49 protein-coding genes and 1 pseudogene (1 of these 50 cut by a window edge) are annotated in these 57,671 nt (G+C 40.1%); 25 read left to right on the top strand and 25 right to left on the bottom strand.

The annotated features are described in order from the left end of the window. Positions 1-156 precede the first annotated feature (156 nt). The 11 genes from M5F03_RS02875 to M5F03_RS02825 all read left to right on the top strand — a co-directional run bounded on the left by M5F03_RS02875 (position 157) and on the right by M5F03_RS02825 (position 10,847). A complete protein-coding gene (locus M5F03_RS02875) occupies positions 157-1,134 on the top strand; it encodes a KpsF/GutQ family sugar-phosphate isomerase (protein WP_078193567.1) in 978 nt (325 codons plus the stop codon). Between the two features lie 4 nt (positions 1,135-1,138). Continuing rightward, positions 1,139-1,678 (top strand): KdsC family phosphatase, encoded by a 540-nt coding sequence (locus M5F03_RS02870; protein WP_078188762.1) that lies wholly within the window; start codon positions 1,139-1,141, stop codon positions 1,676-1,678. A 35-nt stretch (positions 1,679-1,713) separates the two neighbouring features. Further along, positions 1,714-2,256, top strand: a complete 543-nt coding sequence (gene lptC, locus M5F03_RS02865) for an LPS export ABC transporter periplasmic protein LptC (RefSeq protein WP_249706478.1) — start codon at positions 1,714-1,716, stop codon at positions 2,254-2,256. Next, on the top strand, positions 2,246-2,812 hold the full coding sequence (lptA, locus tag M5F03_RS02860) for a lipopolysaccharide transport periplasmic protein LptA (RefSeq protein ID WP_111883783.1): 567 nt from the start codon (positions 2,246-2,248) through the stop codon (positions 2,810-2,812). Before lptC ends, lptA begins: the two co-directional genes overlap by 11 nt. Next, positions 2,812-3,555 (top strand): LPS export ABC transporter ATP-binding protein, encoded by a 744-nt coding sequence (gene lptB, locus M5F03_RS02855; RefSeq protein ID WP_078188759.1) that lies wholly within the window; start codon positions 2,812-2,814, stop codon positions 3,553-3,555. The genes lptA and lptB overlap by 1 nt, the downstream gene beginning before the upstream one ends. Before the next feature lie 166 nt (positions 3,556-3,721). Continuing rightward, a complete protein-coding gene (locus M5F03_RS02850) occupies positions 3,722-5,245 on the top strand; it encodes a TolC family protein (protein ID WP_249706806.1) in 1,524 nt (507 codons plus the stop codon). After that, positions 5,242-7,368, top strand: coding sequence for a type I secretion system permease/ATPase (locus M5F03_RS02845; RefSeq protein WP_249706476.1), 2,127 nt, complete (start codon positions 5,242-5,244; stop codon positions 7,366-7,368). Before M5F03_RS02850 ends, M5F03_RS02845 begins: the two co-directional genes overlap by 4 nt. 3 nt (positions 7,369-7,371) lie before the next feature. Then, a complete protein-coding gene (locus M5F03_RS02840) occupies positions 7,372-8,562 on the top strand; it encodes an HlyD family type I secretion periplasmic adaptor subunit (RefSeq protein ID WP_078193562.1) in 1,191 nt (396 codons plus the stop codon). A 102-nt stretch (positions 8,563-8,664) separates the two neighbouring features. Next, positions 8,665-9,264, top strand: a complete 600-nt coding sequence (locus M5F03_RS02835) for an IMPACT family protein (RefSeq protein ID WP_078193561.1) — start codon at positions 8,665-8,667, stop codon at positions 9,262-9,264. After that, the gene (locus M5F03_RS02830) at positions 9,257-9,874 is read left to right on the top strand and encodes an acyltransferase (RefSeq protein ID WP_078193560.1); all 618 of its coding nucleotides are present in this window, start codon (positions 9,257-9,259) and stop codon (positions 9,872-9,874) included. The genes M5F03_RS02835 and M5F03_RS02830 overlap by 8 nt, the downstream gene beginning before the upstream one ends. A gap of 130 nt (positions 9,875-10,004) precedes the next feature. Beyond that, entirely contained in the window at positions 10,005-10,847 is an 843-nt protein-coding gene (locus tag M5F03_RS02825) for a universal stress protein (RefSeq protein WP_078193559.1), read from the top strand. Positions 10,848-11,058: 211 nt separating this feature from the next. Here M5F03_RS02825 and M5F03_RS02820 read toward each other — a convergent pair whose 3' ends face one another. The 13 genes from M5F03_RS02820 to M5F03_RS02760 form a co-directional block, all read right to left on the bottom strand. Then, positions 11,059-11,724 (bottom strand): O-methyltransferase, encoded by a 666-nt coding sequence (locus tag M5F03_RS02820; RefSeq protein WP_180059073.1) that lies wholly within the window; start codon positions 11,722-11,724, stop codon positions 11,059-11,061. 131 nt (positions 11,725-11,855) lie between these two features. Continuing rightward, positions 11,856-12,578: a D-Ala-D-Ala carboxypeptidase family metallohydrolase gene (locus M5F03_RS02815; RefSeq protein WP_078188751.1), complete on the bottom strand. Its 723-nt coding sequence runs from the start codon at positions 12,576-12,578 to the stop codon at positions 11,856-11,858. A 138-nt stretch (positions 12,579-12,716) separates the two neighbouring features. Continuing rightward, positions 12,717-13,040, bottom strand: coding sequence for a ferredoxin FdxA (fdxA, locus tag M5F03_RS02810; protein WP_004651686.1), 324 nt, complete (start codon positions 13,038-13,040; stop codon positions 12,717-12,719). A 386-nt stretch (positions 13,041-13,426) separates the two neighbouring features. Continuing rightward, positions 13,427-16,057 carry a DNA mismatch repair protein MutS gene (mutS, locus tag M5F03_RS02805; RefSeq protein ID WP_249706474.1) on the bottom strand — a complete coding sequence of 877 codons (2,631 nt, stop codon included), beginning with the start codon at positions 16,055-16,057 and terminating at the stop codon, positions 13,427-13,429. Positions 16,058-17,048: 991 nt separating this feature from the next. Continuing rightward, complete coding sequence (locus M5F03_RS02800; RefSeq protein WP_078193556.1) at positions 17,049-19,055, bottom strand: esterase/lipase family protein; 2,007 nt, start codon at positions 19,053-19,055, stop codon at positions 17,049-17,051. Between the two features lie 128 nt (positions 19,056-19,183). Next, on the bottom strand, positions 19,184-20,098 hold the full coding sequence (locus M5F03_RS02795) for an ABUW_2363 family tetratricopeptide repeat lipoprotein (protein ID WP_078193555.1): 915 nt from the start codon (positions 20,096-20,098) through the stop codon (positions 19,184-19,186). Positions 20,099-20,204: 106 nt separating this feature from the next. Next, on the bottom strand, positions 20,205-21,014 hold the full coding sequence (gene cysE, locus M5F03_RS02790) for a serine O-acetyltransferase (protein ID WP_111883774.1): 810 nt from the start codon (positions 21,012-21,014) through the stop codon (positions 20,205-20,207). Next, positions 21,007-21,849 (bottom strand): RNA methyltransferase, encoded by an 843-nt coding sequence (locus M5F03_RS02785; protein ID WP_078193553.1) that lies wholly within the window; start codon positions 21,847-21,849, stop codon positions 21,007-21,009. Before M5F03_RS02785 ends, cysE begins: the two co-directional genes overlap by 8 nt. Positions 21,850-21,900: 51 nt before the next feature. Then, the gene (gene dnaE / locus M5F03_RS02780; RefSeq protein ID WP_249706455.1) at positions 21,901-25,473 is read right to left on the bottom strand and encodes a DNA polymerase III subunit alpha; all 3,573 of its coding nucleotides are present in this window, start codon (positions 25,471-25,473) and stop codon (positions 21,901-21,903) included. A 366-nt stretch (positions 25,474-25,839) separates the two neighbouring features. Continuing rightward, entirely contained in the window at positions 25,840-26,109 is a 270-nt protein-coding gene (locus tag M5F03_RS02775) for a hypothetical protein (RefSeq protein ID WP_249706452.1), read from the bottom strand. Between the two features lie 370 nt (positions 26,110-26,479). After that, positions 26,480-27,175 (bottom strand): methionine ABC transporter permease, encoded by a 696-nt coding sequence (locus M5F03_RS02770; protein WP_078188742.1) that lies wholly within the window; start codon positions 27,173-27,175, stop codon positions 26,480-26,482. After that, complete coding sequence (locus tag M5F03_RS02765) at positions 27,172-28,197, bottom strand: methionine ABC transporter ATP-binding protein (protein WP_180129424.1); 1,026 nt, start codon at positions 28,195-28,197, stop codon at positions 27,172-27,174. Before M5F03_RS02765 ends, M5F03_RS02770 begins: the two co-directional genes overlap by 4 nt. A 74-nt stretch (positions 28,198-28,271) precedes the next feature. Continuing rightward, positions 28,272-29,144 (bottom strand): MetQ/NlpA family ABC transporter substrate-binding protein, encoded by an 873-nt coding sequence (locus M5F03_RS02760; RefSeq protein WP_249706449.1) that lies wholly within the window; start codon positions 29,142-29,144, stop codon positions 28,272-28,274. A gap of 656 nt (positions 29,145-29,800) precedes the next feature. On the opposite strand from M5F03_RS02760, the pseudogene M5F03_RS02755 reads away from it, so the two are divergent. Continuing rightward, positions 29,801-30,122: pseudogene (locus M5F03_RS02755) on the top strand (pyrimidine/purine nucleoside phosphorylase). Between the two features lie 239 nt (positions 30,123-30,361). On the opposite strand, the gene M5F03_RS02750 reads toward M5F03_RS02755, so the two are convergent. From M5F03_RS02750 to M5F03_RS02705, 10 genes are all read right to left on the bottom strand, one after another. Then, entirely contained in the window at positions 30,362-30,919 is a 558-nt protein-coding gene (locus tag M5F03_RS02750; RefSeq protein WP_249706413.1) for a GNAT family N-acetyltransferase, read from the bottom strand. Positions 30,920-30,936: 17 nt separating this feature from the next. Further along, positions 30,937-31,440 (bottom strand): hypothetical protein, encoded by a 504-nt coding sequence (locus M5F03_RS02745; protein WP_249706411.1) that lies wholly within the window; start codon positions 31,438-31,440, stop codon positions 30,937-30,939. An 82-nt stretch (positions 31,441-31,522) separates the two neighbouring features. Continuing rightward, the gene (gene purD / locus M5F03_RS02740; RefSeq protein ID WP_249706410.1) at positions 31,523-32,806 is read right to left on the bottom strand and encodes a phosphoribosylamine--glycine ligase; all 1,284 of its coding nucleotides are present in this window, start codon (positions 32,804-32,806) and stop codon (positions 31,523-31,525) included. Between the two features lie 130 nt (positions 32,807-32,936). Beyond that, a complete protein-coding gene (gene purH / locus M5F03_RS02735) occupies positions 32,937-34,511 on the bottom strand; it encodes a bifunctional phosphoribosylaminoimidazolecarboxamide formyltransferase/IMP cyclohydrolase (protein WP_168377619.1) in 1,575 nt (524 codons plus the stop codon). Between the two features lie 95 nt (positions 34,512-34,606). Further along, positions 34,607-34,876, bottom strand: coding sequence for a DNA-binding transcriptional regulator Fis (gene fis, locus M5F03_RS02730; RefSeq protein ID WP_001086304.1), 270 nt, complete (start codon positions 34,874-34,876; stop codon positions 34,607-34,609). A gap of 392 nt (positions 34,877-35,268) precedes the next feature. Further along, a complete protein-coding gene (locus M5F03_RS02725; protein WP_249706408.1) occupies positions 35,269-36,153 on the bottom strand; it encodes an MJ0042-type zinc finger domain-containing protein in 885 nt (294 codons plus the stop codon). Positions 36,154-36,171: 18 nt separating this feature from the next. Then, positions 36,172-37,074, bottom strand: a complete 903-nt coding sequence (gene prmA, locus M5F03_RS02720) for a 50S ribosomal protein L11 methyltransferase (protein WP_078188734.1) — start codon at positions 37,072-37,074, stop codon at positions 36,172-36,174. A 126-nt stretch (positions 37,075-37,200) separates the two neighbouring features. Then, on the bottom strand, positions 37,201-38,088 hold the full coding sequence (locus M5F03_RS02715; protein ID WP_111883764.1) for a bile acid:sodium symporter family protein: 888 nt from the start codon (positions 38,086-38,088) through the stop codon (positions 37,201-37,203). Between the two features lie 75 nt (positions 38,089-38,163). Next, complete coding sequence (locus M5F03_RS02710; RefSeq protein ID WP_078188732.1) at positions 38,164-39,042, bottom strand: bile acid:sodium symporter family protein; 879 nt, start codon at positions 39,040-39,042, stop codon at positions 38,164-38,166. Between the two features lie 147 nt (positions 39,043-39,189). Then, positions 39,190-39,540, bottom strand: coding sequence for a hypothetical protein (locus M5F03_RS02705; RefSeq protein WP_078188731.1), 351 nt, complete (start codon positions 39,538-39,540; stop codon positions 39,190-39,192). A gap of 253 nt (positions 39,541-39,793) precedes the next feature. Here M5F03_RS02705 and mnmG point away from each other — a divergent pair, with 253 nt between their 5' ends. The 3 genes from mnmG to M5F03_RS02690 all read left to right on the top strand — a co-directional run bounded on the left by mnmG (position 39,794) and on the right by M5F03_RS02690 (position 43,664). Continuing rightward, entirely contained in the window at positions 39,794-41,674 is a 1,881-nt protein-coding gene (gene mnmG / locus M5F03_RS02700; protein ID WP_180003879.1) for a tRNA uridine-5-carboxymethylaminomethyl(34) synthesis enzyme MnmG, read from the top strand. Between the two features lie 343 nt (positions 41,675-42,017). Next, a complete protein-coding gene (mhpT, locus tag M5F03_RS02695; protein WP_249706406.1) occupies positions 42,018-43,223 on the top strand; it encodes a 3-(3-hydroxy-phenyl)propionate transporter MhpT in 1,206 nt (401 codons plus the stop codon). Between the two features lie 114 nt (positions 43,224-43,337). Then, positions 43,338-43,664 carry a hypothetical protein gene (locus tag M5F03_RS02690; RefSeq protein WP_249706804.1) on the top strand — a complete coding sequence of 109 codons (327 nt, stop codon included), beginning with the start codon at positions 43,338-43,340 and terminating at the stop codon, positions 43,662-43,664. A gap of 72 nt (positions 43,665-43,736) precedes the next feature. Here M5F03_RS02690 and glnG read toward each other — a convergent pair whose 3' ends face one another. Continuing rightward, a complete protein-coding gene (gene glnG, locus M5F03_RS02685) occupies positions 43,737-45,212 on the bottom strand; it encodes a nitrogen regulation protein NR(I) (protein WP_180023811.1) in 1,476 nt (491 codons plus the stop codon). Then, positions 45,202-46,308: a nitrogen regulation protein NR(II) gene (gene glnL, locus M5F03_RS02680; RefSeq protein ID WP_249706404.1), complete on the bottom strand. Its 1,107-nt coding sequence runs from the start codon at positions 46,306-46,308 to the stop codon at positions 45,202-45,204. The genes glnG and glnL overlap by 11 nt, the downstream gene beginning before the upstream one ends. Positions 46,309-46,660: 352 nt before the next feature. Here glnL and rimO point away from each other — a divergent pair, with 352 nt between their 5' ends. The 10 genes from rimO to lpxD form a co-directional block, all read left to right on the top strand. Then, a complete protein-coding gene (rimO, locus tag M5F03_RS02675) occupies positions 46,661-48,004 on the top strand; it encodes a 30S ribosomal protein S12 methylthiotransferase RimO (RefSeq protein WP_111883759.1) in 1,344 nt (447 codons plus the stop codon). A 45-nt stretch (positions 48,005-48,049) separates the two neighbouring features. Then, positions 48,050-48,778: a UMP kinase gene (gene pyrH, locus M5F03_RS02670; protein ID WP_078193535.1), complete on the top strand. Its 729-nt coding sequence runs from the start codon at positions 48,050-48,052 to the stop codon at positions 48,776-48,778. A gap of 79 nt (positions 48,779-48,857) precedes the next feature. Then, positions 48,858-49,412 (top strand): ribosome recycling factor, encoded by a 555-nt coding sequence (gene frr, locus M5F03_RS02665; RefSeq protein ID WP_078188724.1) that lies wholly within the window; start codon positions 48,858-48,860, stop codon positions 49,410-49,412. Positions 49,413-49,418: 6 nt separating this feature from the next. Then, on the top strand, positions 49,419-50,174 hold the full coding sequence (gene uppS / locus M5F03_RS02660; protein ID WP_111883757.1) for a polyprenyl diphosphate synthase: 756 nt from the start codon (positions 49,419-49,421) through the stop codon (positions 50,172-50,174). Continuing rightward, positions 50,175-50,999: a phosphatidate cytidylyltransferase gene (locus M5F03_RS02655; RefSeq protein ID WP_249706402.1), complete on the top strand. Its 825-nt coding sequence runs from the start codon at positions 50,175-50,177 to the stop codon at positions 50,997-50,999. It abuts the gene before it with no gap. Next, on the top strand, positions 51,000-52,196 hold the full coding sequence (gene ispC, locus M5F03_RS02650; RefSeq protein WP_249706401.1) for a 1-deoxy-D-xylulose-5-phosphate reductoisomerase: 1,197 nt from the start codon (positions 51,000-51,002) through the stop codon (positions 52,194-52,196). A 3-nt stretch (positions 52,197-52,199) separates the two neighbouring features. Then, the gene (rseP, locus tag M5F03_RS02645) at positions 52,200-53,555 is read left to right on the top strand and encodes an RIP metalloprotease RseP (RefSeq protein WP_180102160.1); all 1,356 of its coding nucleotides are present in this window, start codon (positions 52,200-52,202) and stop codon (positions 53,553-53,555) included. After that, a complete protein-coding gene (gene bamA, locus M5F03_RS02640) occupies positions 53,536-56,139 on the top strand; it encodes an outer membrane protein assembly factor BamA (protein WP_372491108.1) in 2,604 nt (867 codons plus the stop codon). Before rseP ends, bamA begins: the two co-directional genes overlap by 20 nt. 41 nt (positions 56,140-56,180) lie before the next feature. Then, on the top strand, positions 56,181-56,681 hold the full coding sequence (locus M5F03_RS02635) for an OmpH/Skp family outer membrane protein (protein ID WP_180127944.1): 501 nt from the start codon (positions 56,181-56,183) through the stop codon (positions 56,679-56,681). A 3-nt stretch (positions 56,682-56,684) separates the two neighbouring features. Beyond that, a protein-coding gene (gene lpxD, locus M5F03_RS02630; RefSeq protein WP_180170099.1) for a UDP-3-O-(3-hydroxymyristoyl)glucosamine N-acyltransferase crosses the window boundary here: on the top strand, positions 56,685-57,671 show its 5' portion. Its footprint extends 84 nt past the window's final position; the window shows 987 of its 1,071 coding nt (coding positions 1-987); its start codon is at positions 56,685-56,687; the stop codon falls past the right edge of the window.

Below are 57,671 nucleotides of genomic sequence, written 5' to 3'. Positions count from 1 at the left end.
TGAAGAAATGCATCTTTTCTGCATAATTCATGAATTCTTATACATTTGGAAACGTGCTATTTGCATAGATATGATAAAATTGTGAAAATTTTTTATTTTGAAAGTGAGAGCGCACCTCTCACGGCTTAAGGTATAACAACTTTGAATCCACCAAATATGCCGAATCAAGTCGATTTTCAGAAAGTCGCATTAGAAACTTTGCGTATTGAAGAGCATGCTTTACAAGTATTAGCTACGCAAATAGATGATCGTTTTAGCCAAGCCTGCGAAATCATTTTACAGTGCAAAGGGCGTTTAGTGATTACTGGTATGGGCAAATCGGGTCATATCGGTCGTAAAATGGCCGCTACGTTTGCCTCGACAGGTACGCCATCTTTCTTCATGCATCCGGGTGAAGCTGGACATGGTGATTTGGGCATGTTAGTTAAAGGTGATGTGCTCATTGCAATTTCAAACTCAGGTAAGAGTGATGAAATTATGATGCTGATGCCATTGATCAAACATTTGGGCATTCCTCTAATTACCATGAGTGGCGACAATAAAGGCCCAATGCCACAAAATGCCGATGTCGCATTGACCTTGGGTAATATTCAAGAAGCATGCCCTTTGGGTCTAGCTCCGACCTCAAGTACCACTGCAACATTAGCCTTAGGTGATGCCCTTGCAGTTGCATTATTGGATGCACGTGGCTTTACCTCAGATGATTTTGCACGCTCTCATCCTGCTGGAGCGTTGGGTAAGCGTTTGTTATTGCATGTAAAACATCTAATGCATACAGGTGAAGACTTACCCAAAGTTTCGCCAGAGACACCAATGAATAAAGTTCTCTACGAAATTTCAAATAAACGTTTGGGACTCACCACGATTGTCGATGAAAACGATACCTTATTGGGTATCTTTACCGACGGTGACTTACGTCGTTTGATTGATAAACAGCAAGGCTTTGATGTGAATATGAAAGTCTCAGAAGTGATGATTAAAAATCCTTTGACCATTTCACAAGAAGAACGCGCGGTACATGCTTTAGAACGTATGAACGAAAAGAAAATTACACAATTTGTAGTTGTTGATGATGTCAATAAAGTGATTGGGATTATCAGCATGCATGATTTGATTCAGGCTGGGGTAAATTAAGAAAATGGCATCGTATGTATTGCTAGAACAAGCGCGTCACATAGAAGCACTGGTACTGGATGTGGATGGAATTTTAAGTGATGGATTTGTAACGTTGACCAATAGCGGCGATGAAATCAAATCCTTTGATATTCGAGATGGCTTAGGCATGAAGTTGGTGCAAAAAGCGGGTATAAAAGTCATCATTATTACTGGCCGTAAAAGTAATATTGTTGAAAAACGCATGTCTGACTTAGGTGTGGACTTGGTTTTTCAAGGTCGTGAAGACAAAGGTGTTGCACTGACTGAAGCCTGCGCACAGTTTGGTATTGATCCTTCAGATTGCCTATATATGGGCGATGATTGGCCCGATCTTTCAGCCTTTGCTATTGCAGGGATGAAAGTGACCGTACCAAATGGACATTTAGAAGTACGTCGCCGTGCAGATCTTGTTACTCAGGCGATGGGTGGACGTGGTGCTGTTCGTGAAATCTGCGATATGCTTTTAGTTTCTAAAGGTGTATACCAGGAACTACTTGAAAAATATGCAAGTGCACCTTATTAATAAATTGATGCAGTCATTGGATTGAATCTCCGCTTATGGATACTAAAGTTTTATACGTGACAGCTGTGGTCATTGCTGCAGTAAGCGGTGGTTTTTACTATTTCGGTGGAAAGGGTAATAAGCTTCAGGCGGACTCTTCGAAAAGTATGACTTACTCAGCTGAAAACATTAACCTGACGCAGACTGATGAGCAGGGAAAATTGCATGTTCGTGCGCAAGTCGATCGACTTGAGCAGGATTTGCAAAAGCAAACTTCTCATTTGGTCAATCTGAAAGCATCGACCTATCAAGATGGTGCTGTCGATGCCACGTTCTTTGCCAAACAAGCCAATGGTATGGACGATAACCAAAAAGTCGTACTGAGTGACAATGTGGTTGCGACAAAATTGATGCGTGAAGGGCAAATGGAGTTTCGTACTGAGGAACTAACTGCTTTTCCAAAACAGCGTGAAATAGAAACGGACAAGACTGTAACGGTGATTTCACCACAAGCCGAATTTGTCAGCCAAGGTTTAAAAGCAAATTTAAACGACGGTCAATACGAATTTTTTAATATTCGAGGAAAGTATGAACCATAATTTTAATCGAAAAACTGCAAAAACTTTCCTAAAACGTACAGCGCTACTCGGTTCACTGGCGTTATGTTCAGTTGCAGCTTTTGCTTTGCCTTCAGATCGGAATCAACCGATTTCATTGGTTGCCGATCGTGCAACATTTAACGAAAAAACCGGGATTACGACGTATACTGGTAATGTCATCATTGAACAGGGTTCGATGAAGCTTCAGGCAAACTCAATCGTTGCGAACTTAAACAGCAAAAAAGAGATCAGTACGATTACAGCAACGGGTGGGCCAGCACATTTCCAACAAAAAACTGACCCTGCCAAAGGCTATGCAAAAGGCCAAGCTCAGAAAATTGTCTACAATGCTGAAACGGGTATTATCACCATGACAGGTGGTGCTTTGTTACAACAAGATGGTGCAAGTATTCGGGGTAATAGCCTGAAATACAGTATGAATAAAGGCGATATCGTAGCTGAAGGTACACCAAATAAATCTGGATCTTCTTCAGGTCGTGTACAAATCGTGATCCCACCATCAAGCACTAAGTCCTTCCCAGGAGCACGTGATTAATGGAGCAAACCTCGCAAGTTCAAACTTTATGTATTAAACATTTAGCCAAAAACTACAGTAAGCGTTGGGTGGTAAAGGATGTATCCTTTAGCATGCAAAGTGGTCAAATTGTGGGTTTACTTGGTCCAAATGGTGCAGGTAAAACCACAAGTTTCTATATGGTTGTTGGCCTGGTGCGTATGGATAAAGGTGAGATTCATTTAGATGATCTTGATTTGTCTGACTTGGCAATGCATGAGCGCGCACGTAAAGGTATTGGTTATCTACCTCAAGAAGCATCTATTTTTAGAAAATTAACGATTTCTGAAAATATCATGTCGATTTTAGAAACCCGTAAAGATCTAAATAAGCAACAACGTCAGCAACGTTTAACGGAATTGCTTGCCGACTTTAAAATCACACACATCAAAGATTCTCTTGGTATGAGTGTGTCGGGTGGTGAGCGACGCCGTGCGGAAATCGCGCGTGCTTTGGCAGCAGATCCTAAATTTATGTTGCTCGATGAACCTTTTGCAGGTGTCGATCCTATTTCGGTGGGTGATATCAAAGACATTATCCGAACATTGAAAGATCGCGGTATTGGTGTATTAATTACCGACCATAATGTGCGAGAAACCCTTGCGATTTGTGAGCATGCTTATATCGTGAGCGAAGGTTCAGTGATTGCAGAAGGTACTCCAGAAGAAGTCCTTGCGGATGAAACTGTACGTAAAGTTTATCTTGGTGATGATTTTACCGTTTAATTGAATAAAATAAGAAATTTCCCGTTGAATGGCGCTAGTTTCATTCAGCGGGTTTATGTTATTGTCTGAAATGACAAAAACTGAGCGATTAATCTAAAAAATTAGCAAGAATTCAGTATACTTTAAACTAAAAATACGACCTGCAAAAATCATGCGATTACGAAAGATGAATGGTCCAGAAGTTGGGCGTCCGCGTAAAAATAAGTGCAATTTCTTTTGTATATTATTATTACCCTTTTCCATTGGTTCAGTGTATGCAGCAGATACCGGCACTGCACAAAGTACCATTCAAAAGACATTAGATAAGATTTTTTTACCTAATAAGCCGAAACCTTCTGCCGAAAAAATTAACATCACAGAACTCAGTAAATATAATTTAGATACCTCACGTGTCCAAGAAATGCCAGCCGTTGCTTATGGTCGAACGCAACAAGGCAGCTATAATCCAAACACAGTAGCGAAGAATCTAAGTTTTATTGATGCGATACATATCGCCGTCCAAAGACGTCCAGAAATCACACAAAGTATTGCTACAGTCGCATCGCAAAACGCCAATATTGACCTTGCGAATGCTGCATATTATCCCCAAATTTCAGGTGGATTAAGTACCGCAGATCTGACAAAAGGCGAGCGTGGACGTCAGTTGGTGTCTTTAAATGCGACGCAGATGTTATATGACTTTGGTAAAACCAAAAGTGCTGTCGGTATCGAAGAAGCAAAAATGTTACAAGAGCAGGCTAATGTACTTGTAAATTTAGATGAAGTTTCTTTTGATGTTGCAAATGCAATTATCAACATTAAACGATATCAAGAAGTGGCTAAAATTGCGCAGCAGCAAATTGCCGGTGTGAGTCGGATTGCTGAGATTGCTAATTTACGTGCAACCGCAGGGATCAGTAGTCAAGCAGACCCTATTCAAGCCAAGTCAAATTTAGAAGCTGCAGAATCAAATTTAATCGTGCAAGAAACTCAACTTCGACAGTATCAACAGCGACTTCGTACCTTGTTAGGTTTTGATGTAAGTCAGATCAATTGGGTGATACCCGATCGGATCTTAACTGCAGCGGCTTTATATGAGGATCCAGACTTCAAGATGATTCCGAGCATGATGCAAGCACAGGCTGGGGTTGAAATTGCCAAATTGCAAAAGCAACAGTCAAAATTAAGTGCTTATCCAACACTTAATGTCAAAGGCAGTCTAAGTCAGGCGGTAAATGGTCGTAATCCAAATAATGACGAAGATGATGGTTTATATAGTTCAATCATGTTGGAAGCGACCAGTAATTTTTACCAAGGTGGAGCAATCGCAGCGCAAACACGTGCCGCAAGCTATGCTGAAGAAGCAGCTAAAGCACAAGTGAATACAGTATATTTGGATGTGATTGATCAAGTCCGAATGATTCGAGAACAAATCGAAAATAAAAAGCGTCAAATGTCGATATTGGTGCAGCGTCGTGAAACAACTGTAAGAACTAAAGAACTGTATCAAGAACAATATAAATTAGGAACTCGAACGGTTGTCGATCTACTGAATGCAGAGCAAGCCATACATAGTGCCGCACAAGAAATTGTGACATCACAATATGATATCTACTCAGCACTTGCACAGTACATCCAAGTGACAGGGCGTTCACGAAATATTTATGAACTTAATAATATATCTATTCAGGGGTTTGAAGTTCAGCCATGAGTAATACAATAAATTATCAACCGTGGCTGCAAGCGGTTCTGAATATTGCAAAGCATTATCGAATTGAACCCTCTGAAGAACGTATACGGTTGCAGTTGGATTGGGATCAACACAAAAATGCCGATGAACTGGTTGCAGTCATGGCACGCCAAATTGGATTAAGTGTTCGAAAAAATAAATATGACATAAATCTGCTCAATCCATGGCGCTTACCGGTATTGGTTGAGTTTGTTAGTGGTGAAGTGGGTGTGGTAGAACGCATCGACGTAGACGGTAATGCCAGTGTTCAACTAAGCGGTGATGAAGGCCTATCTCAAGTCTTCTCTATTGAGCGATTAAGCCATGGCGTTCGCAATATTTATATTCTGCGTCCAGAGTCATCTGTACCCGATGCACGTGTTGATGAATACATCAAGCCGTTTGAAAAAAATTGGTTCTGGTCGATCGTTTTAAAAGACTGGAAACGCTACATCGACATTATGTTTGCTTCATTAATGGCGAATATTTTGGCTCTAGCCACTATTTTGTTCTCAATGAACGTGTACGACCGTGTTATTCCATCTCAATCTGTGCCGACCTTATGGGTACTCGCGGGTGGGGTGTTAATTGCGGCGATATTTGAGTTTGCATTACGCGTTTCACGAATTTATTTGTCGGATATTATTGGTAAACGTGCCGATTTGAAAATTTCCGATCGTGTATTTGGTCATGCATTAAGAATTAAAAATAACGAACGCTCAAAATCTACAGGTACTTTTATTTCACAGATTCGTGAATTAGAAGGTGTACGCGAAATGGTCACTTCGACGACTGTTACCGCCATTGCCGACTTACCGTTTTTCCTCTTGTTTCTGTTCATCTTCTGGTTAATTGGCGGCAATCTATTTTGGGTCATGCTGTTGGTGGTTCCTTTGATGATTATTCCAGGGATTTTGGCGCAAAAACCATTGGCTAAACTTGCACAAATGGGTATGCGCGAGTCTTCGATTCGTAATGCCTTATTGGTTGAATCTGTGCAAGGCATGGAAGATATCAAATTACTTCGTGCGGAATCACGCTTCCAAAACCAATGGAACCACATGAATGAAGTGTCTGCTGATGTCAGCATGCGTCAACGTAAAATCGTGGGCTTAATGTCGGCATGGACACAAAAAATTCAGGGTCTAACGTTTGCAATCGTCGTACTTGTCGGCTGTTTTGCTGTGATGAAAGGTGAAATGACTACAGGTGCTTTGGTTGCTTGTTCGATTTTGTCCTCACGAATGTTAGCACCGATTTCTGCATTGGCAGGGGTATTAGGTCGTTTACAACAGGCAAAAGTGGCGAAAGCCGGTCTTGATGAGCTCATGAAGAAACCTGTCGATCAACCGGATTATTCTCACCTTATTCATCGACCATCAATTAATGGTCATTATGAACTCAATGGTGTGTCATTTAAGTATGGTGAAGATGATCCACGTCCAAGTCTTTTAATTCCAAAACTGGAAATTAAGGCAGGAGAAAAGATCGCAATTTTGGGCCGTAACGGTGCTGGTAAGTCGACGCTACTCCAATTGTTATCGGGTATGCAAACGCCAGTACAAGGCAAAGTTAAATTAGATGGGATTGAACTGTCTTTAATCGACCCCGCAGATGTGCGTCGTGATATGGGGCTATTGAACCAAAATTCACAGTTATTCTACGGTACGATTCGTGAAAACTTGACCTTGGGTGCTCCGTTGGCTACGGATGAACAATTGATTGAAGTACTGAAAATTACGGGTGCAATTCACTTTGTTCAAGAGAAAAAAGAAGGGTTAGACCATATCATTTTAGAAGGTGGTGTAGGCTTCTCTGGCGGTCAACGCCAAGCCTTGCTGCTTGCACGCTTATTGATTCGTCAACCCAATATTCTATTGCTTGATGAACCTACAGCAGCGATTGATGACGTATCTGAGAAACAATTGATCGATCATTTAAAAGATTATTTACAAAACCGAACTATGGTGGTAGCAACACATCGCCGTGCGGTACTTGAGTTGGTTGACCGCATTATTGTGGTGAACGAAGGTAAAATTGTCATGGATGGGCCTCGTGATCAAATTCTGAATCAGAATGCTCAGAAAAAAGTAGCTGGGGCTTAAATCATGAGTGAAAATAAACAAGAAATACAACGCTCGACCAAAGTCAGCTTTAAAGAGCCACCATTACCAAAATCGAGTTTAATCATTTGGATTATTACGATTGGTCTGGCAATCCTTTTAGTTTGGGCTTGGTTATTTAAATTAGAAGAAGTCTCTACAGGGACAGGTAAAGTGATTCCATCTTCGAAAGAACAAATTGTTCAGTCGCTTGAGGGAGGTATTTTAACCAAGTTGAATGTGAAGGAAGGTCAAATTGTTGAACAAGGTCAAGTCCTTGCTCAACTCGATCCAACGCGTTTTGCATCAAATGTCGGTGAAACTGAGTCTTTACTTGTAGCATCACGTGCAACAGCAGCACGTTTACGTGCAGAAGTGAATGGTACGCCATTAACCTTTCCTGAAGATGTTCAAAAGATTCCAGCTTTAGTGAAGGAAGAAACAGCTTTATATCATTCACGTCGTGCAAACTTGGAAGAATCTGTTGCTGGTTTAAAACAGGCATTGGTGTTAGTTCAACAAGAATTGGCCATGACTGAGCCGCTCGTTGCTAAAGGGGCAGCAAGTGAAGTTGAAGTACTTCGTTTAAAGCGTTCAGCGAATGACTTACAAAATCAGTTAAATGATGTCCGTAACCAATATTTGGTAAAATCACGGGAAGAATTGTCGAAAGCCAATACTGATATTGAATCACAGCAACAAGTGGTGAAAGGCAAATCAGATACACTCAGCCGTACCGTTTTTAAATCTCCAGTTCGTGGTGTGGTCAAAGAGATTGATGTGATGACATTGGGCGGTGTGATTCCGCAAAATGGTAAATTGATGACCATTGTACCTTTGGATGAACAGCTTTTGGTAGAAGCACGTATTTCACCGCGAGATATTGCTTTTATTCGTCCGGGTCAAGAAGCCTTAGTGAAAATTACGGCATATGACTATTCGATCTATGGTGGTCTAAAAGGTAAAGTGACCGTCATTTCACCAGATACTTTACGTGATGAAGTGAAACAAGATCAGTTCTATTATCGTGTTTATATCCGTACAGATAGTGATAAATTAAGCAATAAAGAAGGTAAAAGTTTTAGTATCACTCCGGGTATGGTGGCGACAGTTGATATCCGTACCGGCTCGAAAACTGTACTTGAGTACTTAATCAAGCCATTCAATAAAGCAAAAGAAGCACTTCGCGAACGTTAATAGCGCAGTGCCAATCAAGCCTCCAGCATTGGGGGCTTTTTTGTGGATGTAAGTCTTTCAAAAAACGCTATAATATCCTTTGATACAGGATCTAAAGACGTTATGCCATTTACACTCGCCGCACAGTTTGAATATGAAGAAGACATTAAAAAAAGTCGTTTTCAAGCCATCGCAGTTCCTGTGGAAAATGAACAAGCCGTTAAAGAATTTCTCGAAGCCAATAAAGATATCTCAACAACACATCAGTGTTGGGCATGGAAAATTGGACATACCGTACGTTTTAATGATGATGGTGAGCCTTCAGGCACAGCAGGTCGGCCCATTCTAGCAACCATAGAAGGGAATGATCTGACCAACGTGTTGGTCTTGGTTAATCGTTGGTATGGCGGAATTAAGCTCGGGACAGGGGGATTGGTACGTGCCTATGGTGGCTGTGCAGGTCAATGCCTTTTACAAGCTGAAAAAATTGAACTTATTGAGAAGAAAAAAGTGCAATTTAGTTGTCAGTTTAATGAATGGGCAATTTTCCAATATGAACTCAATCAGCAGCAAATTGAATTTCAGGAAGAATATACAGCGCAGGGCGTAAATGTACTTGCATCATTGCAAATTCATCAAATCCAACCGCTACAGTTAAAGATTCAAGATGTAACTCGCGGACGTGAACAATTGCATATCGTTGAGGCTGCTGAAGATGAATGAACAAGATCCATTATTGAAATATCGAGAGCAACATAAGCATCGTCTAAATTATATGCCTTGGTTGTATTGGTCACTCAAACCGAAAAATCGTGGTTGGGCCGAAGCTTGGCAACAGGAATATCAAGACTATCTCAAATCGATGGAAACTGTTGAAATTGGTGAAAACTGTTTTATATCGCCCTTGGCTCATATTTTTGCCGAACCGGGACGTAAGATTGTTATTGGAGATAACAGCTTTATTGCGGCGGATTGCACTTTGCATGGCCCAATAGAAATAGGCAATGAAGTGGCGATCAATCATCACTGTATTTTAGATGGTGGGCGCGTGGGCATCAAAATTCATGATCAAGTTCGTATGGCGGCATATTGCCATTTATACGCTTTTGATCATGGAATGGATGCCAATCAACCGATCTATCAACAAGCTGTACGATCACAAGGGATTGAGATAGAGCGTGATGTTTGGTTAGGTACGCATGTTGGAATTAAGGATGGTATTCACATTGCTGAGCAGGCTGTAGTCGGCATGAACAGTATGGTGACGAAAAATGTTGAAGCGCGTGCAATCATTGCGGGAAATCCTGCAAAATTCATTCGATATCGTGAATAAATAATCGCCAAATACTTCATAAAAATTTTTTATGCTTACACAAATGCATGCACAGTGAAACAGAGTTGTGATAAGTTAAAAATAACAAACAACATTTTATAGCCAAGCAATAATAAAACGAGGGCTAATCATGAAACGAGTTATCGCCTGTATCGACTCTTCTCCATGCATTAATGCACTAGCTGATGCTGCTGCTTGGGTTGCTAAACAAACTCACCGTGAGTTGGTTTTACTGCAAATACTTGATTACTATCCGGCAAGTTATCACTTAGGTGAAATTAGCGGCGTGATTGGGTTTGAAAGTAATGCCATGCTCTTAAAAGAACTGGCGGAGTTAGAACAAAAACAAAGTGATTTAGCGCTAGATTATAGTAATAACTTGCTCAAACACATTTCTGAAATGATCCAAGATAAGCATGGGATTCAAACCACCCATATTCAGGAAAAGGGTGACTTCTTAGAGCAAAGTTTTAATATTTTGCAAGATGACGATATTGTTTTAATTGGTCGCGTTGGTGAACGTTCAGCAGAGCGTAATAAGCCGCTGGGTAGTAATGTTGAAAACTTTATTCGTGGTGCAAGTTGTACAGTTATGACCGTAGGACCAACGTTTAAACCACCGACTCGCTTTATTTTTGCCTATGAATATTCGCCTAAATGCGTTGAGTTAATGAAGCGTGTGGCACAAAGTGATCTACTCAAACTCTTACAATGTCATTTGGTTTATGTTGGAGATCACCCACAAATCTTGGATGATCCAAAAAATTATTTAACCAATGCCGGTCTCGATGTGGTGACAGAATACCGTTATGGCGATGTTTCGGAAAATATTCTGGACTATCAACAAGAGCATGGTATTCAGTTAATCGTACTTGGCGCTTTTAGCCACAGTAAAATCCATCAGTTCTTCTTGGGCAGTATCACTACCAGTATTTTCAGAAATTCCAGTGTTCCATTGTTGGTTGTAAAATAAGTTGAGCAAACGAACAGAGTTGATTTAATAGATGGACAATTACGAGTAAATAAATAATAAGTTGTTGATTTAAAAATAATCAGAGTTATCCTCAAAAATTGTGGATAACTCTGTGTGTAGTATTTGTAAGTAATTGTTTTTAAAATAAAATATTATATTGATTGTTTTTTATACCTTTATTCGAGGTGTTTAAAAAACACCTCGATTGAGATTATTTAACGATTGCAATTGCAAAACCGTCATGACCTTTGCAACCAACAGTTTGAAGTGCTGTGCAAGATAAAATTTTCGGATGATTTTGCATGGCTTTGAACATATCACGGATACCTTCAATGCTTGGTTTGTGGTTTTCAGCATTTAGAATCTCACCTGCACGAATTACATTGTCTAAAACTATCACTGTACCTGAATGAGATAAATTTAAACTTAATTCTAAATATTCAGGGTAGCTCTGTTTGTCTGCATCGACAAAAATAAAGTCAAAAGGTTCGGTATCTTCAGGAAGGGCACGTAAAATATCTGCCGCACGACCACATTTCAGTTCTATCGTTTGTGCAAGCTTTGCATTATCAATATTTTCTTGACCGAGGGCAGCATGTGTATCACGACCTTCAATGGTCAGAATGTAACCATCATTAGGTAAGGCACGTGCTAACCACATGGTGCTATAGGCTGCAAAAGTTCCAAGTTCTAAAACGCGTTTACACTTGTTCATTTGGATTAACATTTGAAGCAGCATGCCTTGATTAGCCGCTACAGCAAGATGATCAGGAAAGCCACGTTCATCCGTATGTTGAAGTGTTTGGGTCAATATTGGATCTTCAGGAATTAAATGTGAATCGATGTAAGCATCAATGTCTGTCCACATTTGTTGCATGTTGTCGCACCTCGTGATTGATGCAAGCATTTTAAACCTTTCCACCAACATCGCAATTTATTGTTCTATATTTGAATATTTTATGTACAAAAAAGCCCTCCGAAGAGTTCTTGATATGACGATGTAATGTTTTAGTAATTACACATTGAAGAGCGACTTGAGTGATCAGGTCCCCAAGTACGGTAGCCTTGAGTATCAATATGAATTTGTCCGCTGGCATATAAACCTAATCCCATATTGAGACTCTGCCCGTGTTGTGACCAAAATTGGCATAAACGGAACTTGGTATTTTCAATATAACTGTAGTCTTCGGGCTGCGGGTACGCAGGTCCAATACGGAAATCAATCGCCGAGTTATATAGGTGACGAGATGAACTTGCACCACCGGCACATTGGTTCAAAGGCAAATCACGATAAACCGAAGTCACTTCAAAGTCCGTTAAGATATTGGCCGCAACTAAATATTTAAAGACACGTAAGGTTGCAATTTGGTTTTGCCATAATTCACGGTTAGGCACCATATATTCTGAGCGACCACATTTTTGCCAATCACGTGCAGTACGCATCAGCTCAAATGAAGGAATGATATTGCCTACACCATTTTTCTCTAAAAAGACTTCATAGTCTCGAACGCGACGTAAATTATCAACAGACGCGACCCATGAGTTGTATGCATAAGGCACCACTTTAGGCGGGGCTTGTCTGATGGTCGTCACTTTTTCTTGAGGTATGTAAATACGTTTACCGTCGGGAGTTGTAATAGTGTGACCTTGTTTTTGTGGTGTAGTTGTACAACCAATGAAAACAAGAGGGAATATTGCAACGGACAATAATCCCTTGAGTAAATGCTTCATTATAGAAATCAATTATTTATAAACTCGTTCTATTTTAATCCAATTTTATTGAGAAAATTTGAATAATTTGCAATGAAATGTGTGCTTTAAGTATAAAAAAAGATCAGCATGTGCTGATCTTTTCATGAAAGCGTAAAATTACTTTTCAAGATATTGTAATTTATCAGCTTTACCGTTCCATTCTTCACGGTCGGCAGGTTGATCACCAATTTGAGTGATGTTCGGCCATTTTTGAGAAAGTTCAGTATTAAGTTCGATAAATACTTCTTGACCTTCAGGTAACTCATCTTCAGAGAAAATCGCGTTAGCTGGACACTCAGGTTCACATAGCGCACAGTCGATACATTCATCTGGATTAATAACAAGGAAGTTTGGACCTTCATAGAAACAGTCAACAGGGCAAACTTCTACGCAGTCTTGATATTTACATTTAATACAGTTTTCAGTGACAACAAAGGTCATGGCGACAGCTACCTAAAAAATATGGTTCTAATAAACTAATGGTGTATTTTAGGCAAAAAATAGGGTAACTAACAATTCCTTTTATTGATAATTATTATATGCAGTGCTGTTAAAATCACTAAAAACTGAACAATTTATGTAAATTTCACAATGAATGAGAATCATACTCAAAAACTGATTAAATTACATCTGTTTATCAAACAATATTTTTAATGTGTATTTTAAGCATGAAACATTTAACAACATTAATTTTTTATCAATTTATTGTTGAATAGCCGCAGTAGTAGATAGCAAATATTTACTAATTTACACATTTACATGGCGTCAATGCAAAGAACACCTTCATAGGTGTTCTTTGCATATCTCATCTATCGCTTCTGCTCAATTTAGATCTTAAGTAAATCCTTTAAGGCGTAAAGCTGTTGTAGTGCTTCGCGTGGACTTAAGTTATCTACATCTAAATCTGCTAAGGCATCAAGTACGGGCGATGTTTTTTCAACTTCCACCACGCGCTCAATGACTTCGGGCTCTGTGAGTGCCGAGAATAGATCGGTTTGTACAGCAGTATTGAGTTGCTGTTTTTGCTGAGTTTCTAATATACGAAGGCGATTTTGCGCTTCTTTGATCACTGCTGCGGGAATACCCGCAAGCTTTGCCACCTGTAGACCATGACTTTGACTCGCCGGGCCTTGTTGGACTTTATGTAATAGGATCAAGTTGCCATTTAGCTCACGAGCAGTTACATGATAGTTATCGATATTAGCGTCTTTGCCTAACTCGGTGAGCTCAAAATAATGCGTTGCAAATAGGCATAAACATTTAATGCGACGCGTGAGATCGAGCACACATGCCCACGCCAAAGATAAGCCATCATAGGTACTCGTACCACGTCCGACTTCATCCATCAGTACCAATGATTGATTGGTCGCATGATGTAGAATCTGTGAGGTTTCAGTCATTTCCACCATGAAGGTTGATTTGCCTGTAGACAAGTCGTCGGCAGATCCTATACGGGTAAATATCCGATCGATCGGCCCTAATACGGCAGATTGGGCAGGGACAAAGCTACCACAGTAGGCTAATAAGCTGATTAAGGCAGTTTGGCGCATAAAGGTCGATTTACCGCCCATATTTGGCCCTGTGATAATCGCCATGCGGTGATTAAAGTCCAAACTGGTATCATTTGGAGTAAATGCTGATTTGCTCAGAGATTCCACAACTGGGTGACGTCCGGCTTTGATTTTGATCCCAACTTCAGGGCTATATTCAGGACGTGACCAATTTCGTAATCGAGCTTGATGGGCAAAATTAGCCAGTAAATCAATTTGCGCTATAGCGGCGCTCATCATTTGTAAGTTGCCAATATCTGCACGTAATTCATCGAGTAATAGTTCAAAAAGCATTTTTTCGCGCGCTAATGCACGTGACTCACTTGAAAGCACCTTATCTTCAAAGGATTTCAGCTCAGGGGTAATGTAGCGTTCAGCATTTTTAAGGGTTTGGCGGCGTATATAATGATCAGGCGCTTGCTCAGCCTGCGCTCGAGTGAGTTCAATATAGTAGCCACTGACACGGTTATAGCCAATTTTTAAGGTTGAAATTCCGGTTTGTTCACGCTCTTTAATTTCAAGATCAATGAGGAATTGTCCTGCATGGTCACGAATTTTGCGTAGTTCATCAAGTTCAGTGTCGAAACCCTCAGCAATCACATTTCCATCACGTAAAAGCACTGGCGGGTTTTCTACGATGGCAGACATAAGACGCTCATGTAAGCCGTGAAAATCACCCATTTCATCATTTAACTGAGCGATCAGCTTAGATTGGTGTGACTGAATGATCGGTTCAAGTGCATGTCGAAGATAGGGAATTTGTGCACAAGTTTGACGTAACTGAACTAGGTCTCGTGGTCGAGCGCTGCCGAGCGCTACACGAGATAGCACACGTTCAATATCACCAATTTCTTTGAGAACTAAACGTATCGGAGACTCATGATAGCCTTGCAGCATCGCTTGTGAGGCATCTAAACGCGCATCCAATAAAGCGGTATCTCGTAAAGGCTGCATCAAGGTACGACTCAATAGGCGGCCGCCCATCGCAGTTTGGCAATCATTGATTAGTTGGAACAGGGAAGTGCCATGTTCAAATAGGGGATCAATCAGTTCTAAGTTACGACGAGTGACGGGGTCGAGCGCCACAAAATCACTACTTTGTTCGAGTTGAATGCTGCGGATATGTGGTAAAGCAGTTTTTTGAGTCACTTTTGCATAGTGAATCAAAGCCGCTGCGGCAGCTTTCGCCAAAGGTAAATGGTCAATACCAAAACCTGAAAGTGTGGCAACTGCAAATTGGTCACACAGCGTTTTTTGTGCGTTATTTAAATTGAAGTCGACGTTTGGACGCTTGGTAACAGGGCAGTCTAATTGACGTTTAATTTGTTCGACAATATTCGGATCAATAAGATCTTCATCAATCAAAATTTCGCTCGGCATTAAACGTGAAAGTTCGATTGCTAATTGTTCCAGCTGATAGTCCATTTGCTGAACTTTGAAAATACCTGCACTGAGGTCTAGTAAAGCAATCCCGATCTGATTTTGTTGTAAGCAGATCGCGACTAAATTTGAACTTTGATGAGAGGCAATTAGTGCATCATCCGTTAATGTCCCCGGGGTAATGATACGAACAATGCCGCGCTCAACTGGACCTTTACCTGATACCTCACCAATTTGCTCGCAGATCACCACCGTTTCCCCTTTTTTTACAAGGCGGGCTAAATAGCCTTCAGCTGCATGGTACGGGACACCAGCCATAGGAATAGGCTCACCATTGGCTTTACCACGATGTGTTAGTGTAATTCCTAAAAGTTTTGCTGCTTTATGCGCATCTTCAAAAAAGAGCTCATAAAAATCACCCATCCGATAAAACATCAGTGAATGCGGATTTTGCATTTTGACTGACATGTACTGTTGCATCATTGGGGTCAGCGTTGAAAGGTCAACTTTGGAATTATCAGCTTGCATGAAACGAAATACCTTAAAATAAAAATTTGTGCGCTGCTAAACGAAAAACACTGTTTTGATGAAAATTGGATTTAGAAAAAGTCCTTATATTTATATTGTCTCTTCGTTCAAAACCACAGGTGTACGTTAACAAATCGTGTTGCTGATTCTAGCAAAAAAAGTGACAGGAAAATGCCAGAAAAGGTTTGTCTGCATGTAAAAAAAGCAGTCAAAATATTATTTATAAACGCTAAAAAAGTCTGTGTGTAAATTCAACAATGGATAAATTAACAATGCGATAAACTGACTCAAACATCAAGCTGCGCTTCAGCCTGAGCTAATCGATATTGGTTGCGACCGCTACCTTTTGCAAGGTAAAGTGCACGATCGGCAGCCTATATAAATTTCTGAATTTGATCAGATTTGGATGGAATGATCGTTTCCGTACCGATGCTAATCTTCACAAATTTAGACATATGGCTGGCTGGATGTGGAAGTTCGAGTGATTAAATTCTGCGTAATAAATCGGCTGCCAAAGGTTCAATTTTCAGCTTCAGTTAACACCCTAAAGAGGAGTAAAAAACCTTCGCTGCCATAGTGTGCAGCTAACTCACCATTTCGATTGGTGATTTGAGACAAAACCTCACGGTAGAGCGGTTGATAAATGGATTATAAACTTGACGTAAAATATACTTAATTTTATATAGTTATGATTTAACCCCCAATTTCATCCAGATGAAGTGACTTTAAGCCTTATAATTTCATAATTCGATATGCTCATAAAATAATTAGGAAAAGCGCACAATATTTTGTCTTTATTTTACAATAATTTATCTCCAATATAAGGTTTATATAAAGTTTAACGAGTGCCTATGAGTTTTAAAATGATTAAAAAAAAAGCTTATATAGTAATTACGTGAATAATGGCATGTTCAAGTAAATGCAGAAATAAAAAAAACCAATCCTGAGATCGGTTTTAAAATATGTAGATCGATTTAAATGCTGTATTGCCTTATGGTTTATAGAGGCCAAGTTCAATCAAATGCAAACGTAATATACGGCGTAGTTCGAGTACAGCTTCAGGGGTTTCTTGAATCGAATGACCCCCTTTAATGATTTTTTCTGAAACAGCACCCTCTAGATGAGCACTAGTGTATGGTACAATATCATCCGTCATAATATTTTTATCTTGACTGTTGGTGTTATTTCCCATAATTGAATGAAACTTCAAACCCTTACGCGGCTGAATATCTTCAGTGAGCGCGATAAATTTTGATTGATGACTTAAGTCACTTGGTCCATTTTGGATCAAGCCATGGTCAATTTCACGAAATAAATCTTTCAGGTCTTCTTCTTGAGTTAACACATCACCCATAGCCGATAAAAAAGCTCCTGGGAGTTTAATAATTTTTCGAGCGGCTTTGGTAAACCAGCGATCTGCATATTCTGTACCACGATGAGGTGCAGCCAAAAAAATTGCACGGCTGAAATTAGGAATATCATCAATCACCATACGTTGCTTCACGACTGGAATATTTCGGTACTGATTTAATTGACGTGAATTCATCATTTTCAAAGCTGCTTGCGTGGTATCGGCTTGGCTGACCAGTAGTCGTGCAATAATGCCGCCCATACTATGACCGACTAGAACAGCATCTTTTTTAGCTGCGGCATTGGCGTCTACTTTGCTAAAGGTCTGAGTCAAAATGGAATAAATTTGGAAGCGGCTTTCAATAATCGGCATATTCGTTGAATAGAAGACTTGCCACACTTGATAATGTTCACGTAGCACTGAATCGCCCATAATATCGTTAGTCAGACGAATCCATGCTTCAGGGCTGCTAGCAAGACCATGTACCAAGACGATAACTTTCTTGTCAGGATTATATGGTTCAAGCATGTAGAGATGCGGCATCGTCAGTTTTTCATCTCGGTCAATCAGTGATAAATAAGCTGCCTTACCCAAGTTATTTTGTGCTAACCAAAGACCATATGGAGCAGAAAAATTGGCAGCAAGCGCATAGTTTTTATTGGCAATATTGACCTGTTCATACTTATACGGGTCGTAAGCTTTAATTTGAAACTCATGTTGATTCAAAATTTGATCAACTGTAGTTGCAGCGCTTAGTGGTTCAGCCGTTAAGGTTGCAGCTAAATAGCGCGCTTGATGGATATTAGGATTTGAACCAGACGGATATTTAAAATCAATCGGATTGATAATATATTTGGCTTTGCCTGTTTCAATCGTATGTTCTTCGGGTAAAACCACAAGAAATTCGGAGCCAAAACCATCTCGACGGGTAATTGAACGTAAACCTGAGAAGTTAAGATTATAGGTTGACATCAATTGTTCAATTTTACGATTTTTGAGTTCTGGGTAGTGGCTGAAGTCTATGTGATAGGTGGTTTGTCCGACTTTAATCTGTTGGGTGACTTCTTGCGGCTTATAACGTAGTGCATAGCTGCTAACCAATTTGGCAATCCCTTGATTATAGAAATCACGGATTTGAACTTGACGGTTATCAAAAATACGATCAGCAGGCGCACGTTTGGTTTTAAACATGTACGCATAGCTATAGCGAATACTTTTATCGAGAAGTATCAATTGTTGATCTAAGCACTTATTATAAGTGTCTTGTTCAATTTTTTGTTTTTCTTCAGATTTGTGACTACTGAGCACACCTAACTTGCAGGCTGAAGAAGATTCATATTCTATAGCTTTAGCTAAATATAATTCACTTGCTGTAGAAAGTAATTGTTCATCTTGAATCTGAGGAATTTGTTGTAACTCATCAACACAGGCTTTCGGGTCTTCTGTGCAGGCTTTGGCTTCCCGACCTGTCATCGACAAGACATTTAAACTGGCTTCGCTAAGTTTGTTTCGAGAAATAATACTTTCACGTTCATTGGCAATCGAAACATTGAGTTTTTGATTTTTGACACTGACGACCTGACATCCACTCAGTACGCTTGTACTTATGATTCCAAGGAGCAGTATTTTTTTAATATTTTGCTGCATAAAGAGGCCGCGCATAAGGTTAAGTATTTTCAAATCATACGATAATTGTCAGGATTTTCAATTCACCTTAAATGAAAAAAGACCGTTAGAACGGTCTTTTTTCAAAAGAATTTTTTAAATCGTCAGATTTAAGACGCAGCTTTAGGTGGATTTAAAACTTGCCAAACATTCCAGCGACCTTGCTTTTCAATTTCTTGAATTAAACGATCAGCAACTTCTGCTTCTTGTGGATATTTAACTTTATAGTTCTTTAAAACCTGAATGGCGTTCTTTTTTTGTTCCATGGCAATATAGTTATTTGCTGCAGAAAGATACGCTTCTTGAACACCGGCTTTCATTGCTTTGTCTAAGTATGGAATCGCTTCACGTTGACCACCACCTTCAGATAAACCAAAACCGAACCAGAAGTTTGCTTCTGCATCATCTTGGTTGATTTTTAAAATACGTTGTGCGTAAGTTAATGATTTAGTTGTGTACACAGAACCCAAATCAAGGTTACGTGCCATCACACTGGCTTTAAATGCACGAACTAAAATATCAAAAGAAGCGTTGTCTTTAGACGCAAGCGTATCTAATTTTTGCGTTACTTCCTTGAGTTTAAGCTCAAACCCTTTGCGTTCTTGGCGTTGAACAAAACGTGGTGGATAGTGACGTGCTTTACCTTCAACAAGCTGTAAGAAATCATCAATTTCAGTAATGTCAATTTCATTGTCACCTGCTAAAGCAGCAAATTTCATCGAACGTTCTTTGCTGTCAACAGTGGGGATAATCAGGCGGTTTTCTTCAAGGGTTAATTGCTTGGATGGGTCGGTTGGGCTAGTTACCACCATCTTAGTCACAGGCTGTGCTGCAGCTTTTTGTAAATTTAATTCAAAAGGAGGTGGTGCATCGTAGTTAAATGGGTTGAGTGCGTAGAAAGGTGGAGTCAGTTCAGGCTCTACAAAAATCATGGCATCTTTAGGAGCATTATTTTTAGTTGGGGCGCTTCCACAAGCGGCAAGGGTTAAAGCAATACAAGCAACTGCCAAGGGCTTAAGCGTCATATTATTCATCCATTAAATTTATTTTATACAAAAAAGCATGTTGGTCAGTCTAAAAAAACTCTGAACAACATGCAAGTTAAAGGCAACTTATTCTGATTGCTTTTGGTTAAGCCTTAGATTGACTACTTTGAGCTTCGCATTCGCGGCGCACATCTTCAATGATTTTAAGTTCTTCCTGACTAAAAGGTTGTTCATTAAGCTGTTGCTTTTTGAACGTTGGGTCAAGGAGAGACAAACGCTGACACAAATTATTCATACGTTTTTCATTGTGCTGAATACGATCTAACAATACACGCATACCTTCTAACATCGGGTCAGTTTGGTCTTGGGTTGCAGCATAAGGCTGGAAACCAATACTTTCTGCATAGTCGCGACGACGTGTTTCCGCTTCATCTTTTGGTTTATCTTTGGTGATAAAGCGTGCTGGATTGCCCACAGCAGTAGTATTTGCAGGAACTTCTTTAGTCACGACGGCATTTGAACCGACTTTGGCATTTTTACCCACCGTAAATGGGCCCAAGATCTTTGCACCAGCGCCAACCACTACGCCATCTTCCAAAGTTGGGTGACGTTTGCCTTTGTTCCAAGTCGTGCCCCCTAAGGTCACACCATGGTAGAGGGTGACATCATCACCAATTTCAGCTGTTTCACCAATCACCACACCCATACCGTGGTCAATGAAGAAACGACGACCGATTTTCGCACCCGGATGAATCTCAATGCCTGTGGCAAAGCGGCTAAAAGAAGACAATAAGCGGGCTGAGCCTTTACACTCTTTTTTCCAAAGTTCATGTGCCATACGATGCATGATTAAGGCATGAATTCCTGGATAAGTCGTTAAGACTTCGAGCGTATTTCGTGCAGCAGGATCGCGCGCGAATACAGCCTGTATATCTTCTTTGAGCTGCTTAAGCATTAGATTGATCCTCATTGTCTGTAGATTTTTTCCATGTTCCGTTATTTAATGCCTGTACTCGGCTAAAGATGCCACGTAATAAGTGGTATTCCATACGATCTAATTGTATACGTCCAAATAGGCGACGCAAGCGTAAAGGTAATAATCTTGGATTTTTTGGATCCATAAATTCAATCTCTGCCAGCATTTTTTCAATATGCGGGTAGAACTGTTCCATCATTTCATGGGTCACCAAAGGTTCGTCCCATTCCATATCGATGTCATCGGTAACATGCATATTAGCATCAGGATTTGCAGTTAACTCGGTATGTGCAAGGGCAGCCATACGCATTTCATAGCAAATGACTTGAATCGCTTGGGCAACGTTTAAGACGCCATATTCAGTATTCACTGGAATAGTGACATGGTAGTTGGCCATTGCCAATTCTTCATTGGTCAAACCACGGTCTTCACGGCCAAACACCACGGCAATTTCTTGCTGTTGTTCACAGACCGCTTTGAGAGACATTTCGGCAGCAGGGCGAGCGTCGAGTAATGGCCATGGGATGGTACGACTACGCGCACTAGTACCAAAGACAATATGACAATCTTTAATGGCATCTTCTAGTGATTCAACGATTTCAATTTGATCAATTAAATCGACAGCACCGGCAGCTAAGGCATTAATGTCCGGATGCGGGTAAGTCTTCGGTGCAACTAAGACTAACTTTGAAAGTCCCATGGTTTTCATGGCACGTAATGCACTACCAATATTTGCGGGTAATGTTGTATTCACCATGACAATACGCACATGGGAGAGATGTGCTGAAACCGCAGCATTGTCAGTTTGATTCATGATATTTCCAATATGTTTATTTAAAAAAGCAGTTCAAACAGCGTTTAAACTTTAAGAAAATTGATTGGTTTCTGCTTGGTATAAATCCATGGCATCATCCATGCTCATCCCATCTGGCGGTGGCGGAACCTGCGCAGGAATAGAGGCTTGTTCATAACTTACCGCTTTGGCAGCTTTGGATTTGACATGATATTCGATATGCAAAGATTCTTTGCCGAAGTAGTCACGCAGCTTAGACAGTAATTCATCTAGTGGGGCAACTTTCCAGTTTAAGCCCAAATGAATGTCGGCCGTCGCATATGGATAGTCTATATATAACTGCACAGGGATATGCGTACACATATCGACATTGCAAAAAGGCAGTAAAATATTTTGGATGTCGCGTGATAGCGTTTTACTAAAATGTTCAGGTGTTAATTTAATTTGAATGGCATTGGCACGTTTTTGACGGATTTCATTCAAACTGAAGGCCTTAGTTAAGCGACCCATTGGCCGATCAAAACCTTCACGTTCGTAAATTTCACCTTCAATGACCACCACTTTTTCGTTTTGAATCACATCTTTGAAGCGGTTAAAACGTTCATGATTCGCAGACACTTCAATACGTGCAGTACCATCATCGAGCGTCACCATCATGCGGTTCGGGAAGTTGGCAATATCGACGACTAGGCCTGCAAATACTGTAGTGACACCACGTCGTGTAGGCGTAAGCTCATTAATGCGCTGTGAAATAAAGGCTTTTAGCTCTGATCGATACACATCGATCGGATGACCTGTTAGATAAAGCCCAAGAGTATCTTTTTCACCTTTAAGACGAACTTCATCTGACCACGGTTTAACAGGTTTAGAAGGTTTACGCTGAACTTCTTCAACTTCACCAAATAAATCCATCATCCCTGTTTCGCGGTTTGTACGGGCTTGGTCAGCCGCTTGTACAGCTTCTGGCAATTGCGCCATCAAGTCAGCGCGTTCTAATCCTAAACAATCCAATGCACCACCACGAATCAACGCTTCAAGCGTGCGCTTATTGATTTTTTTTAGGTCAATACGATGGCAGAAGTCAAACAGATCTTTATATGGGCCATCTTGGATACGTGAGTCAATCACAGACTGCATGGCAGCTTCACCGACACCCTTGATCGCACCTAAACCATAGACGATGGTTTTTGGATCGCTGGCATGGAAATTATATAAAGACATATTGACCGAAGGTGGCAAGACTTCAAGACCATTAATACGACAGTCATCGATCAAGAACACCACGTTATCGGTATTCTGCATTTCCGAGGTCATCACTGCTGACATAAATTCAGCAGGGAAATGTGCTTTTAACCAAGCGGTTTGATATGCAACAAGGGCATAGGCTGCGGCATGGGATTTGTTAAAACCATAGCCTGCGAATTTTTCCATATAATCGAAGATATGGTTGGCCGTATCTGCATCAATACCTTTGGTTGCAGCACCTTCAGTAAAGATTTGACGGTGCTTAATCATTTCTTCGACTTTCTTTTTACCCATGGCACGACGAAGTAAATCCGCGCCACCCAAGCTATAGCCAGCACAGAACTGCGCTGCCTGCATTACCTGTTCCTGATACACCATAATGCCGTATGTCGGTTCAAGGACACTTTCTAGTAATGGATGTAAGTATTCAAACTCGCCACCATGCATACGGTAAATAAAGTCAGGAATCAGATCCATCGGGCCTGGACGATATAAAGACACGAAAGCAATAATTTCTTCGAACTTACTTGGACGTGCCTCTTTCAGCATTTTTTTCATGCCGACGGATTCAAACTGGAAGACTGCTGTGGTGTTTGCTTCTGCGAACACAGCATAGGCAGGTTTGTCATCCAAAGGAATTAAGGAAATATCGACAGGTGTAGTGATATCTGGACGGGCATTAATGTGCTTAATGGCATCTTCGATTACCGTTAAGTTACGTAAGCCCAAGAAGTCGAATTTAACTAGACCTGCAGCTTCCACATCGTCTTTATCGAATTGGGCTACACGGTTAGTTCCATCTGCATCACACAGTACAGCGGAATAGTCGGTTAACTTGGTTGGTGCAATTACCACACCACCGGCGTGTTTACCTGTATTACGGGTAATGCCTTCAAGTTTGAGTGCCATTTCCCAAATTTCGGCTGCATCGTCGTTATCAGGATTTGATGGGTTGGTGACAATATCTTTTAGCTGTGGTTCGGCCTCAATGGATTCTTCCAAACTTAAACCTAAAGGCTTGGTCGGAATCATTTTAGAAATACGGTCAGCCAAACCATAAGATTTACCCAAGACACGGGCTACGTCACGAATTGCACCTTTTGCCGCCATGGTACCGAAAGTTGCAATCTGAGAGACCGCATCTCGACCATAAGTGCGTGCAACATAGTCAATAACACGGTCACGACCTGCAATACAGAAATCGACGTCAAAGTCGGGCATCGATACACGTTCTGGGTTTAAGAAACGCTCGAACAGTAGGTCATAACGCAGTGGATCAAGGTCGGTAATTTTTAAACTATAAGCAACCAATGAACCTGCACCCGAACCACGGCCTGGACCAACAGGGACGCCATTACCTTTAGACCATTGAATGAAGTCCATGACAATCAGGAAGTAACCTGGGAATTGCATGGTCAGGATGATCCCGACTTCATAAGCCAAACGTTCATCATAAGGCTTACGAATTTCTGGCCAGTCGTCACCACGTTGTTCGACAGGGTACAAATGCGCTAAACGTTCTTCTAAACCTTCTTTTGATAAATGTTCAAAATAGGTGTCAATTGTATGACCTTCAGGAATTGGATAATCGGGAAGGTCATGGAAGCCTAAACGTAATGACACATTACACCGTCGCGCAATGTGATAGGTATTTTCTATAGCCGTTGGAATGTCTGCAAACAGCTCCGTCATTTCCTCGGCAGTTTTAAAATACTGTTCAGGACTGTAATTTTTAGGGCGACGATTGTCACCGAGGACATAGCCATCGGCAATACAAACGCGTGCTTCATGTGCCTCGAAATCTTCTTTACGTATAAAATGCACATCGTTATGAGCAACTACACCAATGTTAAATTTCTTCGCAAGTTTTACTGCTTCGTGAATAAAGTCTTCTTCACCCGAGCGCTCAGTTCGTGTAATCGCTAGATAAACACGATTGCCAAATTTTTCGACCCATTCAGCTAACAGTGGTTCAGCTTTTTGCGGGTTGGAAGAGCAAAGCATTTTGCCGACATCACTTTGCATACCCAGTAAAACTATCAAGTCTTGGTGTTGATTTAAAATCCAATCTTTTTTTACGCAAGGAATATCAAGCTGTTGACCTGAAATATAACCTTCAGAAACCAACTCTGTTAGACTGCGCCAACCTTTATTGGTCATCGCTAGAAGAGTAGCTTTGTGTTCAGCATCATTCAAACGAATGGTTGAACCAAATATGGGTTTAATGCCTTTATCTAAGCACTTTTTATAGAATTTTACAGCAGCATGTAGATTTGAAAGGTCAGTAATGGCCAGAGCGGGCATTTCATCTGCAGCTGCAGCTTTTACAAGATCAGGTATACGTACAATAGATTCAGTAATGGAAAATTCTGTAAAAATACCAAGATGTACAAAGTGCATAGATGAGTCCCTGCGAAAACAGCTGCTGATTTTAGCATGCTCTGAGATCAAACTTGCGTTTATTGCATGGCTTTATGCAGATTTATAAATTCACTGTTTAATCAATAAACGCTGTATGACAAGCACCATTTAGCAAGCAATACCTTGATTAACTAAAAAGGCAGTTAATTTGCCATTTTTAAAGTTGAAGGCTAGATTGCCAATATAGGGTAAATCATAATTTTGCGGCTCTTTCAGCACGGATTTGGCATGAGTAGGTGAGAGTAAAATCACGTAAGTAACTTCATTTGGATTGGCTAATTTTGCACTTTTGGGGAAGTCTTTTACAAATTGTTGGAAGTTATATTGGCTTGTTAAGTTTTTTGATCAAATTTGAATTTTATCGCGTATTTGCGTGGAGTTATCCCATTCCATCCAAACAGCCCCTTTGGTTTGTCCAAGTTGGGTGAAGCTGTTTTTATTTTTATAGAATGAATCATTCTTAACTTGAGGATTGTCATCAGCATAAATTTCAAATTTTAGAAATTTACCTTTTGATGTGACATGAAATTCAGTATTACCGGTACATTCTGAATATTCATATTTTGGTCTCACTGGATTTTTGCTGATTAATGCATTTACTTTTGATGCAGGCAAGGGTGAGGCTAAGTCAACATCATTTACCTTAATACTAGTTACATAGTCATAATCAGCAATGGATGTAGATGCTGCTGAAGTGATGAATATCCCCGTCGTGAAAAAAATTTAAGCGGAAAATTTGTGCTGTCAGTGTAGTTTGCATGGGGAATATAAAATTCTATTCTTTTGATATTTTGTACTCATTCAAGTTTTTGTAAACGTAATATTGAAGGTTATATTTTAAATTTTATGGTGTTGCTAATTTGCCGTCAAAATAATTTAAAACTAAAAAAATTTTGGTTTAATTACGGCATTAAAAACTAAATTTTAGAATCTAAGAAACTAAAAAGCCCTCCGAGGAGAGCTTAAATATATGAATTATGCCGGCTTAGCGCAGTTTTGATAACCAGTCTCCCAGACTTTGAACAATTTGTACCAAAATCAACAATACAATGACGGTCATGATGACCACGCTACTATCAAAACGTTGATAACCATAAGAAATGGCAAGATCACCGATACCGCCTGCACCTACTGCACCCGCCATGGCTGTTGCACCAATTAAGCTAATGGTTGCAGTCGTTAAGTTTAAAATTAAAGAGCTACGAGACTCTGGTAGGACAAATTTAGTAATGATTTGCAGCGGAGATGCACCCATCGCTTGAGCAGACTCAATGATGCCGTCATTCACTTCAAGCAACGAAGTTTCAATCAAACGACCAATGTAAGGACCAACATAGATTGTGAGAGGAACAATTGCAGCCCAAGTACCAATTGAAGTACCCACAATGACTTTGGTCAAAGGGATGACCGCAATCAGGAGGATAATAAATGGCAATGAACGCAGCGCATTCACAATCGGGTTCAAACCATGGTAGATGACACGGTTAGGCAAAATGCCTTGTGGACGTGAGACATATAAAATCACGGCTTGGATAAAACCCCAAATACAGCCAAAGAGCATGGCAAAGAACACCATGTGAAAAGTTTCTTGTAGGGCAGTAACGAATTGATCCATGGACAAAGAACTTTTCCAAAAGGGTGCTGTAATTTGAGTCAGCCATTGAACAATTAAATCTCTCATTGCTGAACTCCTGCTTGAGTGACTTCAACGCCATGTTGTTCTAAGAACGCCACCGCTTGTTGAATCAATGCTGCATCACCTAATAGCTGAACGAACATTTGTCCAATCACCGCACCATTAATTTCAGTCATATTGGCAAACAAAATATTCAGGCTAATATCAAACTGTTTAATTACCGCTTGAATGACGGTTTCCTGTGCCGAACTGCCCAGAAATTTTAAACAATAAATACTGTTATGGTTTTGATTTTCTAGATTATTTAAAATATTAACAGGAAGCTGTTGCTGCAATACAGTTTGAATAAAGTTTTTGGTTGTATTGTGTTTTGGCTGACTAAAAATCTCTAAGGTTGAGCCGTGTTCGATGATTTTCCCTTGTTCCATCACCGCAACATAATCACAAACAGATTCAATCACATCCATTTCATGGGTGACCATCACAATAGTAATGCCTTGTTCTTGATTGATTTTCTTTAATAACGCTAATACCGACTTAGTGGTTTGCGGATCGAGAGCAGATGTTGCTTCATCACACAGTAAAATTTTAGGATGATTGGCAAGCGCACGGGCAATCCCGACACGTTGTTTTTGGCCACCAGAGAGCTCATCTGGATAGGCATTTTTCTTATGTTTTAGGTCAATAAATTCGAGCAACTCTTCTAAACGTTTTTGGCGTTCAGCTTTAGACACACCTAAAAGTTTAAGCGGCATTTCAATATTTTCTGCAACTGTTTTGGTTTGCAGTAAATTGAAGTGCTGGAAGATCATGCCAATATTGGTTCTTTCTTGACGAAGTTCTGCCGAATTTAAAGCAGTAAAGTCTTTATCATGAATAATAATTTGCCCTTCACTTGGACGTTCTAGCAAATTAATTAAACGGATTAAAGTACTTTTGCCTGCACCACTGTAGCCAATTAGACCGAAAATACAGCCATCTGGAATGTCCAGATTAATCTGATCCAGTGCTGTAACGGTTTGGCCTTTTAGCTCAAAATGCTTGGAGATATTTTTAAATTGGATCATAGCGTCAAAAAAGGTTCAGAAATGAAAAAACAGGCAAAGTAAACTTTGCCTGTTTATTTGAAGAAATTATATTACTATTTTGCTTCAGTGAGGTAGCTAGTTGGTTTGTTTACATCAATTTTAGTACCACCAAAATGTTCATCGATGTAAGTTTTAACTGCTGGAGTGTGATAAAGCGCGCCTACTTTTTGTAGAACTGGGTCATTTTGACGGTCAGCAGCAACAGCAAGAATGTTTACGTTCATTTTTGTACTTTGATCGATTGGCTCATAGTAAACCGCATCTTTCAGTACGTTTAAACCACCTTCCATTGCAAGGGTATTACCCAAAACAATCGCATCAACTTCGTCTTTAACACGAACCGCTGTCGCCATTTGAATTGGTTTGATTACGATTTTTTTCGCATTTTCAGTTATGTCAGCAGGTGTGCCTTTTACATCGTCAAAATCAGCTTTAAGTTTGATTAAGCCAGCAGATTGAAGTAGCAACAATGCACGTGATTCGTTTGCGCCATCATTTGGAATCGCAATTGTTGCACCAGTTTTGAACTCTTCAAGTTTTTTGACTTTGCTTGAATAGATACCCATTGGCTCTAAATAAGTAGTCGAAAGCGGTGCGATTTTATCTTTATTGTTTTCATTAAACGCAACCATATAGGCATATGACTGGAATGCATTAACATCAATTTCTTTGTTCGCTACAGCAGTGTTCATAGACACATAGTCAGTAAAGTTTTTCACTTCTAGTTTAATGCCAGCTTCTTTGGTTTCAGGAAGCGTAGCAATATAGCGCCAAATATCAGCATCTGAACCAGTCGAAGCCATGATAACAGTTTGCACTTCTGCAGTGTCTTTTTGTTGTGCGGCGTCAGTTGCAGGAGCTTCTTGTTTACCACAGCCTGAAAGGCCTACAGATAAACCGAGAACTAATCCTAGGAGCTTTTTCATATATTCACCCGAGTAAATTTATAAAATTAATAAATTCACAAATCATATTATGGAGAGATTTACTTAAGTCTTTTATCAGACAGGCTGATAGATGCTTAATAATTTAAAATGCTACACAGACTTATACAATTAGATCTGAGTCTATTTCCAAATGGGAAAAGATAGCCATTGCAAGCTGCTGTAAACAAAAGATTTAATAAAGCAAATCTCTATATTTCGCTAGGCATCATATCAATTTTTTATTATTCAATATAGTGATTTAAAAAGTTATGCTTAGCACCAAAAATGTATATGGAATATGTTTAATTAAATAATTTAATAAGTAAAAACAATATATTATTTATACTCAAACTATTTAAGTACATCATTTAAATAAGTTTAGGTCTATATAACAAATTTTAAAATATATTGCTGAAAAAATGATAAAAATGAAATAAGTCTTGTCATACACAAAATTTGTAACATTCATATGTGAAAATAACGAAGTGCTTCAATCTAATCTACATCGAAATCTTTATTGATATATTTGAAGTTCAACTCTGATTCATGGTTTTTCAAAATCTTAGATCTAAATCTGAGGAAGATTGAATCCGCTACAGCGTTTAAGATAAACTGCTTAATAATTGATCATAATAAATTGCTATGTGCGGCACGCTATGTTAAATCAGTTTGATTTCGTCTCATTTGTAAAAAAAGCCTACGGTTCATTATGGCGGTAGATCGGTGAGCCATGTTTTAAAAATGGAAGATGGTAGTCAAAAAACCTTCGGTGTATTTTTGCCATCAGAGCAACCCATGACGTTTGAGGCGCATGTGAAAGAACGTGTTGAAATCACATCGGGGCAGTGTGTTGTGCAAATTGGGGAGCAGGGAGAGTTTGTAGAATATATGTCTGGCGAAAGCTTTATTGTTCCTCAAGATTCAATTTTAAAAGTGCAATATACCGATGTTGTCGATTATGTATGCCATTTTGATTAAGCATGCTTAGACAGGTTTGCAGTTGCTTCAGCTTACACCTCAAGATGTTTTAATTGCTAGTGATCGATATTGATATTTTTTCTTAACCCCGCACTTAGCGGGGGGTATATGATTCAATGAATGATTTAGCTTTCTTATGCGAAATGCTGCAGTAACTAAAATTAAGCTTTTTAACATCATCTATAGCCACTGTTTGGCAGAGTTAATGTACTTTAGTTTTGCCGTGAATAATTATTGAATTAGCAAAATGGAATGTGCAAGTAATCACTACGCTGTATTTCATAAAGCACGTGACGGTTTAGTGGGTGTGCAGCTGGTACACGTGGATGATTAAATTCACGGACTTTTTGCATACCAATTTTTTGCATAACATGTTCGGATGGTTTATTTAGACACGCTGTAAATGAAATGACTTTCTCAAGTCTTAGATTTCGAAAAGCATGTTTGAGAACTGCTTTCGCACCTTCGGTGGCATAGCCTTGATGCCAATATTGCGGCAGTAAGCGCCAACCAAGTTCAGGGGCATCAGCTATTTCGAACTCGGGTGGATGTACGTGTAAGCCGATAAAGCCAATAAATTCGCCTGTGGCTTTAAGCTCGACTGCATATAAACCCCAACCGCGTGTTTCGATTGCATCTTTTAAGCGTTTCATGAATACGGTGGCTTCATTAGCATAAAGTTTGTTAGGGAAATAGCGCATGACGTTGTCATTTGCACACATTTGGATAAATGGGGCAGTGTCGGAGTCTTGCCATTGGCGGAGGATAAGGCGAGGGGTTCTAATAGTCTGTGTCATAAAATAATGTTTCAGTATTAATTGCTTATATCATTTTGCTGGATAATATTTGACGCTGAAATAACCCACCTGTTGAGGAAGGTACAAAGTTCTAAATATATGCGCTGAATTGACTCGTCATTGGTTTTACATTGGATTAAATCATCATAAATAATGATATGGGAGTATAAAGAGCCTTCTTGTATGTAATTACCTACTTCATGGAGATATTCTGAAAGAAAAATTAAATTGTGAAGATGGTATTCGTATTGATGATCAAAAGTTATAGGCAACTTCTTTTGGATATATTCTTCTAAAATGGAAAAAGCGATATTTTCTGTATTGATATTTAATAATTGGGGATTAAGTTCAATAAAATATTTCTCAATTTTATCTGCTGATTCCATAAAGCAGAAATTAAGTGCAAACTCGTTATGGATGTCTTTTGAGATCGTAGCTTCAGTCCAATCTTGAATGTCTTTTGCTGTACAAAGTTCCACAATCAATTTGAGTTTTAGAGGAAATTTTTCCTCATCATTCATATTTTTTTATTTAAATAATAACAATTGATTTCATTTTGGCATAAAAAACCCACCTAAGTGGGTTTTTGGAACTTAATTTAAATTAAGCATTTTCACGAGCAATTGCACGGTAACCAATATCTTTACGGTATTGAACGCCGTCAAACGTTACTTTTTGGCAAAGCTCTAAAGCTTTCGCTTGCGCTTCGCCAATGGTATTGCCTAGAGCAGTAACGCAAAGAACACGACCGCCTGCAGTCACAATATCACCATTTTCAAGTGCTTTAGTGCCTGCATGGAAAACTTTAGCATCAGCCATTTCTGTGTCTAAGCCAGAAATCACGTCACCATTGCTAGAAGTTTCAGGGTAGCCCTTAGACGCAAGTACGATACCTACAGTCTTGCGCTCATCCCATTCAGCTTCCGCAGGTAAGTTACCTGTAATACCCGCTTCAACCAAATCAACTAAAGATGATTTTAAACGCATCATGATTGGTTGAGTTTCAGGGTCGCCAAAACGACAGTTGAACTCGATCACTTTAGGCTGACCTTGTTCATCAATCATCAAACCTGCGTATAAGAAACCTGTATAAACATGACCGTCTTTTTTCATACCTTCAACGGTAGGACGCATCACTTCATTCATGGTTTTTTCAAATACGTCAGCCGTCACCACAGGAGCAGGAGAGTAAGCACCCATACCGCCCGTATTTGGACCTTGGTCGCCTTCAAAGATACGTTTGTGATCTTGAGAAGTCGCCATCGGCAAGATGTTGTCGCCATCAATCATACAAATGAAAGACGCTTCTTCACCCGCAAGGAATTCTTCGATCACTACACGTGAGCCAGCATCACCAAATTTGTTGCCTGCAAGCATGTCATCAATCGCATCAAATGCTTCTTGATTGGTCATGGCAACGATCACGCCTTTACCCGCAGCAAGGCCGTCAGCCTTGATTACAATCGGCGCGCCATTTTTTTCAACAAATGCTTTTGCTGCATCTACTTCTGTAAATACATCATAGAAAGCAGTTGGAATGTTGTGGCGTTTTAAGAAGTGCTTCGCAAATGCTTTAGAGCCTTCAAGCTGTGCAGCAAATTGAGTTGGGCCCCAAATTTTTACACCCGCTTCACGGCAAGCATCCACCACACCATTTACTAGTGGTGCTTCAGGGCCAACCACGATCAAATCAACTGCATTATTTTTTGCAAAGTCGATAATCGCAGCATTGTCTAAAATATTTAGTGCAACATTTTCGCATTTATTTTCAGTTGCAGAACCCGCATTACCCGGTGCTACAAATACTTTTGCGACTTTGTCATCTTGTGCGATTTTCCATGCTAATGCATGTTCACGACCGCCATTACCCAAAACTAAAATATTCATCGGTTCATACTCCATGAATCGAAAATGACATAAAGTCCTCAGCCTAAAAATAGGAGAGGACTTTATGCAAGATTAGAAATCTGTTTTAAACCACATGTATGACTTTGTCATTACATTCTAAGCGCTGTGCTTAGTGACGGAAGTGACGCATGCCAGTGAAGACCATTGCAATACCAGCTTCATCAGCAGCAGCAATTGTTTCTTCATCACGCATAGAACCACCCGGTTGGATAATGCATTTGATACCTGCTTTCGCAGCGTTATCAATACCATCACGGAATGGGAAGAATGCATCAGATGCCATTACAGCACCTTCAACAACTAAACCAGCATGTTCAGCTTTGATTGCAGCAATACGAGCAGAGTTCACACGGCTCATTTGACCTGCGCCCACACCAATCGTTTGACGGTTTTTAGCATAAACAATTGCGTTTGATTTAACGTATTTCGCAACTTTCCAAGCAAAGATCATGTCATCGATTTCTTGTTCAGTTGGTGCACGTTTAGTCACAACTTTAAGGTCATCTTTAGTGATCATGCCTAAGTCTTGGTCTTGAACCAATAGACCGCCATTTACACGTTTGTAGTCAAGCTGTGCTTTCCGTTCAGTGATCGCAGGAAGCTCGCCGCATACAAGTACACGTACGTTTTTCTTCGCGCCAGTCACTTCAAGCACGCCTTCAGCAACGCTAGGAGCAATGATCACTTCAACGAATTGACGGTCAACAATGGCTTGAGCAGTTGCAACGTCTAATTCACGGTTGAATGCAATGATGCCACCGAATGCAGATTCAGGGTCAGTTGCGTATGCAAGGTCATAAGCAGCTTGAATGCCGTCAAGTGAAACTGCAACGCCACATGGGTTTGCGTGCTTAACGATTACACAAGCAGGTTTAGCGAATGATTTCACACATTCAAGTGCAGCGTCAGTGTCTGCGATATTGTTATAAGATAATTCTTTACCTTGAAGTTGTTTCGCAGTAGAAACAGATGCTTCAGTTGCTGTGTCTTCTACATAGAAAGCAGCAGATTGATGCGGGTTTTCACCGTAACGTAAGTCTTGAACTTTATTTAATTGTGTATTGAAAGTACGCGCAAATTTATCTGCTTGACCTTCTTCCTTACCTACGCGAGCGCCTAAGTAAGATGCAATCATGCCGTCATACTGTGCAGTATGTTCAAATGCTTTAACCGCAAGGTCAAAACGAGTTGCATGTGATAATGCGCCTTCAGCTTTTAACTCTTCAACAACAGTTCCATAGTCAGATGCATTTACTACGATACCTACAGATGCATGGTTTTTCGCAGCAGCACGAACCATAGTCGGACCACCGATGTCGATATTTTCAATCGCATCAGCAAGTGAGCAGTTCGGTTTAGCCACAGTTGCAGCAAACGGATAAAGGTTAACAACTACAAGATCGATTGCATCGATGTTGTGTTCAGCCATCACAGCTTCGTCTAGACCGCGACGAGCTAAGATACCACCATGAATTTTCGGATGTAGCGTTTTTACACGGCCGTCCATCATCTCTGGGAAACCTGTGTGCTCTGAAACTTCAACTACGGCAACATTATTGTCTTTCAACAATTTGTATGTTCCGCCAGTAGATAAAATTTCTACCCCTAGAGCAGCAAGTTCTTGTGCAAATTCAACAATTCCAGTCTTGTCAGACACAGAGATTAAAGCGCGTTTAATAGTCATGATCTTCGTCACAGTTTTCAAGGAACAGATTAAAACAAAATTAGCAAAATGCAGGTTAAAAAAAATGCCTGCGGAAGCCGCAAGCATTTTATCATTTATTCACTCATTAAACCGTGAGCTTTCAACTTTTTACGTAAAGTACCACGGTTTAAGCCGAGAATCTCAGCAGCGCGGGTTTGATTACCACGTGTATATTCAAGAACTACAGATAGAAGAGGCTTCTCCATTTCCGCCAGCACCATATCGTATACCTGAGATGGTTGCTCGCCTTGCAATTGTGCAAAGTAATGGCGAACTGCGCGATCTACGTGAATACGAAGAGCGACATCAGATTGTGCAGTAAAAATAGGAGATTTGCTATTCATGCGAATTAATCCGAAAAATCAAATATCACTTGGGTAAAGTGATTTGTTAAAAGTGGTCTATAAACTTGAATGAACTCCGTTTTAGTTCCTAATGCGGAGTTCTAAAACTTGTACATTACTTGTAGCTTGACACAACTCGCAAAATTGTTCGAAAAATAAGCGTAACAATAGATTAATAATTGTTACAGCCTAAAAAACAAACAAAAAATCTACTCAATACGCAATAAATATTAAAGCGCACGGTTGGGATTGTATTTGTTGTGAAAAATTAGCGAGGAGTTTGCAGCACAAAGCTTTCGTGGCGCGTATCATACCATTGTCTAGGAAAAAGTGAGCAAGAAAACTGCATTTTTTTTATGTTTTTTTAAATTTTTTAATAGTTTTTTCCAATATTAGGGGCGAATCAACTCAATTGAATAATTATCGAAGCTTTTGCGTGCAATTGGTAGACTAAATTGGAATTTAAAAGGACTACTTTTTGGGATCCGTTGGATGCCATGCAGACTTTTGTCCAAATACTCTTCAGGTAAAAGCGTATAGTTTGCTATTTCAGTACCATTTTCTTTTAGTGAAATTTTCATATTGGGTAAGGCAAGGCTACGGTCATGAAAATTGATCATTTCACCTGTAAAACGTGTTTCATTATTTCCAATGCTACGAATTTTGACTTTTTTGGTACTAATTAAACTGTAATGTTCCTCTAGACGTGAACAATTGAATACATCACAGACCGCAGTAAATGCAGCACCCATCACTGGACTATTTTTTAAATATTGAGGATTGAACCAGAAAAACTGGAATATAAGTGCACCAAATAAGAAAGCATTAATACAGAACCACATAAAATAATTCAGTGGTGTACGTTTTTTATCTTTTTCAGCCTGTTCTGCCCAATTTACAGCAGGCAGGTTGCCGATCGGTTCGGTGCTGAAATAATTTAAGTTATTTAAATAAGTTTTTAGATCGATATTAGAGTTTTCGACTTTTTGATCAAATAGTTTTAATAAATGGTGGGTTGGTGTTTCTTCAACAGTCACTGGTGTAAGCGTATTATTAAATTCGCTGACATTAATAATAGTATTGGAGTTTTTTTGCGATGCATTTTCTTGCTCAGGGGTAGAAAAAGACAACGCTTTATCTACCACCAAATGAGACAGTGCATTAAAAGATGTAGAGCACTTTGGGCAACAAACCATGCCCTGAGCGACAGTAAGCTGCGGAACAGTTACTTTATATGTTGTAAAACAAGTTGGGCAGTTAGTTAATTTGTCGCTCATAAGTACACATTTTAAATTTTAATACTGTTGGCGTTTACCCGAAATTCGGCACCATGTTTCGTCACGTTTTTCTACGTCTAATATATCAAAAAATTCAGAATAAACACTAGAAACATCAGAAACTTGCTCTTCAATTACACCTGCAAGTGCGAACTCGCCCTCAGATTTAATTAAAGTTGAGAATTCTGCAGCCAAGGCCATTAGAGGGCCTGCAAGAATATTAGCAACAAACACATCGGCTTTTTGTCCAGCGAGTTCTTGGTTGAACTCTTCAGGTAGGCCTACATACAAATTTTCCAGTACACCATTTAATTCGGCATTTTGTTGTGTTGCTAAAACGGCTTGTGGGTCAATATCAGTGGCATAAACTTTTTTTGCACCCAAAAGTAAAGCGGCAACACCTAAAATACCAGAACCACAACCGTAGTCGATGACGATTTTATCCTTAAGATCAACTTTACCTAACCATTGTAGGCATAGGAATGTAGATGCATGGTTACCAGTACCAAAAGCAAGACCTGGGTCTAGTTTGATGTTAACGGCATCTGCTTCTGGCGCTTCCATCCATTCTGGGACGATCCAATATTTCTCACCAATTTGAATAGGCTCATAAGCATCCATCCATGTGCGTTCCCATTCTTGGTCTTCAATGAATTCGCTACGCATTGGTGCTTCAGGAAGTTGAGCTTTAATAAATGTTTCTAATGCAGCAACATCAATTTCTTCATCATCTTCTTGTGCATAGATACCAGTAACGATCACTTTATTCCAAAGTGGTGTTTCACCTGGAAGTGGTTCAAGTAAATCCTGATTTTCTGCATCATCTAGCGTGACACTGACTGCACCTAAAGAACTGAGCAGCGTTTCAGTGTAATCAACTTGAGCTTTTTCAACAGTAATATGAATTTGTAACCACTTCACGGACATAACCTAAATGAGTTTTATAAAAAGCTATTGTAACGGAACTCGGCAACTTGCAGCTAGCGATTATCAAAATTGACAAAAAATAAAAGGATGCAAGTGGCATCCTTTTAAGTTTTTAGCGCCTTAACTTTTAATTGTTTCTGTTGTAGTTGTCGAGAGCGGTGCAAAACGTGTAATCAGAAAGCCAAATACAGCGGCAAAGATGTACATAAAGATTGAATAAACCGCCGCAGGCATTGCGACGGCTGAGCTTGCCATCACTGTTAAGGCGATGGTCATGGCTAGCGTGCTGTTATGAATACCGATTTCAAATGCACATGCACGTGCCTGAGCACTATTGATGCCAAATAGTCTCGGAACAAAATAACCGATACATAAGCTGAAGATGCAGAATAGAACCGTTGCTAAGCCAACTTGGGTTAGATAAGCCGCAATATTATGTCGTTCAGAGTAAATAGCACCGATAATAATTAAGATGAGAAAGACCACAGCAAAGATGCGGAGTGGTTTATGCAGTTTCTCAGTCAGTTTAGGCGCATAGTGACGAAGCAGCATGCCTATACAGACGGGGATGATAATAATGCCGAAAACTTGGAGGATTTTTCCGAATTGCAGGCTAATCTGTTGGCCTTCTTGCATGAAGTGCATGATCGAAAAATTCACGATCAATGGAAGGGTTAATGCTGCAATGACAGAGTTGATGGCGGTCAGGGTAATATTTAAAGCCAAGTCACCTTTAAATAGATAGCTAAATAAGTTCGCTGTACTACCACCAGGTGAGGCTGCGAGTAGCATCAGTCCGACTGCAAGCAGTGGTGGCAAGGCCAGCAGTTTACATAATAAAAAGGCAACACCGACAAGTAACACGAGTTGGCAGAATAAAGCGATTAACACGGCTTTAGGATGTTTGGTGACACGTGCGAAATCTTTGGGGGTAAGTTCTAGCCCAAGCCCGATCATAATAAAGGCCAGTGCTAATGGCAAAAGAACCGTAATAATTCCAGAATCCATCGTACTTATTCTCCTTGAGCATATTTAATGGTGTTTCACCAAAGTCCTTATGGTGATTGCGTTAGAAAAAATAGTTTAGGTTTTCACTTGTTGAATCAAGTGACTGCCACGGCGCGTCAAAATAAAACCAAATAAGGTCGCCAATAAATACATAAAAATAGAATAAACACCGGCAGGTATCGCCACTGTGGTGTTTTCAAGCACACTCAGTGCGATGGTTAGGGCGATACTGGTGTTATGAATGCCAATCTCAAAGGTACACGCACGTGCCTGCTTTTCCGGCACACCCGCGAGGAATGGAATTAAGTAACCCAAAAATAAGCCACTGAAACAGAGTAAACAGGTCGCAATGCCGACGCTGGCAAAATACGTAATGATGTTGGATTGTTCACGCAAAACTGCGAGTGTAAAGATAAGAATTAATAAGAAAATAGACAACATTCGCATCGGTTTGTTGATGTGATACGCAATGGTCGGAAAGGAGTTGCGAATAAACATACCGAAACATACCGGTATCAAAATAATCAAAAATACATGGGTGATCTTATCGATAGGCATGCCAATACTGGTACTTTCACCAACAAAATGCAAAATAGAAAGGTTGACAATAAAAGGCAGTGTAAAGCACGAAACAACTGAGTTAATGGCCGTTAAGCTAATATTTAATGCAACATCACCTTTATATAGGTAGCTAAAAAGGTTAGCAGTGGGGCCGCCGGGTGAAGCCGCAAGCAACATGAGCCCGACCGCGAGTAAAGGGGGTAACTCAAGCAACTTACACAGGAAAAACGCAATGCTGGTCAGTAGAATAAGCTGAGTAAATAAAGCGATGAAAATAACTTTTGGATAGCGTCCAACGCGTAAAAAGTCTTTGACTGAAAGTTCAAGTCCCAAACCCATCATCATAATGGCTAAAGCAATGGGTAGAAAAAATGCAAATAATCCCGAATCCATGGAATTTCCTGATATTTTTATCCTTATAGTGTTTTTGAGTTTATCTCAGTTTAATAAATAAGCAATAAATAAAAGCGAGTAAAAACTGATGTTTTACCCGCTTTATTTTTGATCTGTTAATTGGTCGATATTTTCATCGACAACTGTTTATTTAGGACGAGGAGGAGTGAACCCTAAAGCACATTTTCCTTTTATTTCTTGTCCATTAATCGTTGCAGTAGTGGCTTTTGCATCTGCACTACATGTGCTTAATAATTCGGCTTCTTCACCATGAAGATTTGCATTTTTGGAAGAGCTAAAAAATTGTGGTTCGCAGGTACCATTCCAGATAATACCGCGATAGGCAAATGATACTTGAGCGCCTTGGCTTTTACCTTTACAGACTTGTTGATATCGCTGTGCATCATACACTTTCTCAACTTTATCATTGGCTGAGGCAGCAAGTGGTGATAAACATAAACCGCATAAAACCGTGGATAGCAAAATATTCTTATTCATGCTTATAGTCCTTATGATTCTCATGGGATCTATAACAGAATAAAAAATCATCAGAATAAAACAACAATGTTCGAGTAACATTTGCTTGAGAAATGTATATTTTTATATGGAATATGCAAAGTATGTATGTTCATAAAGAAATATATAGGCATAAAACAGTAGTCAATAACAATAAAATCGAGTTAATCAGTCAACTTATCGGTGAATTTTTGCTATAATCTTCCGTCATCCTTTTTTAATCTCCTTTACCACTATGCATTATCCTAAAGTTTACGATGTCATTGTTATCGGCGGCGGTCACGCGGGTACTGAGGCAGCTCTTGCTGCGGCACGTATGGGTCGACAGACTTTACTCTTAACTCATAATATTGAGACTTTAGGGCAGATGAGCTGTAATCCAGCCATCGGTGGTATTGGTAAATCACATTTAGTACGCGAAATTGATGCGCTTGGCGGTGCAATGGCATTGGCTGCTGACAAAGGTGGTATTCAATTCCGTATTTTAAACTCACGTAAAGGTGCGGCTGTTCGTGCGACTCGCGCACAGGCTGACCGTATTCGTTATAAAGCTGCGATTCGTGAAACCTTAGAAAATCAAGCGAACTTGGATATTTTCCAACAAGCAGCTGATGACCTTATTGTTGAAGGCGATACCGTTAAAGGTGTAGTCACCCAAATGGGTATTCGCTTTGATGCGAAAACTGTTGTATTGACTACAGGTACATTCCTAGGTGGTGTGATCCACGTAGGTCTAAATAATGCTTCAGGCGGTCGTGCGGGCGATCCTCCTTCAATTTCATTGGCTGCGCGCCTTCGTGAATTGAACTTACCTGTAGGTCGTTTAAAAACTGGTACACCACCACGTATCGATGCGCGATCAGTTGATTTCTCTGTAATGACGCCACAGCCGGGTGATTTCCCATCTCCGACTATGTCGTTCATGGGTGATGCGTCGATGCATCCTGAGCAAATCAATTGCTATATCACACATACCAATGAGAAAACTCACGATATCATTCGTGGTGGCTTAGACCGTTCACCAATGTATACCGGTGTGATTGAAGGTGTGGGTCCACGTTACTGCCCATCGATTGAAGATAAGATTCATAAATTTGCTGATAAAGATTCGCATCAAGTGTTCTTGGAACCTGAAGGTTTGGATACACATGAGCTTTATCCAAATGGTATTTCAACTTCTTTACCATTCGATGTTCAGTTTGAATTGGTTCGCTCGATTCGTGGTATGGAAAATGCGCACATTTTGCGTCCAGGTTATGCGATTGAGTACGACTATTTCAACCCACAATCATTGAAATTCTCTTTAGAAACCAAATCGATTAATAATCTGTATTTTGCAGGTCAAATTAATGGTACAACAGGTTATGAAGAAGCGGGTGCGCAAGGTTTGCTTGCAGGCTTAAACGCAGCACGTCGTGCATGGGATCAAGAGCAATGGACACCAAAACGTGATGAAGCGTACATGGGCGTGTTGGTTGATGACTTGATTACTCTCGGTACTAAAGAACCGTACCGTATGTTCACGTCACGTGCGGAATACCGTTTGATGCTTCGTGAAGACAATGCGGATCAGCGTTTAACTGCCATTGGCCGTGAAATGGGTCTGGTGGATGACGCACGTTGGGATTCTTTCTGTCAAAAAATGGAAGCTGTTGAAACTGAAAAAGGTCGTTTACAACACCTTTGGGCAGCGCCAAACAATCCACTAGGCAAAAAATTCGTTGAAATGACTGGCGATGACCTGTCAAAAGAAACCAATGCAATTGATTTGCTCAAGCGTCCAAATATCAACTTTGCGCAAATTGCTGAATTGACGGGTTCTGAAGTTTCAGCATTTGTGGGTGAGCAAATTGAAATTGCTGTGAAATATGCAGGTTATATTAACCGTCAGCAAGAAGACGTTGCGCAAATGAAGCGTTTGGAAGATACGCGTATTCCAGCTGATTTTGATTATGATGTCGTTTCTGGTCTTTCACGTGAAATCACCATGAAGCTGAAAAATGTATTGCCTGAAACATTGGCACAAGCAAGTCGTATTCCGGGTGTTACACCTGCGGCTGTTCAATTGGTGATGATTACCATCCGTAAGAATAACCAAGCGAAAAAATCTGCATAAGGTTTTGAGTTAAATAAAAAACCCGCTCAGTTGCGGGTTTTTTATTGCCAATAAATTATTGGCTGTTGGTATTTGATCGGATTAAATGAATATTTTGATCATCATTAGTTTTAGCTATGGTTTGATTATTAAAATCTTTCATAAACCTAAGTGATTGATAATCAATTATAAATACAAAAAATAAGATCTAAAAACTATTGATATACAAAGTTTTAAGTCTTAATGGTGGGCTTTTGGTCGTGTGAATTCCGACCTTTGTAGTGGTATTTATTCTACCCAATAAAGCCGAAACTTCAGGGCATGGCGTACAAGTGGGTTTACGCTACATGAATGGAGTTCGATTATGGCAAATCAACAATCGGGAAAAATGCAAAAATTTCTAACAGTATTTTTGTGTTTCTGGGTGGCATTTTTTGAAGGTTTTGACCTACAAGCACCCGGTATCGCAGCAAAAGGAATCGCAGCGACATTTTCCTTAGATCAAGTGCAAATGGGCTATGTGTTTAGCTTAGGTGTGTTTGGTATGTTATTTGGCGCGTTCTTTGGGGGGCGTGTCGCTGACTATTTGGGACAGAAGAAAGTCCTGATGCTGTCGATTTTTATCTTCGGTGTATTTATGTCTATCACGGCAGTTGCACCAAGTATTGAAATTTTATATATCGCACGATTCTTTACAGGTTTAGGTTTGGGTGCTGCGATGCCAACGATGATCTCGGTGGTGGGTGATGAAGCGACGGATGCTAACCGTGGGCGCTTAAATAGTTTGATGTACTGTGGCTTACCCGTAGGTGCAATCTTTGTTGCTGGCTTGGGTATTGTCTTTAAAGATATCTCATGGCATACACTATTTTTAATTGGTGGTTTAACGCCTTTAATCTTGATTCCATTCATGGCGATTATCTTAAAAGATAAGCGTACAGAAAAAGTTCAGGCAGAAACCAAGGAAACGGTTCCACCGATGGGACAAATCCTTTTTGCTGAACAGCGTTATAAGTATACATTGCCGCTTTGGTTGAGTTTCTTCTTTACCTTAATGGTAAACTATATTCTGATCAGTTGGTTGCCTAACTTGCTTATGGGGCAAGGGCTGGAAAAGCAACAAGCTTTCATGATCATGTTGATGTTCCAAGTGGGCGCAGTGATTGGTACGCTGGGTTTAGGCTACTTACTTGATCGCCTAAAATTATGGCAAATGGCAGTGATTATTTATTCAGGTTTGTTTGTAGCATTGTTTGTACTGTTCACAACAAATTCAATTCCTGTACTTATCGCAGCAGGCATCATGGGCGGGATTTTCTCTACAGGTGGTCAATCGATTTTGTATGGGATCTCTCCAATTTTCTATACACCAGCTGGGAAAGTGACAGGTGTGGGAAGTGCAATTTCATGGGGACGTTTGGGTGCAATGACAGGTCCATTACTTACAGGCAAGATTTTGGCGCTAGGTCTAGGAACGACAGGTATTTTAATTGCAAGTGCGCCGGGTATTGCTTTGTCGGCTATCGCGGTGGCTGCATTATCTGCCTATAAGTCATCCCTTAAGAAATAATCGAAATCAGTCAAATTTAAAGGAGCTACGGCTCCTTTTTTATTGAATAAATATCTTTAGCTGAAACTAAGTTTTGTTAGAATAAATCTAATATTTATGAATAAATTTACTTCTATGTCTTATCAATTGATCGAACTTGATATTTCTCCTTCAGATAACATTCAGTGTCCACATTGCCAGCAGCAAGTGATTGATTGGTCAGAAGAGCAGTATGTGCAGCCATGTGAGCATGTGCTGTTTATTGCAATGGATATTGGTTTTGAGTTTATTACCGATGAATTTGAGCAAACCATGCAGCATACAGTCGATGACTTGCATGCTAATGATGATCAATATCATATGTTTACTGAAATTACCGCCTCGAGCTTCCCTGAGTTTCTCATTTATAAGTCTGATTTAGGGGTGGAAGGTTATTCACGTTATGTCGGCCTTACGGCATAAAATATTGCTAAAAAATCTCTAAATAAAAAAAGCCAGTCAAGTGACTGGCTTTTTTAATGTTAATCAAAAAAATTAACTTTCTAATTCTTCTTCGACATCATCTTCGGCACTGTCCATACCGAGTTCTTTAAGTTTACGAGTTAAGGTATTACGACCCCAACCTAAAAGTTCTGCAGCATGGCGCTTACGCCCACGTGTTTGCTGTAGTGCAGCATTGATGAGGGTGCGTTCAAACATTGGTGTGGCAATGTCGAGAATTTTCATCTCACCATTTTTAAGTTTTTGTACTGCCCATTGACCAAGTAGCTCATCCCAATGATGCACACCGATGCGATCAATCCCTTGAGCAGCAGGGTTACCATCTGTGCCTTGAATTGGAATCTGTTTTAATTCAGAAGGTAAATCTTCTGGATAAACTTCACGGCCTGTGATCATGACTGTTAGCCAGCGACAGGTATTTTCGAGCTGACGGACATTACCTTGCCACGGCAGTTTTTGCATGTATTCTTGCGTTTCAGGACGCAGAATCTTCGGACTTACCCCAAGTTCTTTACCTGCACTTGCAAGGAAGTGCTGTGCAAGCATCGGAATATCTTCACTACGATGTGCAAGTTTTGGAATATGAATACGAATGACGTTTAGACGGTGGTACAAGTCTTCACGGAAACGACCTTCATGGACTAACTTTTCTAAGTCTTGGTGCGTTGCCGCAACGATACGGACATCCACCTTGACTGGGATGTGACCACCAACGCGGTAGAATTCGCCATCCGCTAAAACACGCAATAAGCGGGTTTGGGTTTCAAATGGCATGTCGCCAATTTCATCAAGGAAAAGAGTCCCGCCATTGGCTTGTTCGAAACGACCTTGACGCTGTGTGTTGGCACCGGTGAACGCGCCTTTTTCATGACCAAATAATTCAGTTTCGATCAAATCTTTTGGAATTGCCGCCATATTGAGGGCAATAAAAGGTTTGTTGCCACGTGGTGAATGCTTATGCAGCGCATGTGCAACCAATTCTTTCCCTGTGCCTGATTCACCATTAATTAATACAGTAATGTGTGATTGAGAAAGACGACCAATGGCACGGAAGACTTCCTGCATAGCAGGTGATTCACCAATAATCTCTGTAGATTGAATCGGTTGAATGGTTTTAGCAGATTCTTGTTGTTGTAATTTGGCAATATGCAAAATTGCACGGTTTACAAGTGCTAAAGCTTCATCAATATCAAAAGGTTTTGGTAGATATTCAAAAGCACCCGTTTGATAGCTCGACACAGCAGATTCTAAATCTGAATGTGCGGTCATGATAATTACAGGTAAGTCAGGGTAGTTGCCTTTGACTTTACCTAAAAAGGTCAGTCCATCAATACCCGGCATACGGATGTCTGTCAAAATAACATCTGGCGCATCGACACTTAACTGATCTAAAGCGGATTGTGCTTCTTCAAAACTGGTAACATCAAAACCTTCTTCTTTGAATGTTTTTTCCAGCACCCAACGCATGGCGCGATCATCATCGATGACCCAAATCTTATTACGCGACATGATCTGACTCCCAAGGTAAATATAGGCTAAATACTGTTTTTCCAGGAACTGATTGGCATTCAATCATTCCGTTATGTTGATGCATAATATTTTGTGCAATGCTAAGGCCGAGACCTGTGCCTTTCGCTCGTCCTGTCACTAAAGGGTAAAATACGGATTCTAATATTTCTTGTGGTACACCCGGTCCATTGTCCTCGATGTCAATGCGTACCGCAGAACGTTTTAATACACCGTTGATGGTGACTAAACGTTGAATACGTGTGCGCAAAGTGAGTTCTGGTTGGTGCTCAACAAAGAACTCTTTGTTTTCCGTCATTGCCTGAACGGCATTAACACTGATATTCAGCATGACCTGAATTAATTGATCACGATCTGCGAAAACATCCGGTAAAGAAAGGTCGTAATCACGGGTGATCTTAATTTTCTTCTTGGTTTGGTTGACGATCAGTGAACGGACACGTTCAAGTGGTTCATGCACATTGACTGGCTCGTAACTTGGCAATTGTCTTGAACCCAGCATGGTGTCAGCAAGATTTCTTAATCGATCCACTTCACTAATAATAATGTCGGTGAATTCACTGTACTTCGGATCATTTAAGCTACGCGCTAAAAGTTGTGTCGCCCCACGGATACCACCGAGTGGATTTTTAATTTCATGGGCAACACCACGAATCAGTTGTCGTGCGACTTGATGCTGTTGAATTAGGTTTTCTTCTTTAGAGATTTTCAACATCCGGTCGATTTGATTGAGTTCAATCAATAGCAACGGGTGGTAGGGTTTGCCAGAGTTGAGCTGTGACACGGTGTAATCAACATGAATGTCTTTAAAGTTGACATTAATCGTTGCTTCTCGGCGCGTATAGTGCTGGCCAGAAGTTAATGTATTCATTAATGCATCATGCGTATTGAATTCATCATCGGGCATATGGAGTAAATTTAATACAGGCTGACCTGATGCACGAAGTAAGCTGATGTCAAAAAGCGCTTCACAAGATGAATTTAAATAAAAAATATTCAGGTTGCTATCGACCAATAAAATGGCAGTGGTTAAATTATCCACTAAAAGCCGGTAATCAATCGTCATAATCTGATCCATTAGCGAGAGGTTCCTGTCTTAAAATGGCGCAATGGCATCTTCATAAAGCAAATCGTTCAATCTAATAAGGTTCGAATTGATGCAAGTTATGCAAGATATAAGCCAACTATTTGAGAAATACGCTAAGTTTTGATGCTTATTTGAATAAATGCGCTTATTTAAGACTTTAAATAAAGTGTATAGCTGATTAAAAACAGGCTGTAAATCTAAAATGCATTAAAATGGTGCAAATGAAATTATATGGATGAATTTATAGCATTATTTTGGTGCGTGATATAAAGAGTGGCCTTTTCACCTGTTTTTATGTTTTGAAAAGACATACAATACGCGGATTATAGTGGAGCGCAGATTCATGAAATCCCCCAAAGTCGGTTTTGTTTCTTTAGGTTGTCCTAAGGCATTGGTAGATTCCGAACGAATTTTAACTCAGTTAAAGACTGAAGGTTATGATGTAGCATCAGATTATGATGGTGCCGATTTAGTAGTTGTAAATACCTGTGGTTTTATTGAATCTGCAGTACAAGAGTCGCTAGATGCCATTGGCGAAGCGATGAGTTCAAACGGTCGCGTAATTGTGACTGGTTGTTTAGGTAAAGACGAAGACAAAATTCGCCAAATGCACCCAAATGTCTTAAAAGTGACAGGTGCTGCGGCATATCAAGAAGTGATGGAAGCTGTGCACGAATACGTGCCTGAGCCACCAAAACACAATCCGTTTATTGATCTAGTACCTGAGCAAGGTATTCGATTAACACCAAAACATTATGCTTATTTGAAGATTTCAGAAGGTTGTAACCATCGTTGCACATTCTGCATTATTCCGAGCATGCGTGGTGATTTGGTTTCTCGTCCAGTAGGTTCAGTATTGACTGAAGCTCAAGCGCTGAAAAAAGCAGGCGTAAAAGAAGTCCTTGTGATTTCTCAAGATACATCGGCTTATGGCGTAGACACCAAATACAAATTGGACTTCTGGAACGGTCAGCCCGTTAAAACCAAATTCTATGACATGTGTGAAGCATTGGGTCAATTGGGTATCTGGGTGCGTCTGCACTATGTATATCCATATCCACATGTGGATGCTGTGATTGACTTAATGGCACAAGGCAAAATCCTGCCGTATTTGGATATTCCATTCCAACATGCAAGTCCTAAGATTTTAAAACTCATGAAACGTCCTGCGCACAGTGAAAATACACTAGAGCGTTTAAAAGTTTGGCGTGAGAAATGTCCTGATCTTGTGATTCGTTCTACATTTGTTGTGGGCTTCCCGGGTGAAACTGAAGAAGACTTCCAAATGTTGCTTGATTGGTTAAAAGAAGCGCAGCTTGATCGTGTTGGTTGTTTTACCTATTCACCGGTTGAAGGTGCGACTGCAAATGATTTGCCAGATCATGTGCCTGAAGAAATCAAACAAGAGCGTTATGAACGTTTCATGCAAGTTCAGCAAGAAATCTCTGCTGCGAAATTGCAAAGCCGTATCGGTCAGAAAATGACAGTACTGGTGGATGATCTTGAAGAAGAGTTCCCAGTTGCTGTTGCGCGTTCTTATGCAGATGCACCTGAAATTGACGGTAATGTATTTGTTGAAGATATCGATAAGTCAGTGATTAAAGCAGGTGATTTACTTGAAGTAGAAATCACAGATGCAGATGAATATGACTTATTTGCAAAACTGATCTCGGTTAAGTCTGCTTAAACGATTCATTAAAAATAATTGAAATTAAATAATTCGGAGTTGATGATGCTTGATTCTAAAAAACCACGTTTTGGTCGCATCCTGCTTAAGCTTTCAGGTGAAGCTTTAGCGGGCAATAAAGAGATGGGTATCGATGCACAAGTGCTCGATCAAATGTCACTCGCAATTGCGCACCTTGTTGGTTTGGGTGTTCAAGTGGGTATCGTTGTCGGCGGTGGTAACCTTTACCGTGGTAGCCAATTACAAAAAGATGGTTTGGTTGGCCGTGTAACAGGTGACCAAATGGGTATGTTGGCCACTGTGATGAACGGTTTGGCACTGCGTGATGCTTTGGTACGTCGTAATATCAAAACTCGTCTAATGTCAGCTTTACCCATTGGTGCTGTAGTTGAATCATATTCTAGCCGTGATGCAATTCGTCATTTAACACGTGGCGAAGTTTGTGTATTTGTCGCAGGTACAGGTAACCCATTCTTTACGACAGATACAGCAGCATGCTTACGCGGTATCGAGATTGAAGCCAATCTTATTCTTAAAGCGACGAAAGTTGATGGCGTATACAACAAAGATCCAAGCAAATATGAAGATGCAGTGAAATATGATGCATTAACATTTGACCAAGTTTTAGATGAAAAACTGGGTGTGATGGATTTAACAGCGATCTGCTTATGCCGTGACCACAACGTTCCACTTCAAGTATTTGATATGAACAAATCAGGTTCATTACTTTCAGTGGTAATGGGTGAAAAAGAGGGTACTCACGTTACTAACTAATGTACGTGGGCCCTAAAGCTCTTTATACTACAAGCTATTTTAGAATTTACATCTTTTCGAATTAAGTTAGGAAGATCACATGATTAACGATCTTAAAAAAGACGCAGAAGACCGTATGAATAAATCTCTAGATTCTCTAGAGCATGGTTTTGCCAAAGTTCGTACAGGCCGCGCGCACCCATCAATTTTAAATGGTGTTATGGTTCCTTACTATGGCTCTGATGTGCCATTAAACCAAGTGGCGAACGTGGGTGTAGAAGACTCTCGTACTTTACTTGTTCAGCCTTTTGAACGTTCAATGGTTGCTGCAATTGATAAAGCAATCCGTGAATCTGACTTGGGCTTAAACCCGATTACTGCTGATGCCATTCGTGTTCCTATGGCTGCATTAACAGAAGAAACACGTAAAGACATGCAGAAAGTTGCACGTAACGAAGCTGAAAATGCAAAAGTTGCGATCCGTAACATCCGTCGTGATGTGTTGGGTGATATCAAAGCATTGTTGAAAGAAAAAGAAATTTCTGAAGATGATGAGCGTCGTGCAGGTGATGACATTCAAAAAATCACAGACAAATTCGTTGCTGAAGTTGAAAAACGTCTGGCTGCAAAAGAAGCTGAATTGATGAAGGTCTAAGTTTTAATGACCTCATCTGAAGAAACTTCCCGTCTTCCAAAACATGTTGCCATCATTATGGATGGCAACAATCGTTTTGCCAAAAAGAATCAAATGCAAAAAGGTGAAGGGCATCGTTCTGGAAAGGACATCCTAGATCCCATCGTTGAACATTGTCGTAAAAGAAATATCCAAGCACTGACCGTTTTTGCTTTTTCGAGTGAAAATTGGAATCGTCCTCAGTTTGAGGTTGATTTGTTGATGGCTCTTCTCGAAGAAACCATTCATGAGCAGTTGCCGCGTATGGAAAAATTTAACATTTCCCTACGTTTTATTGGTGATCGTTCTCGTTTATCTCCTAACTTACGTGACTTAATGTTGCAAGCCGAACAAAGGACTGCTAATTTCGACAGCATGACTTTAACTATTGCAATTAGTTACGGTGGTATGTGGGATATGGCACAGGCTGCAAAACAAATCGCAGCAGATGTTTTAACTAACAAAATAAATCTTGAAGCAGTGGATGCTGAAGTCTTTGGTCAATATGTCAGTTTAAGTGATCTACCTCCGGTAGATTTGTTAATTCGTACAGGTGGTGATTTCCGTCTTTCGAACTTCTTGCTTTGGCAAGCTGCTTATGCAGAACTTTATTTTACCCAGACATTATGGCCTGAATTTACCATTGAAGAATTTGACGATGCACTAGCGGTATTTGGTGGTCGTGAACGTCGTTTTGGTAAGACCTCAGAGCAGATTCAACAAGAGCAGTTTGAGAATAAATAAATGTTAGAGCGGATAATAACCGCATTGGTACTGGTTTTAGTTGTATTGAGTTGCATGTTTGCAACCGAGTCTAAATACCCAATGCTTGTGCTGATGATTATTGCATCAGCTGTCGCTGGTTATGAGTGGTTCAAACTCATGCCGCGGAATACACAAAATGTGATTAAACCTTTCGCTTGGGGCTATGGTCTAGTCACTGCTATTCTTTCAGCACTAGCATTGCATTTTACAGATGTTGCATTACTGCTTTGGGCGGCTTCGATCTTTACTTGGATCTTAAGTGTCTATTGGGTGAAGTCTTATCCTGATTACGATAACTGGTATAACCCGAGTCTGAGTGGTATTGGTTTAGTCTTAGTTCCTGCTGCGGTAACTGCTATTTTTTCTGTGTGGATGAACTCACCTTGGTGGCTCATGTATCTGTTCCTGTTGGTATGGGGTGCAGACAGTGGTGCATACTTCGTGGGACGTAAATTTGGTAAGAAAAAACTTGCACCAGATGTGAGCCCAAATAAATCGATCGAAGGTTTATATGGCGGTCTATTCACTGCAATGCTAATTGTTATTGTTGTTGAAATTATTTATCTTGATTTAAGCATCGCTGAACATATTTTATTTTTAATACTTTCAGTAATAACAGTATTTAGTTCAGTACTTGGTGATTTATTTGAATCGATGATCAAGCGTCGTGCAGGGATCAAAGATTCTGGTCGTATTCTTCCCGGACATGGTGGTGTGCTGGATCGTATTGACTCGTTGCTTGCTGCAGCACCTATCTTTGCGGCAGGTATGTATGTTTTAAAATTAATTGGCGTAGATTTATAGATGTCACAATCTGTTTGTATATTGGGTGTAACAGGATCCATTGGTCAAAGTACTTTAAAGATTCTGCAACAGCACCCCGAAGAGTATTCAGTTTTTGCAGTCACTGCACATAGCCGAATTGTAGAACTTGTCGAAATATGCAAACAATATCGACCGAAAATCGCAGTTGTTCCATTCAATAAAGTGGATGAACTGCGCCAATTACTTGTAGTTGAAAAATTAACTGATATTGAAATCCTGCATGATGAAGCCGGATTAATCGCAGTAGCAGAACATCCACAAGTTGATGTGGTCATGGCCGCTATTGTGGGTGCGGCAGGATTGCTACCTACATTGGCTGCTGCGAAAGCAGGTAAGCGTGTCTTACTGGCAAATAAAGAAGCGCTGGTTATGTCGGGTGACATCATGATTCAGACCGCACGTGAAAATAATGCTTTGTTGCTGCCGGTCGATTCTGAACATAATGCAATCTTCCAATGCTTGCCTGAAACTTATCTACAAGGTGAGCGTCATGGTCAGCCAAAATTGGGTGTCAAACAGATTTTACTCACCGCATCTGGTGGTCCATTTTTACATCATAGTTTAGAACAATTACAAAGTGTAACGCCTGCTCAAGCCTGTAAGCATCCAAACTGGTCGATGGGGCAAAAAATTTCTGTTGATTCTGCAACGCTGATGAATAAAGGCTTGGAATTGATCGAAGCCTGTCATCTTTTTGCAGTTGAAGAACAATTTGTAACAGTTGTTGTCCATCCACAGAGTATCATTCATTCAATGGTTCAATATGTAGATGGTTCGACTTTGGCGCAAATGGGTAATCCTGATATGTGTACGCCTATTGCTCATGCATTAGCATGGCCGAAGCGTATTCAAACACATGTGCCTCCATTAGATTTATTTGTTCATTCACAGTTAAACTTTGAACAGCCTGATATACAGCGATTCCCAGCACTAAAATTAGCACGTCAAGCCATGAAGGCTGGGGGCTTAGCTCCTACGATTTTAAATGCAGCCAATGAAATCGCCGTGGCAGCATTTTTGCATGAGAAAATTGGCTTTACTCAAATCCCTCAAATTGTGGAACATGTGTTGGGGCAAGTTGAAAACTCAGCTGCAAATAATATTGATGTTATTTTGCATGCAGATAAATCGGCACGTATGGTTGCTGAAAAAGCAGTATTGAATTCAGGAAGTTAAAACATGAATGCCTTGTTTATGATTATTGCAGCAATATTGCTACTTGGACCGCTGATAGCGATTCATGAATTTGGGCATTATTTCGTTGCACGTAAACTGGGCGTAAAGGTTTTGGTGTATTCGATTGGTTTTGGCCCAACACTACTTAAGTGGACGTCAAAGAAGTCGGGTATTCAATATCAACTGTCTGCATTACCACTAGGTGGTTATGTCAAAATGTTGGATGAACGAGAAGGTGATGTCGCAGCAGAAGACTTACCAAAAGCATTTAACCGACAACACCCTTGGAAGCGTATTGCAATTGTTGCGGCAGGGCCACTCATTAACTTGGCTTTTGCAGTAGTGTTGTTTTGGATTTTATTTTTACCAGCTCAGGAACAGCTCAATACGCGCGTAGGTAAAATTTTACCGAATACGCCTGCAGCGGCTGCGCAAATGCAGTCTGGTGATAAAATTACTGCCGTAGATGGCACTCAAGTATCCACTTGGGAGCGCTTGAATTATGCCTTGGTTGATCGTGTAGGTGAAACTGGCAATATTCAAATTCAAGCTGAACGAGCAGGGCAAATTCAAAACTTCAGTTTACCTATTCAAAGTTTCTTACGTGATCAAACTCAGTCACCACTCGATGTTCTAGGTTTTACACCGTATCGTCCTAAAATTCCTGCAGTGGTTTCAAAACTCAGTGAAGATGGCGCAGCGATTCGCCAAGGGATGCAAGTGGGTGATCGAATTGTTTCGATCGATGGCGTAAAAATGAAAGACTGGTTTGATGTTGTACAAGTTGTACAAGCTTCTCCAGAAAAGTTACTTAAAATTGATGTTTTACGACAAAATAAAATTGTGCATTTAAGCGTGATGCCGCAAGGTAAGCGTGACCAAATGGGTAAAGTTACAGGGCTTTTAGGTGTACAAAGTGATCCGGGTAAAGTCAATATTCCAGCCGAATACAAACAAACCATTCAATACACGCCTGTAGAGGCGATGGGCAAAGCGGTAGAAAAAACAGGTCAGATATCTAGTATGATCCTGAATTCTATTGTAAAAATGGTGCGTGGTTTGGTTGGTTTAGATAATTTATCTGGTCCGATTACTATTGCGAAAGTGGCTGGACAAAGTGCTGAGATGGGGTGGCAAACCTTCATTTCATTTATGGCACTGATGAGTGTAAGCTTGGGTATTTTAAATTTACTACCGATTCCTATGCTCGATGGCGGTCATTTAATTTACTATTTTATTGAATTAATTCGTGGTAAACCTGTTTCTGAACAAATACAATTGGTTGGATTAAAAATTGGTATGGTATTGCTGGGTAGCATGATGCTACTGGCTCTATTCAATGACATTATGCGTTTATAAGAACGTTATACGAAATAAATTAACAGCGGAAAAGACTGGCATGCAGCACAAACATTTATTTATGCCATTGGCACTGGTTAGTGCTATGGCCGTAGCACAACAAGTATATGCAGCAGATGATTTTGTAGTACAAGATATTCGTGTTGATGGCTTAGTGCGTTTAACTCCTGACAATGTGGCCGGAATGATCCCATTCTCCGCTGGTGATCGTGTCAATGATCAAATCATTTCAAACTCAATTCGTAGCATGTTTGCGTCGGGTTTGTTTGATGATGTGAAGTCTTCACAAGTCGGTAATACCCTTGTATATACAGTGGTTGAACGCCCAGTAATTTCTAAAGTTGAACTAAAAGGCAATAAACTTATTCCTAAAGAAGCCTTGGAAGAAGGCTTAAAGAAAATGGGTCTGTCCGAAGGTGAAGTTTTAAAGAAATCATCTTTGCAAACGGTTGAAACTGAATTAGAACAACAGTACATGCAGCAAGGTCGCTACGATGCTGATGTAAAAGTGATTACAACCGCTCAACCGAATAACCGTGTCAATGTCTTAATCGAGTTTGAAGAAGGTCAATCTGCCAAAGTATTTGATATTAATATCATTGGTAATACGGTCTTTAAAGAAAGCGAAATTAAACAAATTTTTGCATTAAAAGAAAGTGGTTGGAACTCGATCATTTCTCGTAATGACCGCTATGCACGTGAAAAGATGGCTGCGAGTTTAGAAGCGTTACGTGCGATGTATCTCAACAAAGGTTACATCAACTTCAACATTACCAATTCAAGTCTAAATTTGAGTGAAGATAAAAAACACGTCTTTATCGAAGTTTCGGTGGATGAAGGTGAACAATTTAAGTTTGGTGAAACCCATTTCTTAGGTGATACGCTTTATACGCAAACTGATTTAAACGCTTTAAAACTCTATAAAGATGGCGATTTATATTCACAAGAAAAAGTGAATGGTGTGAAACAGCTTTTACTTCGTAAATATGGTAATGCAGGCTACTACTTTGCAGAAGTGAACATTGTTCCTGAAATCAATAAAGACACCAAATTGGTTGATTTAAATTACTATGTGAATCCGGGTCAGCAAGTCACTGTTCGCCGTATTAATTTCACAGGTAACTCGAAAACAGCTGATGAAGTTCTACGTCGTGAAATGCGTCAAATGGAAGGCGCCTTAGCAAGTAATGAAAAAATTGATTTGTCTAAAGTGCGTTTAGAACGTACTGGTTTCTTTAAAACCGTTGATGTTAAGCCTGCACGTATTCCGGGCACGCCAGATCAAATTGATTTAAATGTAAATGTTGAAGAGCAGCATTCGGGGACAAGTACTTTAGCTGTTGGTTTCTCACAAAGTGGCGGTGTAACTTTCCAAGCAGGTTTGAGTCAAACCAACTTCTTGGGTACAGGTAATGCAGTTTCTATCGATTTGTCTCGTTCAGAGACTCAAGATTATTATAACCTCAGTGTAACTGACCCATACTTCACTATTGATGGTGTACGCCGTGGTTATAACTTGTACTACCGTAAAACCAAGTTAGATAACGACTATAACGTTAACAACTACGTCACTGATAGTTTTGGTGGTGGTATCAACTTTGGTTATCCGATCGATGAAAACCAAAGTATCAGTATGGGTTTGAATATTGATAATACCGAAGTGACAACAGGTCCATATGTTTCTACCTATGTGCGTGATTATTTACTAGCAAATGGTGGGAAAGCAACGGATACGACATCTTTCTGTCCTACTGATGCATCTGGTAATTCGCAATTAACTGTGCCTGTATACAAAACTGATGAGAATGGCGATTTTGTACTAGATGATAAGGGTAATAAAATTGTTACTCACAACACTTGTGCAGTACCTGAAGAATCGTACGACAGTGCGTTTAAAGGTGATTTCTTAACTTATAACCTTAACTTGGGTTGGTCGTACAACACCTTGAATCGCCCGGTATTCCCTACATCGGGTATGTCACACCGCGTCAATGCCGAAATTGCATTACCAGGTAGTGATGTTGAATATCAAAAAATCACTTACGACGCACAAGCTTATTTCCCACTAGGTAAAGACTTTGTGTTACGTGGTTACGGTAAGTTAGGCTATGGTAATGATTTACCATTCTATAAAAACTTCTATGCAGGTGGTTTTGGTTCAGTACGTGGCTATGACAACAGTACTCTAGGGCCGAAATATCCTGGTGTGTATTATGATGCGCAAAATCAGGTTGACTACGATCCAGAAGAAGTCGGTGGTAATGCTTTAATTCAATTTGGTACTGAATTGGCTTTACCTGTGCCATTTAAAGGCGATTGGGCGCGTCAAGTTCGTCCAGTATTGTTTGCTGAAGGCGCACAAGTATTTGACACTCAATGTGACGTTCCTAAATCTAGTGAAGACCGTCAATACTGTAAAGATAACTACGGCTTTGATATGAATAACATGCGTTATAGTGTTGGTGCAGGCTTTACTTGGATCACGATGATTGGTCCAATTTCACTGAGTTATGCATTCCCACTGAATGACAAAGCTGGCGATGAAACAAAAGAAATTCAATTCGAGATTGGTCGTACGTTCTAAGTAGGACCCTTCTGGGAATAACAAAATTACAGGTTGATAAGATGAATAAATTATTTGCTGGTTTGGCGGTATTGGGTGTGTCGTGTTCTGCTGTGGTACATGCAGCGGGTTACGGTGTGGTTGATTTAGAAAAGGTTGTGGATCAAAGCACTTATCTAAAACAACAAAATGCTCAAATTCAACAGCAGTTGAAACCACAAACCACTAAAATTGAATCACTGGCTAAAGAGCTGGAAGCAATGCAACAGAAAGCTCAGCAGGGTGGTGATAAGTTGACTGCTGCGCAAAAGCAGCAAATGGGTCAACAGTATCAAACTAAACTCAAAGAGCTGACTGATTTACAGCAAAAAGTTCAAGCTTCGGTTCAAGGTAATATCCAGTCCTTAAATCGCACGATGGATAGTCGAATCAAGCAAGTTGCAGAACAATTGCGCACAGAAAATAAGTTAGATGTTGTTTTGAATAAAAATTCAGCACTTGCGTATGACCCTAAGTTTGATTTAACTGATAAAATGATTCAAAAGGTTAATGCAATTAAATAATCAATGAATTCTCAAAAATTCAGTTTAGAAAAGCTTGCTCAACTTGTTCAAGGTCAATGTATTGGCCAGCTAGACTTGCAATTCAGTGGAATGGCAAGTTTGGAGAGTGCTCAACCGCATCAGCTTGCATTTTTAAACGCAGATAAATATCTGAATGAAGCTCAACAGTCTAAGGCTGGTGCGCTGATTGTGACTGCAGACATGCAGTCACAAATCCCTTCACAGCAAAACTTCATTGTTGTACCCAATCCGTATCTGGCTTTCGCTATTCTAACGCATGTTTTTGAAAAAAAATCTGTAGAAATAGGAATTGAAAGTACTGCTCAAATTCATCCTTCCGCAATCATTTCTGATACTGCTTATATTGGGCATTATGTGGTGATTGGTGCGAATAGTGTGGTGGGTGAAGGAACGCGCATTGAATCACAAGTGAAGATTGATCATGGTGTTGAAATTGGTAAAGATTGTTTTATCGATTCGCATGTGACGATTACTGGTGAAGCCAAGTTAGGTGATCGTGTACGTATCCATGCAAATACGGTGATCGGTGGTGAAGGGTTTGGTTTTGCACCTTATCAAGGGAAATGGCATCGTATTGCTCAATTAGGTTCTGTACGTATCGGGAATGATGTGCGTATTGGTTCAAATTGTAGTATCGACCGTGGTGCTTTAGATGACACAATTTTGGAAGATGGTGTCATTATTGATAACCTTGTGCAAATCGCGCATAACGTCAAAGTTGGTGCAAATACGGCAATGGCTGCGAAATGTGGTATTGCCGGTAGTACAACTATTGGCAAAAATTGTGTGCTAGCAGGGGCTGTTGGTATCGTAGGTCACATTAATATTGCAGATAATGTGACAATTACCGGCATGTCAATGGTCACAAAAAGTATTTCCGTTGCTGGGAGTTATTCTTCAGGTACGCCAATGCTTGAAAGTGGTTCTTGGAAAAAGGCAGCAATCCGCTTTAAACAATTAGCAGATGTG

The sequence above is a fragment of the Acinetobacter amyesii genome, from assembly GCF_023499985.1.
GTDB lineage: Bacteria > Pseudomonadota > Gammaproteobacteria > Pseudomonadales > Moraxellaceae > Acinetobacter > Acinetobacter amyesii.
Note: the sequence above shows the minus strand (reverse complement) of the source record. Positions and strands in the feature narration are given on the sequence as shown.

Bases quoted from the DNA above. Each gene is read 5' to 3' on its own strand.
- M5F03_RS02875 (WP_078193567.1), top strand. From the start codon at position 157: ATGCCGAATCAAGTCGATTTTCAGAAAGTCGCATTAGAAACTTTGCGT.
- M5F03_RS02870 (WP_078188762.1), top strand. From the start codon at position 1,139: ATGGCATCGTATGTATTGCTAGAACAAGCGCGTCACATAGAAGCACTG.
- lptC (WP_249706478.1), top strand. From the start codon at position 1,714: ATGGATACTAAAGTTTTATACGTGACAGCTGTGGTCATTGCTGCAGTA.
- lptA (WP_111883783.1), top strand. From the start codon at position 2,246: ATGAACCATAATTTTAATCGAAAAACTGCAAAAACTTTCCTAAAACGT.
- lptB (WP_078188759.1), top strand. From the start codon at position 2,812: ATGGAGCAAACCTCGCAAGTTCAAACTTTATGTATTAAACATTTAGCC.
- M5F03_RS02850 (WP_249706806.1), top strand. From the start codon at position 3,722: ATGAATGGTCCAGAAGTTGGGCGTCCGCGTAAAAATAAGTGCAATTTC.
- M5F03_RS02845 (WP_249706476.1), top strand. From the start codon at position 5,242: ATGAGTAATACAATAAATTATCAACCGTGGCTGCAAGCGGTTCTGAAT.
- M5F03_RS02840 (WP_078193562.1), top strand. From the start codon at position 7,372: ATGAGTGAAAATAAACAAGAAATACAACGCTCGACCAAAGTCAGCTTT.
- M5F03_RS02835 (WP_078193561.1), top strand. From the start codon at position 8,665: ATGCCATTTACACTCGCCGCACAGTTTGAATATGAAGAAGACATTAAA.
- M5F03_RS02830 (WP_078193560.1), top strand. From the start codon at position 9,257: ATGAATGAACAAGATCCATTATTGAAATATCGAGAGCAACATAAGCAT.
- M5F03_RS02825 (WP_078193559.1), top strand. From the start codon at position 10,005: ATGAAACGAGTTATCGCCTGTATCGACTCTTCTCCATGCATTAATGCA.
- M5F03_RS02820 (WP_180059073.1), bottom strand. From the start codon at position 11,724: ATGCAACAAATGTGGACAGACATTGATGCTTACATCGATTCACATTTA.
- M5F03_RS02815 (WP_078188751.1), bottom strand. From the start codon at position 12,578: ATGAAGCATTTACTCAAGGGATTATTGTCCGTTGCAATATTCCCTCTT.
- fdxA (WP_004651686.1), bottom strand. From the start codon at position 13,040: ATGACCTTTGTTGTCACTGAAAACTGTATTAAATGTAAATATCAAGAC.
- mutS (WP_249706474.1), bottom strand. From the start codon at position 16,057: ATGCAAGCTGATAATTCCAAAGTTGACCTTTCAACGCTGACCCCAATG.
- M5F03_RS02800 (WP_078193556.1), bottom strand. From the start codon at position 19,055: ATGCAGCAAAATATTAAAAAAATACTGCTCCTTGGAATCATAAGTACA.
- M5F03_RS02795 (WP_078193555.1), bottom strand. From the start codon at position 20,098: ATGACGCTTAAGCCCTTGGCAGTTGCTTGTATTGCTTTAACCCTTGCC.
- cysE (WP_111883774.1), bottom strand. From the start codon at position 21,014: ATGCTTAAGCAGCTCAAAGAAGATATACAGGCTGTATTCGCGCGCGAT.
- M5F03_RS02785 (WP_078193553.1), bottom strand. From the start codon at position 21,849: ATGAATCAAACTGACAATGCTGCGGTTTCAGCACATCTCTCCCATGTG.
- dnaE (WP_249706455.1), bottom strand. From the start codon at position 25,473: ATGCACTTTGTACATCTTGGTATTTTTACAGAATTTTCCATTACTGAA.
- M5F03_RS02770 (WP_078188742.1), bottom strand. From the start codon at position 27,175: ATGAGAGATTTAATTGTTCAATGGCTGACTCAAATTACAGCACCCTTT.
- M5F03_RS02765 (WP_180129424.1), bottom strand. From the start codon at position 28,197: ATGATCCAATTTAAAAATATCTCCAAGCATTTTGAGCTAAAAGGCCAA.
- M5F03_RS02760 (WP_249706449.1), bottom strand. From the start codon at position 29,144: ATGAAAAAGCTCCTAGGATTAGTTCTCGGTTTATCTGTAGGCCTTTCA.
- M5F03_RS02750 (WP_249706413.1), bottom strand. From the start codon at position 30,919: ATGACACAGACTATTAGAACCCCTCGCCTTATCCTCCGCCAATGGCAA.
- M5F03_RS02745 (WP_249706411.1), bottom strand. From the start codon at position 31,440: ATGAATGATGAGGAAAAATTTCCTCTAAAACTCAAATTGATTGTGGAA.
- purD (WP_249706410.1), bottom strand. From the start codon at position 32,806: ATGAATATTTTAGTTTTGGGTAATGGCGGTCGTGAACATGCATTAGCA.
- purH (WP_168377619.1), bottom strand. From the start codon at position 34,511: ATGACTATTAAACGCGCTTTAATCTCTGTGTCTGACAAGACTGGAATT.
- fis (WP_001086304.1), bottom strand. From the start codon at position 34,876: ATGAATAGCAAATCTCCTATTTTTACTGCACAATCTGATGTCGCTCTT.
- M5F03_RS02725 (WP_249706408.1), bottom strand. From the start codon at position 36,153: ATGAGCGACAAATTAACTAACTGCCCAACTTGTTTTACAACATATAAA.
- M5F03_RS02715 (WP_111883764.1), bottom strand. From the start codon at position 38,088: ATGGATTCTGGAATTATTACGGTTCTTTTGCCATTAGCACTGGCCTTT.
- M5F03_RS02710 (WP_078188732.1), bottom strand. From the start codon at position 39,042: ATGGATTCGGGATTATTTGCATTTTTTCTACCCATTGCTTTAGCCATT.
- M5F03_RS02705 (WP_078188731.1), bottom strand. From the start codon at position 39,540: ATGAATAAGAATATTTTGCTATCCACGGTTTTATGCGGTTTATGTTTA.
- mnmG (WP_180003879.1), top strand. From the start codon at position 39,794: ATGCATTATCCTAAAGTTTACGATGTCATTGTTATCGGCGGCGGTCAC.
- mhpT (WP_249706406.1), top strand. From the start codon at position 42,018: ATGGCAAATCAACAATCGGGAAAAATGCAAAAATTTCTAACAGTATTT.
- M5F03_RS02690 (WP_249706804.1), top strand. From the start codon at position 43,338: ATGTCTTATCAATTGATCGAACTTGATATTTCTCCTTCAGATAACATT.
- glnG (WP_180023811.1), bottom strand. From the start codon at position 45,212: ATGTCGCGTAATAAGATTTGGGTCATCGATGATGATCGCGCCATGCGT.
- glnL (WP_249706404.1), bottom strand. From the start codon at position 46,308: ATGGATCAGATTATGACGATTGATTACCGGCTTTTAGTGGATAATTTA.
- rimO (WP_111883759.1), top strand. From the start codon at position 46,661: ATGAAATCCCCCAAAGTCGGTTTTGTTTCTTTAGGTTGTCCTAAGGCA.
- pyrH (WP_078193535.1), top strand. From the start codon at position 48,050: ATGCTTGATTCTAAAAAACCACGTTTTGGTCGCATCCTGCTTAAGCTT.
- frr (WP_078188724.1), top strand. From the start codon at position 48,858: ATGATTAACGATCTTAAAAAAGACGCAGAAGACCGTATGAATAAATCT.
- uppS (WP_111883757.1), top strand. From the start codon at position 49,419: ATGACCTCATCTGAAGAAACTTCCCGTCTTCCAAAACATGTTGCCATC.
- M5F03_RS02655 (WP_249706402.1), top strand. From the start codon at position 50,175: ATGTTAGAGCGGATAATAACCGCATTGGTACTGGTTTTAGTTGTATTG.
- ispC (WP_249706401.1), top strand. From the start codon at position 51,000: ATGTCACAATCTGTTTGTATATTGGGTGTAACAGGATCCATTGGTCAA.
- rseP (WP_180102160.1), top strand. From the start codon at position 52,200: ATGAATGCCTTGTTTATGATTATTGCAGCAATATTGCTACTTGGACCG.
- bamA (WP_372491108.1), top strand. From the start codon at position 53,536: ATGACATTATGCGTTTATAAGAACGTTATACGAAATAAATTAACAGCG.
- M5F03_RS02635 (WP_180127944.1), top strand. From the start codon at position 56,181: ATGAATAAATTATTTGCTGGTTTGGCGGTATTGGGTGTGTCGTGTTCT.